Origin of the sequence: Frankia sp. AgPm24 (genome assembly GCF_023243055.1) — a bacterium.
Classification (GTDB): Bacteria; Actinomycetota; Actinomycetes; order Frankiales; family Frankiaceae; genus Frankia; species Frankia umida.
Map to the genome: position 1 here is coordinate 89,170 of NZ_JALKFW010000001.1, position 57,671 is coordinate 146,840.

Sequence of the window (57,671 nt, forward strand, 5' to 3'; positions counted from 1 at the left end):
GGGGCGCCCGGAACAGGCCCTGGCCGCGATCGAAGAAGCCGTCACGATCCGCCGCCGGCTGGCCGCCGACCGGCCCGCCGTCCATCTCACCGGTCTCACCAGGTCGCTGAACAACCAGTCGGATCTACTCCGCGCCATGGGCAGGCACGCCCAGGCGCAGACGATCGACGACGAACGAGACCGCCTCACCCACCCCGATCAATGATCAGGGGAGCATTGGCGGGCACAGCGGCCAGCCACCAGACACGGACAGACCAGGCTGACCGGCTCTGACAGCAAAGATCAACGCATTGCCCGGAACAGGCCGGGGCCATCGGGCGGGGGCGAACGCCCAGCTCAGCCCATGGTGTATGAGCAACACTTGACCGGGCTCGACCCCCCGGCAACATGACGTAACGAAAAAGGCCTCCTCCCAAAGGGAGAAGGCAATAAAAACCAGATTTACGTGGAGCTGAGGGGATTCGAACCCCTGACCCTCACACTGCCAGTGTGATGCGCTACCAGACTGCGCCACAGCCCCAACTGCTGTTCATTTATATCAGACCGGGAAGGCCCTGTGGGTTGCCGCCCTGCCCGCCTGCTTCAGCAGCCCGGCGGGAGTTCGTCGTGCGCCCCGCTGTGCTACCTCGGCAAGTGTACAGGCTCCGTGTCGGACCCGGTCGGGGCCCCCTGGCTTGGCAGGAGGGACTCGGACAGGCCTGATCCGGCGACGCCGAGCTTACCCGTCAGCAGGGGGCCGGCGTTGTGCTCGGAGAGCCGGAAGCCGCCTTCGGCCAGGCGCAGCAGGGACCAGCGGCAGTTCGCCAGCGGGCCGAAGTGCCACCACAGTTCGGGTGGCAGGCCCAGCACATGGCCGATCAGCGAGCGGGCGGTGCCGCCGTGCAGCACGAACACGATCAGAGCGTCGGGCCGGGTGGGCAGGCCCTCGGCGCGGATCTCGTCGAGCAGGGTACCGGCGCGCTCGGCGACCTCCTGGTAGGTCTCGCCGCCGCCGCGGCGGACGTCCTGCCCGGCCCGCCATGCCCGGTCCTCGTCGGGGAAGCGGCTGGCGGCCTCGGCGCCGGTGAGCCCGGACCAGCCGCCGAGGTCGATCTCCCGCAGCCGGGCGTCGGCGCGCACGGGTAGGTCGAGCGCGGCGGCGGTCGCCCGGCAGCGCCGCAGATCGGAGGAGACGACCAGCTCGGGGTTCATCGCCCGGATGAGCGGCGCGACCGCGGCGGCCTGGGCCTGGCCGGTCTGGTCGAGCGGCGGGTCGGCGTGACCCTGGAAGCGGCCGGCCTCGTTCCAGGTGGTGCGGCCGTGCCGCCACAGCAGCAGCCTCACGCGGCGCCCACCGCGCCGTCACCCGTGCTTTCGCCCGACTCGGTCGCCGGCACCGAACCCGCCGGCACCGAGCCCGCTGATGCCGAAGCCGCCGGCACCGCGGCACCGGCGCCCACGCCCGCGCCGACGGTCGCGTCGGTGAACGGGATGGACGGGCAGTCCTTCCAGAGCCGCTCCAGGGAGTAGAAGCCCCGCTCCTCGTCCCGCTGCACGTGCACGACGATGTCGACGAAGTCGAGCAGGACCCACTGGCCCTCCCGCTCCCCCTCCCGGCGCACGGGTTTGGCGCCGAGGTGGCGCAACTTCTCCTCGACCTCGTCGACGATGCCCTTGACCTGCCGTTCGTTGGCCGCGGCGGCCAGGACGAAGCAGTCGGTGATGGCGAGGCGCTCACTCACGTCGAGGATGAGCAGTTCGCGGCCGAGCTTGTCGGCCGCGGCCTGGGCGGCGGCGAGGGCGAGCTCGACGGCTCGAGGGGAAGCGGTCACGCTCGGGATCTCCAGAATGGTCACAGCCGCACCACGGCCCAATCCGGCCATGGCGCGACACCGTCCACGGTCGGGACGGCTGGCACCAGCGTGTCACATTCCGGCCTGGACAGGGCACTCAACCTGTTCCCAGCGGCCCCGGAGGCGTCGTGTCGTCGCGGTAGAGGCCCCGTTTGGCGATGTAGCGCACGACTCCGTCCGGCGTCAGATACCAGATGGGGGCGTCCCGTCCGACCCGGGAGCGAATGTCGGACGAGGAGATCGCCAGGGCCGGTACCGCGAGCAGGCTCACCCGATCCGGTGGCAGGGCGGCGTCGAGGGAGAGCTGGTAGCCCGGCCGGCTGCAGCCGACGAACTGGGCGAGTTCGAACAGCTCGTCGTGGTCGCGCCAGGTGAGGATCTGTCCCAGGGCGTCCGCGCCGGTGATGAAGAACAGCTCGTCGTCCGGGCGCACCCGGTGCAGATCACGCAACGTGTCGATGGTGTAGGTGGGGCCGTCCCGGTCGATCTCGATCCGGCTGACGGTGAACTGCGGGTTCTCCGCGGTGGCGAGGAAGGTCATCAGGTACCGGTCCTCGGCGGCGGAGACCTCCCGGTGGGCTTTCTGCCAGGGCCGACCGACCGGTACGAACGCGACCTCGTCCAGGTCGAACAGCGCCGCGGCCTCGCTGGCGGCCACGAGGTGCCCGTTGTGGACGGGATCGAAGGTCCCGCCCATCACGCCCAGTCGCACGTGGGGACCGTAACCCCGCGGCCAGCGCATGCGCACGATGCACGCCGCGTCGGGAGATGTCCCACAACACCTCCCGCCGACGACCACCTTCCGTCCCGCACAGGGCTTCCGTCCCGCACAGGGCCGCGGTTCACCCGGTGGTCATCCACAGGCCGCCGACGGGGTCCGCCGCCCGGCAGGCGATCCGGCTAGGCTTGCGGAGTCCGCCGGCCAGCCCGCCCGCTCGCGAGGAGCCGCTGCTCATGCCGATCAGCCCACGCGCGGGCCAGCCCGCCGCCGCCGAGGATCTCGTCGACGTCGACGCCCTGCTCACCGCCTACCATGATCGCCATCCCGATCTGGCCGATCCGACCCAACGGGTCTCGTTCGGGACGTCGGGGCATCGCGGGTCGGCGTTGCGCGGCTCGTTCAACGCCGACCACATCCTCGCGACCACCCAGGCGATCTGCGAGTACCGCGCGTCCACCGGGGTCGACGGGCCGCTGTTCCTCGGGATCGACACGCACGCGCTGTCCGCGCCGGCGCTGGCCACCGCCCTGCGGGTGCTGGTGGCCCACGGCGTCGCCGTGCGCATCGCGCCGGACGGCGAGGCCACGCCCACGCCGGTGATCTCGCACGCGATCCTCGGTCACAACCGCGAGCGTGCCGCCTCCGGGCGCGGTCTCGCCGACGGGATCGTCATCACCCCGTCGCACAATCCGCCGGCCGACGGCGGGTTCAAGTACAACCCGACGCACGGCGGCCCGGCCGACACCAGCGTGACAAAGGTCATCCAGGACCGGGCGAACGCCCTGCTGGACGCGGGTCTCGTCGGCGTCTCGCAGGTCTCGTACGCCGACGCCCGGGCCGCGGCGGTGGTGCACGACTACGTCGGCGCCTACGTCGAGGACCTGGCCGACATCATCGACCTCGACGCGATCCGGTCCGCCGGGGTGCGTATCGGCGTCGATCCGCTGGGCGGTGCCAGCCTGGTCTACTGGCAGGCCATCGCCGAGCGTTACAAGCTTGACCTGAACGTCGTGAACACCACGGTCGACCCGACGTTCGCCTTCATGACCACCGACTGGGACGGGAAGATCCGGATGGATCCGTCGTCCCCGTACGCGATGGCCTCGTTGCTGCGGCTCGCCGGGTCCTTCGACGTGGCGCTCGCCAACGACGCCGACGCCGACCGGCACGGCGTGGTCACACCGGGCGTGGGGCTGCTGAACCCGAACCACTTCCTGTCGGTGGCGATCGACTACCTGTTCGGCCACCGGGTCGACTGGCCGGCCGGCACCGCGATCGGGAAGACGCTGGTCAGCTCCAGCATGATCGACCGGGTCGGTGCGGGTCTGGGCCGCGGTGTCGTCGAGGTGCCGGTGGGCTTCAAGTGGTTCGTCGACGGTCTGATCGGCGGCACCCTGGGATTCGGTGGTGAGGAGAGCGCCGGCGCGTCGTTCCTGCGCCGCGGCGGCGGGGTCTGGACCACCGACAAGGACGGCCTGATCGCCTGCCTGCTCGCCGCGGAGATCACCGCGGTGACCGGTCGTGACCCGGGCCGCGCCTACGCGGAGCTGACCGAACGCTACGGCGCCCCGGCCTACCGGCGTGTCGACGCCCCGGCCACACCCGCGCAGAAGAAGGTCCTCGCGGCGCTCACCCCGGAAAGCCTCGGCGCGTCCCGGCTGGCCGGGGCGCCGGTGACGGCCGCCCTGTCGCACGCGCCCGGCAACGGCGCGGCGATCGGCGGAGTGAAGGTCGTCACCGACGACGCCTGGTTCGCCGCCCGCCCGTCCGGCACCGAGGATGTCTACAAGATCTACGCGGAGAGCTTCCGCGGCGCCGACCACCTCGACACCGTGCTCGCCGAGGCCCAGACCCTCGTCGACGCGGCCCTGACCCGCGGCTGAGCGGAAGCCTGACCGGCCAGAGCCCGCCGGCCGGCGGCCTGGGCCTGGGGGCCGGCCCGGCGGCGGCGGGGCTGCCTGGCGGATGTCAGGAGGGCAGGATGCGTTCGATGAACTGCTCGAGCTGGGCGATGTTGCGGCACTCGACCATCTCGTCGACAAGGTCGGCGTAGACGTCGGTGGCCGAGTCGCCGGAGCCCCAGTAGCTGCGTGGCTCGGGGTTGAGCCAGTAGGCGTGCCGGGCCTGGCCGCACAGCCGGCGAAAGACGTGCGCGGAGGTCGGCCGGTAGTTGTTGCGGGCGTCGCCGAGGATGAGCAGCGAGGTCCGGGGGCCGACGGCATCGCCGTACCGTTCGGCGAACGCGTCGATGGCGTGGCCGTAGTCGCTGTGGCCGTCGTACCAGACGAGATCCGCCTCGGCGGAGATCCGCGCCATCATGTCGCCGAGGTCGAGTCCCCGCAGGAAACGGGTGACCTCGTCGGTGGTGTCGATGAACGCGAACGCGCGGACCTTCGAGAACTGCTCCCGCAGCGCATGGGTGAGCATCAGGGTGAAGTGCGCGAAGGACGCCACCGACCCGCTGACGTCGCACAGCACGACCAGTTCGGGCTTGTGCGGCTTACGGGGCCGGTACCTGGTGTCGACGGGCACCCCACCGGTGGCCAGGGACGCGCGCACGGTGCGGCGGAAGTCCAGGCGACCGGTGCGTCCGAGGCTGCGGCGCGCGGTGAGCTGGGTGGCCAGGCGACGGGCCAGCGGGTAGACCTGCCGGCGCAGTTCGACGAGGTCACGCTGGGAGGCGCGCAGGAACTCGACCTGGTCGTCGAGGGGGCCGACCGCGCTGCGTTCGACGGCCTCGAGGCCACGTTCCTCCGCCATCCGGCGGCGAACCTCGGCGGCGACCATCTCCTCGAACGTCCGAATCCGATCGCTGATGGTCTGCCGGGCGACCCGTTCGGCGAGGCCGCCGCGTGCGGTGTCACCCATCAGCGCGCTGAGCAGGTCCGCGACGAGGGTCTCGGCGGACATGGCGCGCAACGCCCGGTAGAGGTACCAGGAGCGACCGGAGCTGCCCCCCGTGCCCCCGCCGAAGGACGTCACCGCGTCGCGGGCGAGCGAACGCAGCGCCTCGTCGTCGCCGTCCCGCAACGCGCCGAGCAGCTGGTCACGCAGCGCCCGCCGCAGGCCCTCGAGTTCCTCGGGGCTGAGTTCCTCCGGCGGCGGCATCTTCTCGGTCGGCTCGCCGTCGCCGGCACCGTCGCCGCTGTTGGCCGCGGCGCGCGGGTCGAGGCTCACACCGTCACCGATGCGGGGCGGGAAGTACAGGTCGAACAGGGTGTCGAAGGCCGGCCGGTACAGCGGCCGCTTCACCAGGGTGGCGGCGAAGGCCGCCCGCACGCCGTCGCGGTCGGCCCAGCCCATGGCACCGATGGCGGTGGCCGCGTCGACCGTCTCGGCGCTGCTGACCGGCACCCCGGCGCGGCGCAGCGCGGCGATGAAGTCGATGGTGCGGTCCAGCAGGTTCATGCCGGCGCTCCCCTGGTTCGTCGGCGGACGCGTCGTCCGGCCGGGCTCTCGGGCGGTCTGCCGGTCAGTTCGCGGTGAGCTTGAGGTGGCTGATGGCCCGGGCCTGGTCGCTGGCGTGCTTGAGCACCACGCCCAGGGTGGACGCGACGGCCTCCTCGTCGAAGGTGTCGAACCCGAGCGCGAGCACGGTGTGTGCCCAGTCGATCGTCTCGGCGATCGACGGCGCCTTCTTCAGCTCCATCGCCCGCAGCGCCCGCACGACCCGCACCAGCGACTCGGCCAGCTTCTCCGGCAGGTCGGGAACGCGGGAGAGCACGATCTCCTTCTCCCGCTCGGCCGAGGGGTACTCGAGGTTGAGGTAGAGGCAGCGTCGTTTGAGCGCCTCGGACAGTTCCCGGGTCGCGTTCGAGGTGAGGACGACGAACGGCCGTCGGACCGCGGTGATCGTGCCGAGCTCGGGGATCGTCACCTGGAAGTCGGAGAGCACCTCGAGCAGCAGACCCTCGACCTCGACATCGGCCTTGTCGGTCTCGTCCACGAGCAGCACCGTCGGCTCCTCGCGGCGGATCGCCGTGAGCAGCGGCCGCGAAAGCAGGAACTCCTCGCTGAAGATGTCGTCGTGGGCCTGCTGCCAGCCCTCCGAGTCGGACGAACCCGAACCCGCCTGAATCCGCAGCAGCTGCTTCTTGTAGTTCCATTCGTAGAGGGCGCGGGCCTCGTCGAGCCCCTCGTAGCACTGCAACCGGATCAGTTCGGCGCCGACGCTGGTCGCCAGGGCCTTGGCGAGCTCGGTCTTGCCGACGCCGGCCGGACCCTCGACCAGCAGCGGTTTACGCAGCCGATCGGCGAGGAAGACAGTGGTGGCGATCGCCTCGTCCGCGAGATATCCGGTTGCGCGCAGGCGTTCCCGCACGTCCGCGACATCGGCGAATGCGTGCTCCTGAAGCGACATGGCCACCTTCCGTCCCCGGGTCAAGCACCGCACCGTCCATGATGCCCGCACCCTCCATAGTGCCAGGCACACGGGTCACAGGGGTACTTCACCATCCGTTCCCGGACCGATACGCACAGGTCGGGCAGCCCTGCGCCGCACGGCCACGGTCGGCTGCCCGGGAGGTGAGTCGGCCCGGGGAGGTGAGTCGGCCCGGGCCGGACGGCAAGGCGATCCCGCTCAGTCGATGCGTTCGTACGCCGGCAGGGTCAGGAACTCGACGAACCGCTCGCCCAGCGCGGTCTCCTCGAACACGGCGGCCGCGTCCTTCCACCGCCCGCCGTCGTAGATCTGCTCCCCCACCGTGGCGCGGATCTCGTCGAGCACCTCGGTGAGGGTGGCGCGGACCAGTTCGGCGGTGACCGATCTGCCGTCGTCGAGGGTGACACCGGCGGCGATCCACTGGAAGATCTGGCTGCGGGAGATCTCCGCGGTGGCCGCGTCCTCCATCAGGTTGTCGATGCCGACCGCGCCCGTGCCGCGCAGCCAGCTCTCCAGGTAGCGCACCCCGACGCTGATGTTGCCGCGCAGGCCGGCGGCGGTGATCGCGCCGGGGGTGTCCCGCACCGCGAGCAGGTCGGCGGCGGTGACGTGGACGTCGTCGCGCTGGCGGCCAAGCTGGTTGGGGGCCGCGCCGAGCACACCGTCGAACACCTCGGTGCACACCGGGACGAGGTCGGGATGGGCCACCCAGCTGCCGTCGAACCCGTCACCGGACTCGCGTTCCTTGTCGGCGCGGACCTTCGCCAGCGCCACCGTGTTGACCTCCGGGTCACGCCGGGACGGGATGAACGCGGCCATGCCACCGATGGCATGTGCGCCGTGCCGGTGGCAGGTGGCGACCAGCAGTTCGCTGTAGGCGCGCAGGAACGGCACGGTCATCGTCACGCTGTTGCGGTCGGGCAGCAGGAACTCGGCCGGGCGGGAGGCGAACGTCTTGATGGTGGAGAACATGTAGTCCCAGCGGCCGGCGTTCAGCCCGGCGGAGTGTTCGCGCAGCTCGTAGAGGATCTCGGCCATCTCGAACGCGGCCGGCAACGTCTCGATGAGCACGGTGGCCCGCACGGTGCCGACCGGCAGACCGAGCTCCGCCTGCGCGGCGGTGAACACGTCGTTCCACAGCCGGGCCTCGAGATGGCTTTCCATCTTCGGCAGGTAGAAGTACGGCCCGCGCCCCGCCGCGCGCAGCGCCAGCGCGTTGCGGAACAGGTAGAGGCCGGCGTCGAAGAGGGCCGCGACGATCGGCTGGCCGTCGACGAGGACGTGCCGCTCGGGCAGATGCCAGCCTCGGGGACGTGGCACCAGGGTCGCGGTGGTCTCGTTCAGCGTGTAGCGCCGGCCGTCGGGGTTGACGAACCCCAGGGTGCCGGCGATGGCCTCGCTCAGGTTGTGCTGGCCGACGACCATGTTCGACCAGGTCGGAACGTTGGCGTCCTCGAAGTCGGCCATGAAGACCTTCGCGCCGCTGTTGAGCGCGTTGATCAGCATCTTCGCGTCGGTCGGTCCGGTGATCTCGGCGCGCCGGTCGACGAGGCCCGGTGCCGGCGGCGCGACCTGCCAGTCCCCGTCGCGGATGTGCGCGGTGTCGGGCAGGAAGTCCAGGCTCCCCCCGGCGGCGATCGCCGCACGGCGCACGGCGCGGGCGGCGAGCAGTTCGTCCCGGCGGGCACCGAACGTCCGGTGCAGGCCGGCGACGAACGCGAGGGCGTCCTCGGACAGGACCGCGTCCACCTGCGCCGGGGTCAGCCCCGGCACGTCCCGCACCACCGATACACCCCGCGTGGTCACACCGGTCAGACCGCCCATGCCGTCCCTCACCCTCTCCGCCGAACACTCCTGCCAGTGTCGGGCGTGTGGCCCTCGCCCGCACCCTGCCGCACCCCGCCGTGCGGTGCCGTGAGCGGGCTCACGCCCCCGGCGCCTCGCCGCCGGCGCCCGTCAGGAGACGAGGTGGCCGTCCCCGATGCCCACCCAGGTGGTCGAGGTCAGCTCGGGCAGCCCCATCGGGCCGCGGGCGTGCAGCTTCTGCGTGGAGATGCCGATCTCGGCACCCATGCCGAACCGCTCACCGTCGGTGAACCGGGTGGACGCGTTGACCATGATCGCCGCGCTGTCGCAGGTCGCGACGAACCGGCGGGACGCCCCCAGCGAGCGGGTGACGATCGCCTCGGTGTGCCCGCTGCCCCAGCGGCGGATGTGCGTGACGGCGTCGTCGAGGGAGTCGACGACGCGCACGGCGAGGTCGAGCGAGAGGTATTCGGCGGCCCAGTCATCGTCGGTGGCGGGCACGACCCGGTCGTCGTGGGCGCGCACGGTCTCGTCGCCGTGCACGGTGACCCCGGCCTCGGCGAGCGCGGTGAGTGCCCGCGGGAGGAAGGCGTCCGCGACCGCGCGGTGCACCAGCAGCGTCTCGGTGGAGTTGCACACCGAGACCCGGTGGGTCTTCGCGTTCAGAATGATCGCCAGCGCCTGGTCGAGATCGGCATCGACATCGACGTAGACATGGCAGTTGCCGGCGCCGGTCTCGATGACCGGGACGGTCGACTCCTCGACCACCGCGCGGATCAGGCCGGCGCCACCGCGCGGAATCAGCACGTCGACCAGCCCCCGCAGCCGCATCAGGTGCTTCACCGACTCATGGTCGACACCGGGGACGAGCTGGATGGCATCGGCGGGCAGGCCCGCCGCCTGGGCCGCGTCCCGCAGGACACCGACCAGCGCGGTGTTCGACCGCACGGCCGAGGCGCTGCCCCGCAGCAGCGCCGCGTTGCCGCTTTTGAGGCACAGCCCGGCGGCGTCGACGGTGACGTTCGGCCGGGCCTCGTAGATGATGCCGACGACCCCGAGGGGAACCCGGACCTGGCGCAGCTCCAGACCGTTGGGCAGCACCCGGCCACGCACGACCTCGCCGACCGGATCGTCGAGCCCCGCGACCTGCCGCAGCCCGCCGGCCATGGCCTCCAGCCGCGCCGGAGTGAGGGTCAGCCGGTCGACCATCGCCTCGGCCGTACCCGCCGCCCGGGCCGCCTCGACGTCGCGGGCGTTGGCCTCGATCAGCTCGGCCGACCGGGCACCGAGCGCCTCGGCCATCGCGAGCAACGCGCGGTCCTTCGCGGCCCGGTTGAGTGTGGCCAGCGCCGCCGCCGCGGTCCGGGCGCGCACGGCCGTGTCGCGGACGTCCTCCGCTGAGGTGTTCATCTGCTGGGATCCTCCAGTGCCGCGGGTGCCGCCGCGCACCTCGCCCTCACGAGGCTACCGGCCCACCCCGGTTCGGGACGCCGTCCGCCCGCCGTCACGACCCGTCCGCCAAGACGGTCGACGCGGGTCGGTCACGCGGCCGGATGGGGCGACCCCCCGTGCCGGCCGGGTCCAGCCGGCTGCCTACCGTGATCCGCATGCTGGCCCTGCACACCTCCGACTGGCACCTCGGCCGCGCGCTGCACGGCCATGACCTGCTTCCCGCCCAGGGCGCGTTCGTCGACCACCTCGTGGACGTCGTCCGCGGCGAACGGGTCGAACTCGTCCTCGTCGCCGGTGATGTGCATGACCGGGCGATCCCGCCAGTGCGGGCCCTGGAGCTGTTCGACGACGCGCTCTCGCGGCTGCGCGACGCCGGCGCCCGGGTCGTGGTGATCAGCGGCAACCACGATGCCGCCCGGCGCCTCGGGGACAAGTCCGGCCTGCTCGATCCGCGGATCAGCATCCGCACCGACCCGGCCGCGGTGGCCCGCCCCCTCGTCGTCGAGGACGCGCACGGCCCGGTACGCGTCTATCCCGTCCCGTATCTGGAACCCACCAGCGCCGCCGGCCAGCTGCCCGCCGCTGCCGACATCGACCAGCCGGCTCCCACCGGAGCCGACACCCCGGGCGATGGTGCGGGCGGTGCGGGCGGTGCGGGCGGTGCGGGCGGTGCGGGCGGGCGTGGCGTCGGGCCGGCGGTGCTGATGCGCCGGGCCCTCGGCGCGATCCGAGCCGATCTCGAGCGGCATCCGGGTAGCCGCGCGGTGGTGCTCGGGCACGCCTGGGTGACCGGCGGGGCGGCCAGCGACAGCGAACGCGACATCTCCGTCGGTGGGCTCGGCAACGTGCCGGCGAGCCTGTTCGACGGCATCACCTACACGGCGCTCGGCCATCTGCACCGTCCGCAGGCGATCGCCCCGGCCATCCGGTACAGCGGTTCGCCGCTGGCGTACTCGTTCTCCGAGGCCGCCGAGGGCAAGGCGTCCCTGCTCGTCGAGCTCGGTCCGGCCGGGCTCGGGGCGGTGCACGCGGTGCCCGTGCCGGTCGGACGCCGGCTCACCGTGCTGCGCGGCACCCTGGCGGACCTGCTCGCCTCCCCCGTCCACACCCCGCACGAGAACGACATCGTGGCGGCGGTTCTCACCGACCTGATCCGTCCGTTGGACGCGATGGTCACGCTGCAACGGCGCTTCCCGTTCGCGGTGCGCCTGACCCACGAGCCGCCCACCAGCGAGTCCGACCAGCGCAGTTTCGCCGCGCGTACCCGCGGTCGCACCGACCTGGAGATCGCCCTGGCCTTCGTCACCCATGTGCGCACCGACCCGTCACCGGGCGAACGGGAGCTGCTCACCGCGGCGCTGGCGGCGGCCCGCACCGTCGAGGACGCCGCCTGATGCGCCCGCACCACCTCAGCCTGGAAGCCTTCGGCGCTTTCCCCGGCCGGGTCGATCTCGACCTGGACCACGTCGGCGGCGGCGGCCTGGTGCTGCTGTGCGGGGAGACCGGCGGGGGCAAGACGACCCTGCTCGACGCGCTCGGCTTCGCCCTGTTCGGCGAGGTCCCGGGGCTGCGCGGCAAGCTCACCGGCGGCCCGGACCTGCGCTCGCACCACGCGCCGGCATCGGTGCGGCCCTGGGTGTGCCTGGAGTTCGGCGTGGCCGACGACCGGTACCGCATCACCCGCTCACCCGGTTGGGACCGCCCGCGTCGCGGCGGCGCCACCACCCGTACACATCCCACCGCGACCCTCGAACGCCGACCGCGTTCCACCGGCGCATCCGGCGACGGGGGGCCGTCCACCGGCGCCGACGCGGGCCGCGGCGGCATGGCCGGTGCTGCCGCGGCCCAGGGGTGGGAGACGATCGCGGGCCGCCCGCAGGATGTCGGCCACGAGATCGGTCTGCTGCTCGGGATGACCGCCGATCAGTTCTTCCAGGTCGTGATGCTGCCCCAGGGCCGGTTCGCGGACTTCCTGCATGCCGAGCACGACGAGCGGGAGAAGCTGCTCAAGCGGCTGTTCCGGGTCAGCCGGTTCGAGTTCACCGAGCAGTGGCTGCATGACCGCGCCAGGACCCGCCGCGCCGACCTGGACGAGGCCATCACCACGCTCGGCCGGGCCGCCGCCCGCATCGCCCAGGCCGCCGGCGTCGACGAACCCGCGAACCCACCCGAGGACCCGTCCTGGTCCGCCGCTCTCGCCGACACGGCCGCCGTGTCGGCGCGGTCCGCGGCGTCGGATCTGCTCGTCTCCCGGCGGACCCTCGACACCGCCGAGTCGACCCTGGCCGCCACCCGCGACCTCACCGACCGGATCCGGCGCCGACGCGAGCTGACCGCCCGCCACCTCGAGCTCACCGCCGACCAGGTACGCATCGAGGCCCTCGCCGCCCGCGTCGACGCCGCCCGCCGCGCCGCGGTCGTCGCCCCCGCCCTGACCGAACTACGCCGGCTGACCAGCGCCGCGACGACGACCCGCGCCACCGCTGACGAGGCCCACCAGGCTCTCACCGCGCACCCCACCGACCTTCTCCCGCCCCTCGCCCCGGACACGGACACGGACACGGACACGACCGCGGCGGCCGGGACGACCGGGGACGCGCTGATCGCCCGGCTCACGGCCACCGCGCGCGACGCCCATGTCGAGCTCGGGCGGCTGACCGGGCTCGCCCGTGCGCTCACCACCGCCGAGCAGGACACCCGCGACGCCGTCGAGGCCGATGCGCAGGCCGCCGCCCAGCACGAGGAGGCGGCCGGCCTGGAGGTTCGACTGTGCGACGAGCTGCCCACCCGCCGCGGGGACGCCATCGCCCGGGTCGAGGCGGCCCGCGGGGCCAGCGCCGTCCTGCCCGTCCTGACCGAACGCGCCCGCTGGGCCCAGCGGCTCAGCAGCGCCGTCGACGCGCACCGCGCGGCCGTCGCCGCCGCCCAGGACGCCCGTACGAGCGCCGACAGGGCGCGCGAGCATGCCGACGACCTGCGCCAGGAGCGGGTCGACGCGATGACCGCCGAGCTCGCGGCGGCCCTCGTCGACGACACCCCCTGCCCCGTCTGCGGCGCCCTGGCGCATCCGGACCCCGCCGAGGTCCGGGCCCGTCCGATCAGCAGGCAGCAGGAGACCGACGCCACCAGGAAGGCCGATCAGGCGGCGACCGCCGCCGCCGAGGCCGACGGCACCGTCCGCGCCCTCGACGAACGCATCCGCGCCCTGCACGCGGAACTGACCCGCGCGCCCTCCCCCGACCTGCCGGCCGAGCTCGACGAGACGTCCGACGGCCACCCGTGGGCCACCGGGATCTCCTGGCTGCCCAGCGTGGACGCCCTGATCAGCGCCCGTGGCGGGGCCGCGGACGTCACCTACGACGGCCCGGACCGCAACGTGCCGCCGGGCGTGTCCCTGCCGATGATCGCCGACATCCTGGCCGACTCCGTCAACGGGATCCGGCGCGCCGCGGACGACCTGCCCGCGGCGTTGGAGGCGCAGCGGCAGGCCGAGTCGGTGCTCAACGACGCGACGGTCCGGGTGGCGGCGCTGCGCGCGGCGGTGGCCGCGGCCGAACTACGGGCCGCCCAGGCCCGGGAGCGGGCCGCCCGTGGGCTCGGCGAGATCCCCGACGCGCTGCGGGTGGCAGGCGCGCTCGCCGGCCGGCTCGACGCGGTCCGCCACCTCGCCGACGACGCCGAAACCGCCCGCACCGCCGAACAGAGCGCCGAGCAGGCCCGCGCCGCCCACATCCAGGCCGGTCTCACCACCGTCGACCTGGTCCGCCAGGCCGGATTCACCGATCTGGACGACGCCGGCGCCGCCGTCCGCGACGAACCGTGGCTGCGGGCCACCGAGACCGAGGTCCGCACCCACCGCGATGGGCTTGCCGGCCTCGTGACGGCGCTCGCCGCCCCTGACCTCGCCGTCGATCCCGATGCCACCCCGCCGCTGGCCGAGCACGAGACGGCGGCGGCGCGGGCCCGCACGGCCCACGAGACGGCCGTCGCCGCCAGCGCCCAGGCCAGCCTCCGCGCCACCGAGCTCGCCGAGCTGCACACCGCCTACACGGCCGGCCTCACCGCGCTGCACCCGCTGCGTACCGAGGTCGACGAGCTGCGTCACCTCGCCGAACTCGCCGCCGGCCGCGGTGGCAACACCGAGGGCATGCCGCTGTCAAGCTTCGTGCTCGCCGCCCGGCTCGAGGAGGTCGCCGCCGCCGCCAGCCGCCGTCTGGCCGCGATGAGCTCCGGCCGGTTCACCCTCGTGCACGACACCGACGGCCGCCGCGACCGCCGCCGCCGCGCCGGGCTGGGCCTGCTCGTCGACGACGCCTGGACGGGCCGGCGCCGCCACACCCGCACCCTGTCCGGCGGCGAGACCTTCCAGGCGGCGTTGTCCCTGGCCCTGGGCCTGGCGGACGTCGTCACCGCCGAGGTCGGCGGCCGCCGCCTCGATGCCCTGTTCATCGACGAGGGATTCGGCACCCTGGATGCCGACAGCCTCGACGAGGTGATGGCCGTCCTCGACGAACTACGCTCCGGCGGTCGCCTCGTCGGCCTGGTCAGTCACGTCACCGAACTGCGCACCCGCATCCCCAACCAGATCCGCGTGCTCAAGGAGACCACCGGCAGCCGCGTGGAAACCACCCCCTGACCGCAGCGGCACCCGTGTTCCACGCGGTCCACGGCTGGTCAGCGGGTGGGTAGCAGCAGGACGAGGTCGTCGCGGTGGATGATCTCGCGTTCGTAGGTGGGGCCGAGTTCGGCGGCGAGTTCGGCGGTGGAACGGCCGAGCATCCGCGGGAGTTCGACCGCGTCGAAGGCGACCAGGCCGCGGGCGACAGGCTGGCCGTCGGGGTCGACGAGGTCCACCGGGTCGCCGGCCGCGAAGTCGCCGTCGACGGCGAGGATGCCGGCGGGCAGCAGGGACGCCCGGCGGCGCACCACGGCGGCGACCGCGCCGGCGTCCAGGCGCAGCCGTCCCTCGGGGGCGGTCGCGTGCGCCAACCAGAGCAGCCGGGAGGCGCGGCGCGGGCCGGTCGGGTAGAAGACGGTGCCGACAGGATCGCCACGCAGTGCCGCTGTCGCGTTCGCCGTCGAGGTGATCACCGCGTGCACCCCGCCGGACGCCGCCATCCGACCCGCCTCGATCTTGGTCGCCATGCCGCCGCTGCCGACACCCGCCGTGCCGGTGCCACGGGCGGTCAGGCCGACGAGGTCGGCGTCCGAACGCACCTCACGGACCAGGTTCGCCGGGCCGTGCCGCGGGTTGGCGTCGTACACGCCGTCCACGTCCGAGAGCAGGACGAGCAGATCGGCGGACACGAGGTGGGCGACGATGGCGGCCAGCCGGTCGTTGTCGCCGAAGCGGATCTCCTGGGTGGCCACCGCGTCGTTCTCGTTGATGATCGGGACGACGCCGAGTTCGAGCAGACGGTCAAGGGCCGTGCGGGCGTTGCGGTAGTGGGTACGGCGGATGATGTCGGTGGCGGTCAGCAGGACCTGCCCGACACGGACCCCCGCGCCGCCGAACGCCTCGGCGTAGCTGTGCACCAGCGAGCTCTGCCCGACGCTCGCCGCCGCCTGCTGGGTGGCCAGATCGCGGGGACGCCGGTCGAACCCGAGCGGGGCCAGGCCCGCGGCGATCGCACCGGAGGACACCAGCACCAGTTGACCACCTGCGGCGACCCGTGGCAGCAGCGCGCTGACCAGGGCCTCAAGCCGTCCGACGTCGAGCCCGCCGGCGGCGGTGGTCAGTGAGGACGAACCGACCTTCACCACGACCCGCTGTGCCTCGGTCACGAACCCGCGCACGTTCAGAACCCTCCACCACCCGTGGGCATCCTGCCCGGTCACCGGACCGGGCCCAGTTCCTGACCGGGACCGCGCTACCGCGGTGCCGGACCGCCCGGTTCCGCGGAACCGGGGACCTCCACCAGGGCACGATCCGCCGTCGACTCCAGGTCGACCGAGCCAGCCGAGCCGACTGAACCGACTGAGTCAGACGGGCCGACCGAGCCAACCGGGTCGGCGGGGTCGGACGGGTCGAAACCGCGGGCGCGTTCGGCGCGGGCCATCCGTTCGGATCGGGTGAGGCGAACCGAGGAACGCAGCCGGTCGTCGGAGCCGCGTGGCCCGAGGTGGATCTCGTCGTCGACCACCGGGTCGACCTTCGCGGGCTGCTGGCCGTCAGCGGCGGTGACGTAGCCGCCGCCGCTCAGCGTCGGCTCCCATTCGAAGCTCACATCACCGATCGTGACCTCGACGCCGGGGGTGGCACCGAGCCGGGCGAGTTCCTTCTCCACGCCGAGCCGGGCCAGCCGGTCTGCGAGGAAGCCGATCGCCTCGTCATTGGTGAAATCGGTCTGGCGCACCCAGCGCAGCGGCTTCGAGCCGGTGATAAGGAATCCGTCCGCGCCCTGCGCGGTGACCACGAAGTCGGGTTCGTTGACCGCGCGGGGTCGCAGCACGACGCGGGTCGCGACCGGGACAGGCGCGGCCGCGCGCAGCTCGGACACCCGGGCGGCCAGGGCCAGCGACAGCGCGTGCACGCCCTGGCGGGTCGCGCTGCTGATCGCGAACACGTCGAGCCCACGGTCGCGCAGGTCCGCGGTCACCAGGTCGGCGAGATCCGCCGCGTCCGGGATGTCGATCTTGTTCAGGACCACCAGCCGAGGCCGGTTCGACAGGTCCGCCGAGTAGGCGGCGAGTTCGGCCTCGATCACGTCCAGGTCGGTCAGCGGATCGCGACCAGGCTCGAGGGTCGCGCAGTCGAGCACATGCACGATCAGCGTGCACCGCTCGATGTGCCGCAGGAACTCCAGGCCCAGGCCACGGCCCTGGCTTGCCCCGGGGATGAGCCCGGGAACGTCCGCCACCGTGTACGGGGGGTGATCGCCGGCCTGGGCGACGCCCAGGTTGGGGACCAGGGTGGTGAACGGGTAGTCGGCGATCTTCGGTCGGGCGGCGCTGAGCACCGACACCAGCGACGACTTGCCGGCGCTGGGGAAACCGACCAGCGCGACGTCGGCGACCGTCTTGAGCTCGAGGACAGCGTCGAGCTGCTCCCCCGGTTCACCGAGTTCGGCGAAGCCTGGTGCCTTGCGGCGGGCGGACGCCAGCGACGCGTTGCCCCGCCCACCCCGCCCACCCCGGGCCAGGACGTACACGCTGCCCGCGCCGACGAGGTCGACGAGCTGCGTACCGTCCTCGGTCAGGACCACCGTGCCGTCAGGGACCAGCAGGACCAGATCGTCTCCGTCCGCGCCATGCCGGTTGGAGCCCTGGCCGGGCCGCCCACGGGAGGCCCGCTGATGGGGATGGAAGTGGAAGTCGAGCAGCGTCGTCACGCTCGGGTCGACGACCAGCCGGATCTCACCGCCACGACCGCCATCGCCACCGTCCGGGCCGCCCAGCGGCTTGAACTTCTCCCGGTGGATGGACGCGCACCCGTTCCCGCCGTCCCCGGCCGCCGCGTGCAGCACTACTCGATCGACGAAGTTCGACATCACTTCCTCCTCTCTCCTGCGCTCCATACACGCAAAACCGCGCGCACCCCGACCGAAGCGGTTCGACCGCAACAGAAGGGACGCGCGCGGCTCGCGCACTCACGTCGAGGTGGCATTCCCGACCGGTCACACGAGCCGATCGGGGCCACCAGATGGCCTGCTCAGGCCGCGACCGCCGCCACTTCGGCGACGATGTCCACGACCCGGCGGCCACGCCGGAACCCGAACTGGACGTGCCCGGCGGACAGGGCGAACAGGGTGTCGTCCTTGCCCCGCCCGACCAGCTCGCCCGGGTGGAAGTGGGTACCGCGCTGGCGGACGATGATCTCGCCGGCCTTGACGAACTGGCCACCGAAGCGCTTCACACCGAGGCGCTGGGCGTTGGAATCCCGACCGTTGCGCGAGGAGCTCGCGCCTTTCTTATGCGCCATCGGAGTCAGGCCTTCCCGGTCTCGATGCCGGTCACCTTGAGCCGCGTCAGCTTCTGGCGGTGGCCCTGACGCTTGTGGTAGCCGGTCTTGTTCTTGAACTTGTGAATCCGAATCTTCGGACCCTTGACGACGCCGACCACCTCGGCGGTCACCGCGACGGACGCGAGCGCGTCCGCGGCATGGGTGACCGACTCACCGTCGACGAGCAGGAGGGCCGGAAGGTTCACGGCCGCGCCTGGCTTTCCCGAAAGGAGCTCGACGTCGACGACATCGCCGACGGCGACCCTGTGCTGCTTGCCGCCGCTGGCAACGACCGCGTACACCAGATCTCCCTGCTGTTGTCATTCCGCTGTGACCGCATGACACCGTGCCCACCTGCGACACGGGACCTGCGGAGCTTGAGTGCGTACCACACCGCGTGCCGAATCCACACGAACGCCCGGACCGCACCATGCCCGGGCTTCAGCTCCCCGGTGGGATGACCCCGGCCCGGTGGGACACGCGGCCTCCACCTTACAGGTCCTCCGCACAAGGGTGACGGTCGGGAGCCGGCCGGACGGCGTGTAGGGGCCCGCCCACCCCCGCCGCGGGTCATTTCGAGGATGACTCGGACGGGCCATGGTGAACCTCCCGGCGCAGGGAGAAGCATAAATCGTCCAGATGGCGCGGCGTCCGTCGAGATCGCGGATGTCGCTGCCGGCCTGGTCATGTCGGGGGTGATGAGGATGCTCTGGCAGCTTCTGGTCTGGGGTGCCGCCACCGGAGCAGCGGGTGCGCTCGCTGCCGCCTGCCGTCCAGCCACGGCGGCCGCACGCCGACATGAGGCCGTTCCCGGCACCGTGGCGGCGGCGACCGGTGCGCTTGTCGTCCTGATGGTCACCGGGCTGCTGCTGACCGCCCTCGCCGGCCTGCCGGCCTGGGCCGGCGCCGGCTGGCTGGCGGCCACCGCGGGCGCCGCCGGTTGGATAGCCCTGCGGCGTCAGGACCCGGCCGCGTGGGGCCTCACCGCCGCCCCCTCGACAACGGCCGCATCGGCCACCGCCACGCCAGCGGCCACCATGCCAGCGGCCACCACCATGCCGACGACCACGACCACGACCACGGCGGCGACGGCGCAGCCCGAGTCGGCCCAGTCCGCGCGGATGCGTCCGGATCTCGCCGATCAGGATGATCTCGTCCAGTCGCTGACCGTCGCGTCCTACGCGCTGCAGTTGGGCGACGCCCGGCGCGCCCACCAGGCCGTCGAGGCCGCGCTGAGCAGGTCACGGGCCACGTTGGACCTGCTACTACGGGAGGAACCGGCGGGTCGCAGGTTCATCCGTGCCACACCGGCCACCACCTCGACACCGGGCCATCCGGCCGGCCAGGGCCATCCGGCCGGGCCCGCTGCCGCCTAGCCCCCTCGTCACAGCCCGCCCTCGCCACAGCCCGCACCGCCGAGCCCGCTGGGCAGGCGTGCATCTCTGACAGCGAACACCGCGCGGCGGGCCCGATGGTCTCGGGTCCGCCGCGCGGTGGGGAGCGTTCTCAGCCGCTGACGTGATCGACTGGTTCCGGCGCCGTGGCCGTGGCGGCCACCGAGGATGGCTCCGCCGACGTCGACGCGGCCTCGGTGGACGGTGTTGACGCGGGTCGGGACGCCCTGCGGCGTCGACGGGCCGGCTTGTCCACCGCCGGTCCCTCTTCGGCACCGGCGAGGCTGTCGGGATCGTCGGTGTTGGCGTAGACGGGAGGCGGCGCGTCCGCCCCGAGGGGCGTCACGCTCGCGGTGGTCTGATGCCCGTTGCCGTTGACGGCCACCGGGTCGCCGCCGGTGGGCCCGGCATCCGATGCGACCGGGGGGACCGGCTCCGCCTGCGCGGCGTCGTCCCCGGCCACGACGACGGTGGACGCCACGGCCTCGCTGATCGCCGCGGCCAGCGCCGGACCGCCCGCGGCCCGCGTCGCCGCCCCGCGCGAACGGCGACCGCCGCCGCCGGAGGCCGCGCCGGCCGTCGCCGCCTCAGGCTGGCCGCCCGACGCCGTCGACACACCCGCGGACGGCTGCTCCTGATCGACGGGGGCCTGCTCGTCGCGGGGCTGGCCGTTGTGGCCGGCACCGCTCGAGCCATGACCGTTGGGGGTGTGGCCGTTGGGGGCATGGCCGTGGCCGTTGTAGCTCTGGATGGACTGGTCGCCGCCACCACCGTTGAGGTGGATGGTCACCCCGCGGCCGTTGCAGTGCACGCACTGCTCGCTGTAGGCCTCGAGCAGGCCCTGGCCGACCCGCTTACGGGTCATCTGGACCAGGCCGAGGCTGGTGACCTCGGCGACCTGGTGGCGGGTGCGGTCGCGACCGAGGCATTCGGTGAGCCGGCGCAGGACCAGTTCCCGGTTGCTTTCCAGGACCATGTCGATGAAGTCGATGACGATGATGCCACCGATGTCGCGCAGCCGGAGCTGGCGGACGATCTCCTCCGCGGCCTCGAGGTTGTTCTTGGTGACCGTCTCCTCGAGGTTGCCACCCTTGCCGGTGAACTTCCCGGTGTTGACGTCGACCACCGTCATCGCCTCGGTCCGGTCGATGACGAGCGAGCCACCGGAGGGCAGCCAGACCTTGCGGTCGAGTGCCTTCGCGAGCTGCTCGTCGACGCGGTAGTCGGCGAAGACGTCACCCGTGCCGGTGTAGCGCCGGATGCGCGGACGCAGGTCGGGCGCGACGGTGTCGATGTACTCCTCGATGATCCGGGCCTCCCCGGAGCCCTGCACGACGAGTTCGGTGAAGTCCTCGTTGAAGATGTCCCGGATGACCCGCACGACCAGGTCCGGCTCACCGTAGAGCAGCGACGGCGCGGACGCCTTCTTCGAACGGCGCTGGATGTCCTCCCACTGGGCGGCCAGCCGTTCCACGTCCCGGGCGAGCTCGGCCTCGCTCGCGCCCTCGGCCGCGGTGCGGACGATCACGCCACCGTTCTCGGGTGTGATCTTCTTGAGGATGCTCTTGAGTCGGGACCGTTCGGTGTCGGGCAGCTTGCGGCTGATACCGGCGTTCTGGCCGTCCGGCACGTACACGAGGTACCGGCCGGGCAGGCTGATCTGGCTGGTGAGCCGGGCGCCCTTGTGACCGAGGGGGTCCTTGGACACCTGGACGAGGACTGGCTGCCCCGACTTGAGCACCTGCTCGATCTTGCGGGGACGGCCGTCCAGCCCGGAGGCGTCGTAGTTGACCTCACCGGCGTAGAGCACGGCGTTGCGGCCCTTGCCGATGTCGACGAACGCCGCCTCCATGCTGGCCAGCACGTTCTGCACCCGGCCGAGGTAGACGTTGCCGGCGTACGAGGCGGAACTGGCGCGGGTGACGAAGTGCTCGACGAGCACACCGTCCTCCAGCACCGCGATCTGCGTGCGGTCACCGGCATGGCGGACGATCATCCGCCGTTCGACGGCCTCGCGGCGGGCGAGGAACTCGGCCTCGGTGACGATCGGCGGCCGACGCCGACCGTTGTCGCGGCCCTCGCGACGGCGCTGACGCTTGGCCTCGAGCCGGGTGGAGCCGCTGAGGCCACGGACCTGGTCGTCGTCCCGGTGGATCTCGCGTACGTGGACGACCGTGTTCGGCGGGTCGTCGGGGGTGGTCGCCTCGTCGCCGCCGGAGCGACGCCGACGCCGACGCCGACGCCGCGAGCCGCTGGCCCGCTCGTCGTCACCTTCGGCGTCGTCACCATCACGATCCGCGGTGTCCTCGGTGTCATCCGTGGTCTCGGCGGTCTCGCCGTCCCAGTCGGCCTCCACGGAGGTGTGCCCGTCCGGGCCAGCGTCCGTCACCGCCGGTGCGTCGTCGGCCGAACCGGTGCCACCGAACTCGTCGGGGCCGTCCTCGTCACCGCGGGCGCGGCCACGGCCTCGACGGCCGCGACGACGCCGACGCGTCGAGCCGGAGCCCGTGCCCTGCTCGTCGTCGTCGTCGAAATCGCCGTCATCGACGTCGGACTCGGCGAACTCGCCCGTAGCGACATCACCGAGCGTGGTCTCCTCGTCGTCCTCGTCAAGGACGGGGGCGCGCGTGTCCACCTGGGTCCTGGCGGTGTTCTCCGCCTCGGGCGCGGCGGCGGGTGCCACGACCTCATCGACGGGAATCGGCGCGACCGGCACCACCGGCGGCACCACTGGCGGAACGTCGCGGCGCCAGCGGGGCTCGACGGAGAGCTCCGGCGCCTGGAAGGTCACCATCGCGACCGGACGGCGAGCCGCGGGTCGGGCCGCGGGCGTCCGCTCCGCCTCGGCGTCGGTCCAGGTAGGAGCGGCGACCCGCCGAGACCTCGAGCGACCGCGCGTCCCGGCGGCCTTGGCCGAGGGGGCGGACGAGTCGTCCTGCGCCGGCACTGTGGCGGCCGGGTCCGGCGCCTCATCCTGGTCGGTCCCGACGGCGGTCGCGCCGGTTGTCGCGCTTTCCGCACCGGCCACGACAGCCCCGTCGGCCAGCTCGGCCTCGTCAGCCAGCTCGGCCACGTCGGCCTCGTCAGCCACGTCGGCCGCTGCGGCCGACGCTGGGATCGCGTCCGCCTCGGGCGCGCCGACGGAGCCGGTCACCACCACGCTCTCGACCGCCGACGGGACGGCCTCGGCGACAACCGGCTCGGCGACCGCGGCGGCGGGAGCCGTGCCCGCGGTGGCGCCTTCGGTGGGGTCTGTGTTCTCGCTGGTGGCGCGACGCCGGGTGCCACGCGCCCGGGTACGGGTCCGCGGTGCGGCCGCGGGCTCCGTGGTCGCACCGTCGGCCGCCACGGGCTCAGCGCTGGCGGCGGCGTCCGCGGTGCTCGCCGCGGCGACGGAACCGGCAGCGGCGTCGTCGGACGCGGGAGGCGTCGTTTCGGCCACCGCCGGCGGGCTCACGGGAGCCGAGGTGGCCCTGCGGGCCCGGGTTCGACGGGTCGTCTTCGGGGCCTCGGCGGCCGGTGTCGAAGGTGCGTCCGTCGCGGTCGACTCGGCCGGTGCGGCCGCGACCGGCTCCGGCGTCGCCGGCGAAGCGACCGCATCGGTGCTGGCCGCGGCTTCGGTGGCCGGCGTGTCAGTGGCCGGCGTGTCAGTGGCCGGCGTGCCGGACGCCGGCGCCGACTCGCGGACCGCACGCCGGCTCCGGGTCCGCCGCACGGGCGCCGGAGCCTGCGCCGCGGAAGCCTCGGTTGCCGAGGGCTCGGACTCCGCCTGAGCGACGGCCGGAGCCTGCGCGGTCGAACCTGCCGGCTCGGCGTCGCGAACCTCGGCCTGCGGGGCGACTGACCCCGGGGCCTCGGTGATCGCCGCCGGGGCGGTGGTTACCTCGACGGTGGCCGTCTCGGTGGCCTCGGCCGCTTCGCTGGCGGCCTTCGCCCGGGAGGCACGGGTGGATCGGGTACGTGTCGTGGTCGTGCCAGCGCTACGGGCGCGTCGCTTGGTGGGCGCCGCAGCGGCCTCGCTCACATCGGCCGATTCGACGGGGACGCCGGCGGCCGCGGCGGGCGGCGGGTCGGCGGGCCCGCCGGTGCCGATGGGCACGGCGGCGGACGCCGCCCCCTCGGAGGGATCGGGCCCGGCTGGGCCGGAGGTCGCCCCGGCCGAGGGCGTGGCTGGCTCTGGGGCGGCGGGTGGCTCGCTGGGCGCACCGGCGGCTCGTCCGGCTGCCCGGCGCCGACGTGGCGCGGGGCGGGCGGATTCCAGATCAGTCTGGGTCTGGGTAGTCAGGTCATCGTCGGGCACGGGTTAAGAAGCCTCTCGGGCTCCCGGGCGCGCTGCATGTGCAGTCGCGACCGCGCAGAAGCCACTGTCTCGGTCCGACGCGAACAGCGCCGGGAAATCCTGCGACGCCCTGCATCACACTGAGGAGCGACCCACCAGCCGGCCAGCGTCGTTGCGGTCCGGCGCCAGCGGATCCGCCAGCGTTCCATCATCGAGCAGCCGGCCCTGCTCAAGCCGGGTGGGCTCGGGAGGAGCCGACGGGCGCAGACCAGCTACCACGTACAGGGCGGTCAGCACGTCATCTGGCCGCACAGCGGGCGTCGTGTGCCGTGCGACCAACTCCAGTATCGCACATGTGTCGTTCTCCGCACGACAAACGGCCAAGACCACAGCCCCGCGAGCGTCGAAACGCCGACGACCGTCCTTGGTCACCCGTTCCACCTGCACCTCGTCCCGCCGCAGAAGCTCCGCGACCGCGGCGGACAGAGCCGGCTCGCCGAGCGTCGGCAGGCGGATGCGCCAACGGGAGGCATCGATCCGATCGGCCAGGCTCCCCGAACCACCGGCACCACCGGCACCACCGGCACCACCGGCACCACCACCAGCCTGGACGGCGTCGAGCACGTCCAGGCCGGGTGGAAGCGCGGCGTCCAGCGCCGCCCGCACCCGGTCGGGCTCGACGACGACGGCGAGCGCGAGTTCGACGTACTCGGCCTCGCTGGCGGCCCCGGTCGGCGCCGCGCCCACCCAGGAGATCCGCGGATGCGGACTGAACCCCGCCGAGTAGGCCATCGGCACCTCGGCCCGTCGCAGGCCGCGCTCAAACGTACGAGCGACGTCCCGATGTGACAGAAATCTCAGCCTTCCCCGCTTGGCGAAGCGTAGCCGGACCCGGGCGACCACGGGTGGCGGTGGCGGGCCCTCAGGCCGACGCGCCACTGCGCACCACCGCCTCATCCCCGGTGGCCGCCATGGCCGTACTGGCAGCGTGCGCCGGTGGTGCGTCCGCCGGTGGTGCGTCCGCTGCCGAGGCGTCGGGGCCGCCGGCCATGCCACCGGCGGAGACACCCGCGATCGGCAGCAGCGTGCGGCCCGTCGGGCCGATCTGGGTGTCGGTGCCCATGGTCGGGCAGACCCCGCAGTCGTAGCAGGGCGTCCAGCGGCAGTCGTCCAGCTCGGTCCCGCGCAGGGCCTCCTGCCAGTCGGCCCACAGCCAGTCCCGGTCGAGGCCGGCGTCGAGGTGGTCCCAGGGCAGGATCTCGCGTTCCTCGCGCTCCCGGGTGGTGTACCAGTCCACCGACACGCCCAGCGGTTCGAGTTCGGCGGCTCCGGCGCTGGCCCAGCGGTCGAAGGAGAAGTGCTCGTTCCAGCCGTCGAAGCGGCCGCCCTCACGCCAGACCCGCTCGATCACCGCGCCGACGCGACGGTCCCCGCGGGCCAGCAGACCCTCGATGATGCCCGGACGTCCGTCGTGGTAGCGGAATCCGACGGCCTTGGCGATCTCCCGGTCGGCCCGTACCCGGTCGCGCAGCAGTTTCAGGCGGGCGTCGGTGACCTCGTGCGAGGCCTGCCCGACCCACTGGAACGGGGTGTGCGCCTTGGGCACGAAGCCACCGATCGACACGGTCGCGCGGATGTCCCGATGACCGCTGGCGGCCCGTCCGGCGCGGATGACCGCACGGACCAGGTCTGCGATCTCGAGGACGTCCTCGTCGGTCTCGGTGGGCAGGCCGCACATGAAGTAGAGCTTGACCTGCCGCCAGCCGTGCTCGTAGGCGGTGCTGACCGTGCGGACCAGGTCCTCGGCACTGACCATCTTGTTGATGACCTTGCGCAGCCGTTCGGAGCCACCTTCGGGGGCGAACGTGAGCCCGCTGCGGCGGCCGTTGCGGGAGAACTCGTTGGCGAGGGTGACATTGAAGGCGTCCACCCGGGTCGAGGGCAGGCTGAGCGACACCTTGCTCTCGGCGTACCGGTCGGCGAGGCCGGTCGCGATCCGACCGATCTCGCTGTGGTCGGCGCTCGACAGCGACAGCAGCCCGACCTCGTTGAAGCCGGTCGCGCGCAGCCCCGCGTCCACCATGGCGCCCACGGTCTCGATGTTGCGCTCGCGCACCGGGCGAGTGATCATCCCGGCCTGGCAGAACCGGCAGCCACGGGTGCAGCCGCGGAAGATCTCCACGCTCATCCGCTCGTGCACGGTCTCCGCGAGCGGCACCAGCGGCGCCTTCGGGTAGGGCCAGGAGTCCAGGTCGGACAGGGTGTGCTTGCTCGGCCGGGCGGGGATGTCGTCCCGGTTGGGCCGGACCGCCTCGATCCGCCCGTCCGGCCGGTAGGTGACGTCGAAGAACGCCGGCACGTACACCAGGCGCCGCCGGGAGAGGCGGGCCAGCAGCTCGGTGCGCCCACCGGGGCTGCCGGCCGCCTTCCAGGCCCGCACGACGTCGGTGATCCCGAGCACCGCCTGCTCGCCGTCGCCGAGGACGACGGCGTCGACGAACCTGGCGATCGGCTCCGGGTTGAACGCGGCATGCCCGCCCGCGACGACCACCGGGTCGTGCTCGCGGCGCTCGGCCGTGTGCAACGGGATGCCGGCGAGGTCGAGCGCGGTCAGCAGGTTGGTGTAGCCGAGTTCGGTGGAGAAGCTGACGCCGAGCAGGTCGAAGTCGCCGACGGCACGGTGGGCGTCCACGGTGAACTGGGGAAGGTCGTGCTCACGCAGCAGCGCCTCGAGGTCGGGCCACACCGAGTAGGTGCGTTCGGCCAGCACATCGGGCTGCTCGTTGAGAATCTCGTAGAGGATCTGCAGGCCCTGGTTGGGCAGGCCGACCTCGTAGGCGTCCGGATACATCAGGCACCAGCGGACGGCGGCGGTCTCCCACGGTTTGACGATGGAGTTCCCTTCGCCACCGACATACTGCACGGGTCGACGCACCCGCGGGAGCAGCGGCTCCAGGCGAGCGAACAGCGACTGTCCGGACATGCACGCGAGCCTACGGCACGCCGCGACCGGCGCCGTACGGTCACCGCCGCCACCTCTACATGGCGTACGGGTCCGAGCGTGAACGCAGCCGGACGTTCTGGAGCAGACCCACGGCGATCATGTTCGCGAACATGGACGAACCGCCGTAGGACAGGAACGGTAACGGCAGTCCGGTGACGGGCATGATGCCCAGGCACATCCCGATGTTCACGAACGACTGGAACGTGAACCAGCAGACCACCCCGGTGGCGATCAGCGCGCCGAAGGAGTCCTGCGAGCCGAAACCGATCGACAGCGCCCGCCACAGCACCACGCCGAGCAGCACGACGATCCCGGCGGCGCCCAGATAGCCGAGCTCCTCCCCCGCGACGCTGAACACGAAGTCGGTCTGCTGTTCGGGGACGAACTGCCCCTGGGTCTGCTGGCCGTGCAGCAGCCCCCGGCCGAAGATCCCACCGTTGGCGATGGCGATCATGGCCTGGTTGACGTTGTACCCGGTGCCGCTGGCCGCCTTGTTCTCCGAGACGAAGGAGGTCAGCCGGGCCTCCTGGTAGGGCGCCAGCAGATGGAACTGCAGGATGGCGGTGCCGAAGAGCACCCCGCACAGGACGAGCCCGAGCACCCAGCGCCGCGGCGCCCCGCTGACCGCCAGCATCCCCAGCACGGTGAACACCAGCACCATGACGGTGCCGAAGTCCGGCTGCAGCATGATCAGCCCGATCGGCACGATGGTGAGCCCGAGCACGAGCAGCACGTCGGCGTGCCCGGGCGCGCTGTGCTGGATGCCCGTGTGCCGGTCCTCGTGTTTCTCGCCGAGGATCATCGCCGCGCCGACCACCAGGGCGACCTTGGCGAACTCCGACGGCTGCAACTGGAAGCCCGCCGGCAGCACGATCCACGAGTGGGCTCCGTTGATGGTCGACCCGAGCACCAGCACGGCCACCAGGCCGACCAGCGATCCCAGGTAGACGAACGGCGCGTAGGCCCGGATCACCCGGTAGTCGACGACCGTGGCGACCGCGCCGAGCAGCAGGCCGATGACCAGGTTCAACAGGTGGCGTTTGAGGAAGGTCTGCGGGTCGGCCCCGGCCTCGCCGAGGCGCTGCCGGGTGGCCGACCAGACCAGCAGGGCGCCGACACCCGACAGCGCGACCACGCACAGCTGCAGCGTCCAGTCCAGCCGGCGCAACGGCGAGTGCCGCCCGGACGCCCGGTCCCGTAGCTGCCCGATCCGCCCGCGCACCGGCACCGGCGACGACCGCAGCGCCGTCGGCCCCACATCCTGGTTCATCCCCGCCACCTCCCGTCGCCTCCTGCGGTATCTGCGCGCCCGCCGCGGCCCGCGCGGCTGTTCCTACGGCGGGGCACGACTCGGCGGGGACGTCGGGGCCCCGGTGACCACCGGCGTGGTCACCGGGGACTTCGTCGGCGTCGTGACCAGCGCCGGCAGGAGCGCACCGGCGGAGTTCGGGGGGGTGGCCGAGGCCGCTGGGATCGACGTGACGGCGCTGGACGTCCCGCCGGGACCCAGGGGGCGCAGCGGGTCGCTGGCGGTGGCGGCGGCGATCGTGCCGTCCCGGTTGATCCTGGGCAGGCCCCCGGGGGGTCGCCCACCGGGCTGGGCGGCCGGCTGGCCGACGCCGTAGATCGCCTGGTAGATGCGCTTGGCGACCGGTGCGGCGTACTCGGCGCCGGTGCCCGAGTCGGGGATCGAGACCACGACGACGTACTGGGGGTCGTTCGCCGGGGCGAAGGAGGCGAACCACGAGGTGTCACCCCGGCCCTCGACCTCGGCGGTACCGGTCTTGCCCGCGATCGGGATGGTGGCGCTCGGCCAGTCGGCGAACACGCCCGTCCCGGTGCCGCCGGGCTCGGTGGTCACGCCCCGCAGGCTGTCCCGGATGTAGCCGAGGATCTCCGGGCTGACCGGCAGGGTGCCGATCCTGTGCGGCTGGAAGGTCTGCACGACCTTGCCCTCCGGCGAGATCGCGGCCTTGGCCAGGGTCGGCCTGTACAGGGTGCCGCCGTTGGCGATCGCCACGTAGGCGTTGGCGAGCTGCAGCGGACTCACCGACAGGTACTGGCCCTGCCCGATGGCGAACTGGGTGGCGGCACCGGCGTTGTAGAGGTAGCCGTCGACGCAGGCCTCGGCGGCGTACTTGCGAAAACGTTCCGCCTTCGCCGGGTCGGTCTCCTCGGGGTAGCCGTTCTTCGCCCGCCGGCAGTAGGAGTCCTTCAGCTCCTCCCAGATCGCCTTGGCGTCGGCCCGGTCGACGACCGACCCCTTCGTCTCCCCCGGCAGGTCGATCCCGGTGCCGCGGCCGAAGCCCATGGCCTCGGCCATCCGGACGAAGTACTCCTTGGGCGGCGCGTAGGGTCCGCGTCCGTTGCGCAGGCCACCGTCGCCGAGCCAGGAGTCGTAGGCGAACTGGTCGAAGATGACGTCGCAGGAGATCACCAGGGCCTGGTGCAGGGTGATCGGCCCGGCGGACTCACCGTCGAAGTTGTGGAAGATCTGGTCGCCGATCTGCAGCGTCTGTGAGCAGAGGAACCGCTGGTCGCCACGGGCGCCGAGGTTCTGCATCGCGACGGCGGTCGAGACCGGCTTGAACGTCGAGCCCGCCGCACCCGAACCCTGGTAGACCCGGGACAGCAGCGGAATGCCGTTGGCCGGGTCCGACAGCGCCCGGTAGTCCTGCTCCGACACCCCGCCGACGAACACCGACGGGTTGTAGGACGGCAGGCTCGCCATCGCGACCACGCCGCCGGTCCGGGCGTTCAGCACGACGGCGGATCCGGTGCGTGAGCCCCCACCGAGGGAGTTGATGGTGTCCTGCAGGGCCTGTTCGGCGGCCTGCTGCACACCGAGGTCGAGGTTGAGCACCAGATGGTCGCCGCTGGCCGGCTCGGTGGTGGACGCGGTGCCCGCCACCCGGCCGAACCGGTCGACCTCCAGGCGTTGGACGCCGTCCGTGCCGCGCAGCTGGTCGTCGTAGGTGCTTTCCAGGCCGGCGACGCCGATCAGGCTGTTGAGGTGGTAGCCCTTCTCGTCGCCCTGCTTGTCCAGCTGGTCCTGGGTGACCGGGGCGAGGTAGCCGAGTTCGTGCGCGGCCAGCGACCCCTGCGGGTACTCCCGGACGGCCTGGAGATCGGCGGACACACCGGGGAAACGGTCGGGATGCTCGATCACCGCGAGGGCCTGCGCCGGTGAGACGTCCTTGGCCACCGGAACCGGCTGGTAGGGCGAACCGTTCCAACAGGGCGGCTTGACCTGGGCGGTGCAGAAGCGGATGCGTTTGACCAGGTCGTCGGCGGGGGTGTTGATCACGCCGGCCAGCCGGGTCAGCACGGCCTTGCCGCGGTCGGGCTGGCGATCGGTGGTCGACCGGTTCACCGAGATCACCAGGGACGTGCGGTTGCGCACGAGCGGCTGGCCATGGTCATCGAGGATCATGCCGCGGGTCGCCGGGGTGACCACCTCGCGGACCCGGTTGGTCTCGGCCACCTGCCGGTAGTGGTCACCGTCAAGGATCTGCAGCACCCACAGCCGGGCACCGAGCGTGACCAGCAGCGAAAGCACCGCGACCCGCAGCAGCAGGACGCGGACCCGCATCCGGTCGTTCATCGGCCGCCCCGACCGCGGTCCCCGGCGAGCCGGCGCGCGCCCCGCAGCAGCAACGGGAACACGAAGGGCGTGGCGATCACCGCGTAGAGGCCCGCGACGACGGCCCGTCGGATGGCCTCACCGCCGGTCATCGCCGCCTCACCGAGCAGCGACGTCATGGCCGCATAGCCCAGGGTGCCCAGCACACTGGCCCCGCCGATCACCGCCAGAGGCACCGCTACCGACCGTTCCGCCGTATCCATCACCAGACCCACAGCGTAACCGATCAGGCACATAACGAGAGCAGACTGTCCGAGAACATGCGTGGACGCCAGATCGCCGGCCAGGCCCGCGACAAAGCCGCTGATCGCCCCGACCAGCGGCCCCTCGATCAGCGCGATCGACGCCAGCAGGACGAGGACCAGGTCGAGCCGCCCGCCGGGCAGGTTGAACCGCGCCACCACCGACACCTGCGCGACGATCGCGACCAGCAGCATCAGGACCGCGGCCACCACCGACCGCACCCGCACGGACTCGTCGGAGTCGAGGATCTCCCACATGCCGGTTCAGCCAGCCCCGCCCGGGGTGCCCGTCGCGCCCGGGGTACCCGTCACGCCCGGGGTGCCGGTCACGCCCTGCGTCGTGGCGCCTGGGGAGGCGGCGGCATCCGGAACGAGGGTGGCCTCCGGTGCCGGGGCAGGGGTGGTGGGCTCCGGGGGGGCGGGCTGGGGGGACAGCAGGCGGTCGCCGGGGTCGACCGTCGGGCGCCCGACGACCACACCGACGAGGTCGAGCGTGCCGACGGACACGTACGGTCGCACCTCCGCCGTGCGCGACAGCCCGCCGACGTCGGTGACCTTGGTGACCTCACCGATCGGCACGCCGGCGACGTAGTCCAGGCTGCCGAAGGTCGTGAGCCGGTCACCCTTCTGCACCCGGAACGACGCGTCGTACACGGTGAAGACCAGGGTGGACGGGCCCTGCCCCCCGGCCACCGCGCCGAGGAGCTGGGTGCGTTCGAGCCGGGCACCGATCCGGCTGTTCGGATCGCAGACCAGCCGCACGACGGCGGTGTGGGCGGTCACCGACGCGACCGTGCCGACCAGGCCGTCGGCGTTCAGGACGGTCTTGTCCGTGGCGATGCCGTCGTCCTTGCCGGCGTTGATGGTCACGGTCCAGTCGGTGCCGGTGACGTCGCCGATCGCGATCACCCGGGCGGGGACCATGGTGTACTGACCCTTGTTCGCCAGCAACCGCAGATCGGCGAGCTCCTTGCCGGTCTGCGTGATCATCTTGTCGTCGGCGAGGTCACGACGCAGCCGGGCGTTCTCCTGGGCGAGCCGGTCGGCCCGGTCGTGATAGCGGTTGGGGTGGGCCAGCGACGAGACGGTGTGGCCGATCGGCCGGAACACGGCGCTCACCCCGTCCTCGACGCCGCCGAGCGCGCTGTGCACGACGCCTCGGGCGCCGGTCGCCGAACGTCCCGTCCTGTAGTCGAGGGTGATCAACGTGAACGCCGCGATGAGCAGAGCGGCGATCACCAGGCGGGATCGCCTCGTGTCACGCCCCACAGCAGCCTCCGAACGAGCTCTCAGGTCCCGCACCGCGATCGAGCACGCACCGCGATCGGGCGCGCGGGGACACCACCCATCGTTTTCATCGGACGACCGACCTCGCCGCGATGTTCCCGGATCGGACCGGTCGTTGCCCGCCGGGGCGGGACCGCGAGGCGGATTCTCCCCGTGGCCCCACCCGGATGTGCTCCCCCAGGGGAGTGACCGGGCGGTGGACGCCGGGTGCGCCGCGGGTCCGGCGCTAGCGCCGCGGCTCGGAGATCAGCACCTGCTGCAGCGCCTCGAACTCCTCGACGCACTTGCCCGAGCCCATCGCCACCGAATGCAGCGGGTTCTCGGCGATGTGGATCGGCATACCGGTCTCGTGCCGCAGCCGCTCGTCCAGGCCGCGTAGCAACGCGCCACCACCGGTCAGGACGATGCCACGGTCCATGATGTCGCCGGAGAGCTCCGGCGGGCAGCGGTCCAACGTCACCTTGACCGCGTCGATCACCGCGTTGACCGGTTCCTCGATCGCCTTGCGGATCTCCTCCGCGGACACCACGATCGTCTTGGGCAGGCCGGTGACCAGGTCGCGCCCGCGGATCTCGGCGCTGGGCTCGTCGGGCACCTTGAAGGCCGACCCGATCGCCATCTTGATCTCCTCCGCGGTGCGCTCGCCGAGCATCAGCGAGTACTCCTTCTTCACGTAGGAGATGATCGCGACGTCGAGTTCGTCACCGGCGGTGCGGATCGACTGGCTGGTGACGATGCCACCCAGCGAGATCACCGCGACCTCGGTGGTGCCGCCACCGATGTCGACCACCATGTTGCCGGTCGGCTCGTGCACCGGCAGGCCCGCGCCGATCGCGGCGGCCATCGGTTCCTCGATGATGAACACCCGGCGGGCACCGGCCTCGTAACCGGCGTCCTTGACCGCCCGCTGCTCGACACCGGTGATTCCCGAGGGCACACAGACGACCAGACGCGGCTTGGCGAAGTGACGCCGACGATGCACCTTCTGGATGAAGTAGCGCAGCATCCGCTCGGTGGTCTCGAAGTCGGCGATGACGCCGTCCTTGAGCGGACGGACCGCGACGACGTTGCCCGGCGTGCGGCCGATCATGCGCTTGGCGTCGGTACCGACGGCGAGAATGCCCGAGGTCGTCGTGTTGATCGCGACCACACTCGGCTCGTTCAGGACGATGCCGCGCCCCCGCACATACACCAGGGTGTTGGCGGTACCGAGGTCAACGGCCATGTCACGACCGAGAAACGACAGTGAGCTGGACATCGTCGGTACCGACCTTCCCGGGGGGATGCGGTCCTGGCCGCCTTCGGCGCGGCGACGCCGGTGGTCACCGGAACCGGACAACCGCGTGAATCACGTACAGGGTTCGTTGCTCGGGCAGGGCTGGCCGCCGAGCCTGCCGCGATGCGTGCGACCGACCGGCACAGCCGGCCCGCGCGACCCACCGAACACGCTCCGGGCGAGTATCGCAAGGGTAGACCGCCGTGCGGCCACCCGCCGTCCCGGACGGCGGTCAAACCACTCGTGTCACGGTTGCGCCGGATCGACCCGCTGGATACCCAGGAGTCAGAAAGAACCCACACCGCGCGGTTTTCCGAACAGGTGCCGCATGCCGGGCCCAGCGGCCATGGCGGGCCACCGTTCGAGGCCGGCCGGACAGGCTGACCTCGAACGGGTACCAACGTCAGCTCAGGCCGGGGAAGAACAGGTCGATCTCCCGCTTGGCGGACTCCGGCGAGTCGGAGCCGTGCACGAGGTTCTGGCCGATCTCCGTGGCGAAGTCACCACGCAGCGAGCCGGGAACGGCCTTCACCGGGTCGGTCGCGCCGATCAGGCCGCGGGAGGCCTCGACCGCACGGGGGCCCTCGGCGACGAGCGCCACCAGCGGACCGGAGGTGATGAAGTCGACGAGCTCACCGAAGAACGGCTTGCTCGCGTGCTCGCCGTAGTGCGTCTCGGCGACCGAACGCTCGAGCGTGCGCAGCTCGAGGGCCACCAGGCTGAGCCCCTTGCGCTCGAGCCGGCCGACCACCTCACCGACGAGACCACGGCTGACGCCGTCCGGCTTGACCAGGATGAGGGTGCGCTCGGCGGACACGGTACTCCTTCTCGATCATCGACATCGTCGTCAGTGGAGCCCGTGGGCCCCACGTCAACTTACAGGGTGCCGCAGACATCACCATGCCCGAACCGGGCCGCCTCAGAAGCGCAGCAACGCCCTCGCCCGTCCCACAACGGGCGCCGAACCCAGGACCAGCACCCCGGCCCCGCCGAGCTCGGATTCGGCCTCGGCGAGGCGAACCGCGTCGTCGAGGGCGTCGTCGAGCCGGGGGGTGACCTCGATCCGGTCGGCGCCGAACACCCCGCCGGCGACGGCGGCCAGATCGTCCACGGGCAGAGCGCCCGCCGTCGCGCCGTCGGTGAGCACCACCGCGGCCAGGACCGGCTCCAGCACGGCGAGCATCCGGGCCGCCGTGGCCTCGTCCCCCTCCACAGCGACGACGGCGACCAGGGAGTCGAAGCCGAACGCCTCGTGCAGGGCCTCGACCACGGCGGTGACGGCGGGCGGGCTGTCGGCCACGTCCAGCACGATGGTGGGGCTGCGCCGGACCACCTCGAGCCGGCCTCGGCCGTCCACCTGGGCGAGTGCGGCCCGCACGATGTCCAGGTCGAGCTGGTTCTGCCCACCGCCGAGGAACGCCTCGACCGCGGCGAGCCCGACCGCGGCGTCGTGGGCCTGGTGCGCGCCGTGCAAGGGCAGGAAAAGCTCCTCGTAGGTACCGCCGAGCCCCTTCAACGTGATCATCTGGCCGCCGACGGCGACCCGGCGGCCCAGCACCCCGAACTCCATGCCCTCACGCGCCACGGTGCTGCCGGCCAGCGCGGCTCGGCGCAGCAACGCCCGGGCCGCCGGCAGCGCCTGCTGGGCGAGCACGACCAGCGTGCCGGAACGGATCACGGTTCCCACCGGCGCGGCGACCCGGTCGAGCCGCGGCTCGTCCGCCTCCCCCGCGAGGTCGACCGACCAGCCACCGGCGGAACCGCCACCATCCGAACCGCCATCCTCGGACCAGTCATCGCCCGACCAGCCGGCGCCGGACTCGCCACCGTCGGACCCGCCGCTGTCGGACCAGCCTGCGTCGGACCAGGCGGGGGCCACCGGCGTCACCGCGGCGACCGGCACGTCGAGCAGGTCGGCCAGGTCACCGAAGCCGCCCGCACCGGGCAGCTCGGAACCGGGCCCGCCGGACTCGATGACCGCGAGGTCGACCGGGGCGTCGGCGAAGGCGGCGATCGCGACCGCGAGCAGCAGTTCGCGGGCGCCGAGGTGGCCGTCATCCTCCACCAACGGCAGGTAGGGCTCGATGTCGTCGAAGGCGCGTTCGAGCACGTCCGCCGGAATCCGGGCGACGCCCAGCCCCACCTGCTCGGCCGGGCCGAGCCAGTCGGGCGCACGCAGACTGCCCGCGCGGACACCGAACCCCTCGAGCAGGGCGGTGATCACGGCAAGGGTCGAGCTCTTGCCCACCGAACCGGCGACGACGATGCTCGGGAACGACCGCTGCGGCTGGCCCAGCAGGTCGAGCAGGCGGCGTAGCCGCTCGAGCCCGGGCTGCGCCGTGACCTCGGCCCGTCGCGCGTAGGCGGCCGCGAACCGGGACGGACCCGACCAGGCCACCTGACCCGGGGACGCGGGGGAACCTGAGTCGGGCGTGGTACCGGCATTGACCGTGGCGCCTGTCACGTCCCCGATCCTACGGGGGCCGATCCGGCCGGGTGTGCTGCGGCACGTTCGCTCTCCGGACGGTCCGAACTGTTCGTCCGTGTTGCCCAAGTCGCTACTGTCGAGGCCGGTCGGTCGGGGTCCGTCCGTCCGAGGTCGGGGCGGCGGACGCCAGTGCGACGGCGCTCGGCGCCGCGGGGTCAGGGAGGCGAAGTCAGCCGGTGACGTGGACATATGCGGCGGCGTGTCAGGCGTTGAACGAATCGGTCGACCTGGAGAAGCAGGCGATCACCGCGCAGCCACCGGTGCCGAGTCTGGACCGTATGCGCGAACTGGCCCGGCGCCTCGGCGATCCGCAACGCCGGTTCCCGGTGATCCATCTGACCGGCACGAACGGCAAGACGTCCACCGCCCGGATCACCGCGTCGCTGCTCGGCGCGGCGGGGCTGCGCGTCGGGCTGTACACCAGCCCGCATCTGGAACGGGTCAACGAGCGGCTCGTGCTCGACGGCCAGCCCGCCGACGACGAGGCGTTCGCCCGTTGTGTCGGCGCCGCGGTGGACGCGGCCGCGCCGATGGCCGAACGTCCGACGTTCTTCGAGCTGCTCACCGCCGCCGCCTTCGACTGGTTCGCCGAGCGCGCCGTGGACGTGGCGGTGGTCGAGGTCGGCCTGCTCGGCCGGTGGGACGCGACCAACATCGCCGACGGACGAGTCGCGGTGGTCACCAGCGTGGGCGCGGACCACCTGGACTACGCGGGCAGCCTGGACGGGGTGGCCCGGGAGAAGGCCGGCATCGTCAAACCCGGGACCCGGCTCGTCCTCGGCGACGTCGCGGCCCGGTTCGACCCGGTGTTCGCCCGCACCCCGGCCGCGGACGTGGTGCGCCTCGGTGCGCAGTTCGCCTTCGACAACGGCCGCCCGGACCCCGCCGGTGCCGGCCGCCGTGGCGATCCGCGCACACCCCTGGCCCGCTACGACGATGTGCTGCTGGCGCTGCACGGCACGTACCAGCAGACCAACGCCGCCTGCGCCCTCACGGCCGTCGAGGCCTTCGTCGGTCACCGGCTGCCCGCCGACGTCGTCGAGGCGGGCCTGGCCACCGTCCGGGCGCCGGGGCGCCTCGAGATCGTCGGCACCGATCCGCCGCGGGTGCTCGACGGGGCGCACAACCCGGCCGCCGCCGCGGCGCTCGCCCGGTCGCTGGCCGAGGAGTTCCCGGGCCAACGGTGGAACGTGGTCTACGGGGCGCTGCGCGGCCACGACTTCGAGGCCACCCTCGCGGAGCTGGACCCCGACCGGGTCGCGGCGGTGCTGTGCTGCGAGCCCGCGTCCCCACGGGCGATCCCCGCCCAGGAGCTGGTCGCCGCGGCGGGACGGCTCGGCCTTCGGCCGGCACTGGCCCTGGCGGATGTCGCCACCGCCGTGCGCCACGCCCTGGAACAGGCGGCGCCCGCCACGGCGATCCTGGTGACCGGCTCCTTCTACCACCTCACCGAGGCCCGCCGCGTGCTGACCAGCACGTGCTGACCAGTACGCGCCGCGCCGCCGGACACGTGGTCGGAAGCGGTCTCGCGCCTGCGTACGGTGCCGCGCGTCCCCCTACGGGGCCGTGCCGTGCGGTGCTCGTACGGTCAGGCGGACTTCTCCTGGCGCGGGGCACGCTTGGAGGCGACGTCCCGGGGCACCAGCGTCGGGTTGACGTGCTCGAGGACGACCTCGCGGGTGACGACGACCCTGGCCACATCCTTGCGGCTGGGGATGTCGTACATGACCGACAACAGCACCTCCTCCATGATCGCCCGCAGGCCACGGGCGCCGGTGCCGCGCAGGATCGCCTGGTCGGCGATGGACTCCAGCGCGTCGGAGGTGAAGTCGAGGTCGACGTTGTCCAGATCGAACAGGCGCTTGTACTGGCGGACCAGCGCGTTCTTCGGCTCGGTGAGGATGCGGATCAGCGCCTCGCGGTCGAGGTTCGACACGCTGGTGAGCACCGGCAGCCGGCCGATGAACTCGGGGATCATGCCGTACTTGAGCAGGTCCTCGGGCATGATGTCGCCGAAGACGTCGGCGGCGTCCGGGTCGTCCTTGCCGTGCAGCACGGCGCGGAAACCGAGGGACTTCTTGCCGATCCGGGATTCGATGATCCGGTCCAGCCCGGCGAACGCCCCACCCACAATGAACAGGACATTCGTGGTGTCGATCTGAATGAACTCCTGGTGCGGATGCTTGCGGCCACCCTGCGGCGGCACGCTCGCGGTGGTGCCCTCGAGAATCTTCAGCAGCGCCTGCTGCACGCCTTCCCCGGAGACATCCCGGGTGATGCTGGGATTTTCGGACTTACGCGCGATCTTGTCGACCTCATCGATATAGATGATGCCGGTCTCGGCCTTCTTGACGTCATAATCAGCGGCCTGGATGAGCTTGAGAAGGATGTTCTCGACATCCTCACCGACATAACCGGCCTCGGTGAGCGCGGTCGCGTCGGCGATGGCGAACGGGACGTTGAGCATCCGGGCGAGGGTCTGCGCGAGCAGGGTCTTGCCACAGCCGGTCGGACCGAGCAGCAGGATGTTGCTCTTGGCGAGCTCGACCTCGCCCTTGCTGCCGTCGCCAGTCGCGGATCCGCTGGCCTGCACCCGCTTGTAGTGGTTGTAGACCGCGACCGACAGGGTCTTCTTCGCCGTCTCCTGGCCCACGACGTAGCCGTCGAGGAACTCGTAGATCTCACGCGGTTTGGGGAGTTCGTCCCACTTGAGCTCGGAGGACTCCGAGAGTTCCTCTTCGATGATCTCGTTGCACAGATCGATGCACTCGTCGCAGATATAGACGCCAGGGCCGGCGATGAGCTTTTTCACCTGCTTCTGCGATTTGCCACAGAACGAGCACTTGAGCAGGTCACCGCCATCACCGATGCGTGCCACCGAGGACTCAGTCCCTTCGTCCAGACGATGGTGTCGCCTGCGTGTCAGGGGCGGTTGACACCGCCCGGTCGTCGCGTGTCTGCCTGCAACCATCCCCGTGGGGACGGTACCCCGCCGAGCGACCCGGTGAGTGCCCTATCGCTCGGCTCGTACCGGTCAGCCTACGGTCACCTGGGCCGACCTCGCGCGTCCACACCGTCCGGTTAGGCCAAGGCGTCACGGACTGGACCCGCTGACCACGTTTGCACCCACCCGTGTCCCGATGTGGCAGGTCTGCCACATCGGGACACGACAGGCGCACCGCTCAGCTCGTGGTGGCGAGCCGGGAGGACTTGCGGGTCTTGATGACCTCGTCGATCAGGCCGTACGCCTTGGCCTCCTCGGCGCTGAAGATCTTGTCCCGCTCGATGTCCTTGCGGATCGCCTCTTCCTTGCGGCCGGTGTGCACGGCGAGCATCCGCTCCAGCAGCGACCGCATCCGCAGGATCTCGCGGGCCTGGATCTCGATGTCGCTGGACTGGCCCTCACCCTGGGCGGACGGCTGGTGGATGAGGATCCGGCTGTTCTCCAGCGCGAACCGCTTGCCGGGCGTACCGGCGGCGAGCAGCACCGCGGCCGCGGAGGCGGCCTGGCCCATGCAGATCGTCGAGATGTCGGGCCGGACGAACTGCATCGTGTCGTAGATCGCGGTCAGCGACGTGAACGACCCACCCGGGGAGTTGATGTAGATCGAGATGTCGCGGTCCGGGTCCTCGGACTCCAGGAACAGCAGCTGCGCCATCACGTCGTTGGCCGACACGTCGTCGATCTGCACGCCGAGGAAGACGATCCGCTCCTTGAGCAGCTTCGAGTACGGATCCATGCCGTACTCGCCGCGGGACGTCTTCTCGATGATGTTCGGCAGGACGTAGCGGCCCTGCGGGGCCATCATGGCGGCCTGGCGGGCCTGATCGGACCGCATCTGCTGGTAGAGCGTCTCGTGGTACATGGTGGGTGCCTCCGGGAAGCGGATGACGACGTGCGGTCCGGGTGAGGGGCGGCCAGTGGGGTGGCGGTGTCCAGCGGCGGCCGGTGGGCCGCTCAGCTCACCGGGCCCTCGCTGGGGACCTGACGGGCCTGCTGGACGACGTGGTCGACGAAGCCGTAGTCCTTCGCCTCCCCGGCGGTGAACCACCGGTCACGGTCGGAGTCGCGCTCGATCTGCTCGATCGGCTGGCCGGTGTGGAACGCGATGCGCTCCTGCATCATCCGCTTGGTGTAGAGCATCTGCTCCGCCTGGATGGCGATGTCGGAGGCGGTACCACCGATCCCACCGGACGGCTGGTGCATCATGATCCGCGCGTGCGGCAGGGAGTAGCGCTTGCCCGCGGCCCCCGCGCACAGCAGGAACTGGCCCATCGACGCGGCGAGGCCCAGCGACACGGTGGCGACGTCGTTCTCGACGAACTGCATCGTGTCGTAGATCGCCATCCCGGCGCTGACCGAGCCGCCCGGCGAGTTGATGTAGAGGAAGATGTCGCGGGTCGGGTCCTCCGCGTTGAGCAGCAGCAGCTGCGCGCAGATCGTGTTGGCGATCGAGTCCTCGACAACCGAGCCGAGGAAGACGATCCGGTTGGCCAGCAGTCGGTTGAAGACCTGGTCGTCGAACGCGGGTCCGCCCTGGCCGGGCGAACGGAGCTCCGAACCCGAGACGGGCAGGCGCGGAACTGCGAGGTTACTCACGGTCAGCTCCTCGGCTTCCTCACATGGGGCGGCTGATTGACCGGCTCGACACTATCTGTGACACGCGCGAGTTCCGGTCCTTCCGGCTCGATGTTCGCGCTGGGCGTGAGGACCGGCCAGTCCAACCGCCCCTCGGCGACACCCCGCGACACCCTGCGACACCCTGCGGCACCCGGCCACGTTCGGCGACGCGGTGACCTCTGGTCGCGTCGGTGCCGGCCACGCCCGACCGTACGGGCCGCTCAACGACGATGGCCCCCGGGATGTGTCCCGGGGGCCATCGGTGACGCAGCGGCCGTTCGGGCGCCCGCGGGGCGCCCCTGCCGTGCGGGGCGGAACTCAGATGTCGCGGTCGCGAACCTTGCCCTTGGACGCGGCCGGTTCGGCGGAGGTGGACTCGGCGGGAGTGGCCGCCTCGGCCGACGGGGCGCTCTCGTCGCCCTCGACCGCCTCCACCGCGGGTGCGTCACCCTCGGCCTCGTCGCTCTCGGCCTCGTCACCCTCGGCCGAGGCGCGGCTGGGCAGCGCGAGCTCCACCCGGCTGCCCTCGCCGTCCACCACCGCGACACTCTCCAGCAGCAGGAACAGGGCCTTGGTCCGCAGCACGTCGGCCATCAGGGCCTGCAGACCCTCGCCCTGGGCGAGCTGCTGGGCGAACACGTCGGGCTGCACACCGGAACGCTGGGCGCGCATGATGACCTGCTCCATCAGCTCGCCCTGATCGATGCCGATCGACTCGGCGTCGATGACGGCGTCGAGGATGAACTGCGAGCGGATCGCCTTGCCGGCGTTCTCCCGCACCTCGGCGTCGAACTCCTCGGCGGACTTCTCCAGAGTGGCCAGGTAGCCGGCCCGGTCGGTGCCCAGGTGCTCGAGCTCGTGGGTCAACCGGTGCTCACGCGCCTCGAGCTCGCTGGCCAGCAGCGAGTCGGGGACAGGCACGTCGACCCGCTCCAGCAGCGCCTCGAGCAGCTTCTCCCGGGCCTGCCCGACCTGCTCGGCGCGGCGGGTCTGCTCGAGGCGACGGGCCACGTCCGCCCGCAGCTCCTCGAGCGTGTCGAACTCGCTGGCGATGGTGGCGAACTCGTCGTCGAGCGCCGGCAGGTCCTTCTCCTTGACCCCGCGCACCGTCGCGGTGACCTCCGCCGACTGGCCGACCTGGTCACCGCCGAGCAGCTCGGTGGTGAAGGTACGGGACTCGCCGTCGGCGGCACCGATGATCGCCTCGTCGATGCCGGCGACCAGGTTCCCGCTGCCGACCTCGTAGGAGAGGCCGGTCGCCTCGGCGCCCTCGACCGGCTCGCCATCCACCTGCGCGGACAGGTCCAGGGAGACGAAGTCGCCGTCCTGCACCGGACGCTCGACCGGGGTGAGCTGGGCGAACCTGTCTCGCAGGCCGACGAGCTGCTCCTCGATCTGCTCGTCGGTGACCTCAGCCGCGTCCACCGTGATGGACAGGTCGGAGAACTCCGGCAGCGTCAGTTCGGGTCGCACGTCGACCTCGGCGGTGAACACCAGCTGGCCGCCGTCGGCGAACTCGGTGATGTCGACCTCGGGCCGCGACAGCACGTCGACCTCCTCGGCCTGGACGGCCTCGGAGTACAGCTGCGGCAGTGCCTCCTGGACGGCTTCGTCGAGGATCACGCCGCGGCCGAGCCGCTGGTCGAGAATCCGCGGCGGCACCTTGCCCGGCCGGAAGCCCGAGACCCGCACCTGGCGGGCGAGTTTGCGGTAGGTGGCGTCGAGCGAGGGCTTGAGCTCGTCGAAGGGCACCTCGACGGTGAGCTTGACCCGGGTCGGGCTGAGGGTCTCCTTGGTGGCCTTCACGGCGCGGCTGTCTCCTGGTACGACGTCGGACGGGATGACACGCCGAGGCTATCGGGCTGTCGGTCGGGGCGGGGAGACTCGAACTCCCGATCTCCTGCACCCAAAGCAGGCGCGCTAGCCACTACGCTACGCCCCGTGGCGTCGCCTCCCCATAGTACGGGGTAAGCTGGCCTCGATCACCTCGCGGGTGTAGCTCAATGGCAGAGCCCCAGCCTTCCAAGCTGGCCATGCCGGTTCGATCCCGGTCACCCGCTCCACCGCCGCCGTCACGGCACGGCCGTCGCACCTCGGCGTTTCGCCATCGCACCGGTCACCACCGGCCGTATCGCGCGGCCTGGTCCGCCTCGATCCGCCTCGTCCAGCCGGGCCGTCCCTCCCCCGTCGGCGATGTCCGACGTCCGATGCCCGACGGGCGTGTCGCGGGCGAGAGACGCGGCAGCCTCGCACTTCGCGGACCACACAAGGACATCGCAGGCCCGGGGCATGACGCCGTGCGGCGACCACCGGAGGCACTCTCACGCGGCGGACCTCCACATCGGACGCGCCGCACGCCACGTCGTTACAGAAGGAAACCATTCGGTGCCCTAGGGTGCCCACTGGACGGAGCCGTGACGATCCAGCCAGGCCCCGGACCGGGACGCGCGGCCCGCGGGCAGGGAAGGACGGCGATGGCAGCGAACGATCACGACGCCGGCCGACCAGGGCGGGGCACGGCGGCGGCGCGGCCCGGCTGACCCCGCCGCCGGGATGACTGTTCGGCATATCCACCGCCCGCGCGTGTCGCATCCCGCGACGTCATGGCCACGCTGCGCCGCGCTACGCGGCCTCAACATCAGTGTCCTGCCTCACATCAGCCCGACAGCTTCAGCGTCGCCGCACACCACATCCCGGCGACCGTCGCCAGGAAAGGTTCCACATGCCATCACAACGTCGTGGCTGGCTACCGGTGGCCATCGGGATCGGGATCGGGGTGAACACCGCCCGACTCCATGCCCGGGTCCAGGCGCTCGACACCATCGAGACCCTCAAGACCGCCGCGTCCGACCACGTCGACGGGATCGACGCGGACCCGTCGCCCTACCTGCTGCTGACCGGCGCCGACGTGCGACTCACCGACGCGCAGCGCCTGGCCGCGCAGGCGTACGCCACACGTCGCGGCCTGGACGTCCTCGACCTCGTGCCCGCCACGCTGTCGCCCCACCAGCTGCTCGACCTCGCGCGGATGGTCGATCCGGCGAGCTTCCCGTCCCGGCGCATCGCCCGGGGACGCAGCGCCGGGGCCGCCGTGCTGGTCCGCCGGGACGTCCTGGTCCGCTCCGGCCTTCTCGCCGCCGCTGACCCGACCCACACCACCGATCCGACCCACACCACCGATCCGACCCACACCAGCGACCCGGCCCACGCCACCGGGACGACCCCGGCCGACAGGACCGCCCAGGCCGTCGGGACCGCGGACATCGGTGGGCTGACGGCGGCGGAACTGGTGGCGTTGCTGCAGCTGGGCAAGCGGCATGCGCCGATCACCACCGACCTCGCCGTCCTGCCGGGACTCAGCGTCGCCGACGACCGCGGCGCGCACCGGTGGACGGTCCAGCGGACCGCCTACGCCTGGGAGCCCGCGCAGCTGGTGCTGCCGGCGCTGCGGGACGCGGCGATCCTGCTGACGGCCGGCGGGTGTCCCCCGGCGGCGCTCGCCGCGCTCACCGCCTCCTGGCTGCAACCCGCCGTGGTCGGCGGCCGGCGGGTGCGGGTGACCGGGGCGGATCTCGTCCGCAGTCCCCTACGGCGCCGCCGGGACGGCGTGGGCCAGCTCCGGGCGGCGGCCACCCGCGTCTGGCCCGGACGCGCCGACGAGACGCCCGCCCGGCCGTCCGCGTCCGCCGCGTCCGCGCGGGCCGGGCAGACGGGGCAGGCAGGGCCGGGCGAGCAGGGCCGTGGGCTGCGGCGGGAACTGCTCGAGGTGTCGGTGCGACCGGATCCCGCCCAGGTCGCGCGTAGTCGGGTCGTCTACCAGGCGGATCTCGCCGCTGGTCTCGATCGTTTCCTCGAGCCCGCGCAGGCGCACTGCCCCTGGTGCGGCGCCGGCGATCTTGTCGCGCACCTGCGGGGCCGCGACGTCACCCAGGGCAAGCCGGGGACGTTTCGCTACGACCGGTGCACCGCGTGCGGACACATCTTCCAGAATCCGCGGCTGTCCCTGGACGGGCTGGACTTCTACTACCGCGACTTCTACGACGGCCTCGGCGCGTCGGCCCTGGAGGAGCTGTTCGGGTTCGACGACCGGGTGTACCTGGAACGGGCCCGCCAGGCCATCCCGACGCCCCGACGCTGGTTGGACGTCGGTGGCGGCCACGGGCACTTCTGCAACTCGGCCCGGTCCATCTGGCCGTCCACCCAGTTCGACCTGCTCGACATGGGCGGCGGCGTCGAGCAGGCGCGGCGACGGGGCTGGGCCGACGAGGTCTACCGCGGTCGGTTCCCCGAGCTCGCCGACGGACTCAAGGGTCAGTACGACATCCTGAGCATGTTCCACTACCTGGAGCACACCCGTGAGCCGCAGGCCGAGCTGGACGCGGCGGCGCGGGTCCTGTCGCCCGGCGCCCATCTGCTGATCGAGGTGCCCAATCCGCACAGCCCCGCGGCCCGCTGGTACGGCTCGATGTGGCCCGGCTGGCTGATCCCCCAGCACCAGCACCTGATACCCGCGGCGAACCTCGTCGTGGCGCTGGAGGAGCGTGGCTTCGAGACCTCGGGGCCGATCTTCGGTGAGGTGCACCAGCCGGGTGATCCGCTGTCGGTGCCGTTCGGGTTCCTGCAGACGCGGGCACCCTCGCCGTCGAACCCGTGGGGCAGCGCCGAGGCGTCGACCGCGCCGCGGCTGCGTCGGGCGGCGCTCGCGACGGCGCTCGCGCCCGCCTTCGCCGCGGGTCTCGTGCTCGACGGTGTCACCCGTCCGTACCTGACCGGTGGGTCCAGGTCCAACGCCTACCGCGTGCTGGCTCGCCGCCGCTAGAGCGCCCATCGACCCCTGGCCGTGCCGGCCATGGACGCCGCCTAGTTACGCAGAGTAATCTCAGCGTGACGAGAGGGGCTCGTGGGATGGGAATGCCTGCTCGGAGACCGGTCGCGACCGGCCGCGTGGAAGCGCGGGACGCGCGGACGGGGCGAGTCGGGCGGGTGGGGCGGGCTCTGGTGGGGCGGGCTCTGGTGGGGGTGGTCGCGGTGATGGGGGTGGTGACGGCGTGCTCGGGGTCGAGCGTCGAGCATCGGTCGACGGCGACACCGAGCCCGCGGGCCGGGACGTCCCAGCCGCAGGCCCGGCCCGGCGCCTCGGCGGCTGGCAGCGACACCGCGGCGCGTCTGGTCGCGCACGCCACCGGTCCGAGCATCACCTGGTACACGGCGCCCGAGCGGGATGCCGTCGGCGGGCAGCTCACGAATCCGAACCAGGAGGGTGCCCCGCTGGTGTTCGCTGTCCGGCAGCGGCGCGACGACGGATGGCTGCGGGTGATGCTGCCGGTGCGGCCGAACGGGTCCCAGGGATGGGTGCGGATCGGTGACGTGCGGGTGACGACGACGCCCTACGCGCTGGTGGTCGATCGCACGGCGCACCGGCTGACCGTCACCCGCGAGGGCCAGGTGGTCGTCCGGCTTCCGGTCGGCATCGGCACCGGGAGCACGCCGACCCCGTCCGGCGCGTTCTACCTGACCGAACTGCTGCGACCGGGGGACCCGAACGGGCCATGGGGTCCCTACGCCTTCGGGCTCTCCGGCTTCTCGGACGTGATCACCACCTTCAACGGCGGCGGCGGCATCATCGGACTGCACGGCACGAACCACCCCGAGCTGGTCGGCACCGATGTGAGCATGGGATGTATCCGACTGCGCAACAGCGACATCGAGGCGCTCGCCCGCCTGATCCCGGTCGGCACGCCGATCTCCATTCACGGCTGACGGCGCGATCGTCTGCCGGCGAGGCGGCGATCGGTGGTTGACGGGGCGGCGTTACTGGCGCACGCGGGGCGACGTCCCTAGGCTTTTGTCATGACGGGATTTCATCTCGCCCAGGTGAACATCGCCCGCGTGCGCGAACCGCTCGCGCCGCTGTCCGTCGGTGCGCTGGCGGCTGGTCTGTCGGTACCGGCCGAGCCCGTCAGCGGTCAGCCCGGCTACCTCTGGTCGCTGGGAGCGGGGACGGAGACGGGAGCGGCGCAGGCCGCCCCGCACACGTTCCGGCTGGGTTCCGCGGAGCAGCTCGCGGCCATCGTCAACCTCGCGGTGTGGGAGTCGGTCGACGCGCTGTGCGCCGCCGTCCTGCGCAACGGCGAGGGCGCCTTTCTGCGGCGGCGCCGCGACTGGTTCCAGCCGACCCACCGGTCGACCAACGCCCTGTGGTGGGTGCCCGCAGGGCACCGGCCGGACCCGGCGGAGGCCGAGGACCGGGTGCGCCATCTGCGCGCGCACGGCCCGACCCCGACCGCCTTCACCCTGCGGCTGACCTTCCCGCCGCCGACGGCGAGCCAGACGGGGTCCGCGGCGGCGGGCCAGGCGGGCTAGGCGGGGTCCGCGGCGGCGAACTGGTCGGGGTCCGCCTCGTCGATCCAGCCGGAGAGGATCTCGCCGAACACCGTGGGGTCCTCGCCCCGGTTCCAGAACGCCGTCGCCGCCTGCACCACGACCGCGCCCGCCCGCTGGTAGTCGACGACGTCGTGCCCGTTGGTGATCCCGCCGGCGCCGACGAGCGCCACCGTGTCGGGCAGGAGCCGGCGCAGCTGACGCACCTGACCCAGGCCGATGGGTTTGAGCGCCGGGCCGCTGAGTCCGGCGAGTTCGACGTCGAGGACGGGACGTCCCGCCGCGTCGACCACGAGCGCGTTCGGGAAGGTGTTCACCGCGGTGACGAAGGCGGGCCCGCCGGGGCCGGCCCCGGACGTGGCGGCCCGGCCGAGCACGTCGGCGAGTTCGGCCAGGGCGGCGGGATCGGAGAACGGCGAGATCTTCACCCCGTACGGCACCCTGCGGCCCCCACCCGCGGTGGCCAGCGCGTCCAGGGCGGCGCCGACCTGGGCGCAGACCGCCGCGGTCTGGCGTGGGTCGAAGCAGGCGATGCGCTTCTGCGCCCCGCCGTCCCAGACGTTGGGGCAGGCGAGGTTCACCTCGATCAGGTCGACTCCGGCCGCGCCGACGACCTCGGCCATGTGCCGGTACTCGGCGACGTCGAAGCCGGCGATGCTGACGATCAGCGGCTTGCCGGCCTCGTGGGCGATCTCGACCATCCGCGGCAGCTGCTCGGCGTACTCGTCGAGTCCGCGGTTGGGCAGACCGAGGGCGTTGACGGAGAAGGTCCCGCCCGGCCAGTAGACGGTGCCGGTGTTACCGGCCCGCGGTGCTACTGTGATCGATCCGACCACGATGGCGGCCACCGCGCTGCGGGCGAACGCTTCCACGTCCCGCGGCGACTTGCAGGTTCCCGCCGCGTTCAGCACCGGATGTTCGAGTTCGATCCCGGCCAGACCGGTCATCGCTGACACCGCCGATCGGAGTTTCGTGGCCGCGGTTCGAGGATGCGCACGCCGGTTCAGGCCTGTGCCGGACGCGGACGGCGCAGGCGGCGCCGGGCCGCATGCCGGTCGATCGCCTTCTGGTAGGCCGTCAGGCGCACCGCCGCGATGCGCCGCGGTTCCAGTTCGGCGGTGCCGGCCCGGCCCCGCGCGCCGACGGTGACGGCGAGCTCGGGGTCGCGCAGGAACGGCTCGAGCGCGTCCGCGAGTGCCCGCGGGTCCTCCGGCGGCACGACCGTGCCGCCCTCCCACCTCGCCACCCAGGTCGCGACACCCGTCGTGGCGGTCGCGACGACGGGACGTCCCGAGGCCATGCCTTCCAGGCCGGCGATGGAGAAGCTCTCGAACCGGCTCGGGACGACCACGACCCGCGCCTCCTCGTACGCCTTGACGAGTTCGGGTCGGCTCAGATGCCCCGCGAACCGGCATGCCACGCCCAGCTCGGTGGCCCGCCGCTGGAGCCACTCACCCGTCGGCACACCGTCGATGACGCCCGAGGACTGGCCGGCGAGCACCACCGTGGCCGCCACCCCCCGCTCCTTGAGCAGCGCGGCCGCCGACAGCAGCACGTCGAGACCCTTGCGCCATTCCAGCCGGCCGACGACGAACAGCACCGGGTCGGTCTGCCGGGGCGGGACCACCCCGGTGTACGGGGTGCGATCGAACGGGTAGGGGATGACGTCGGCGTCCTGCTTCTGCTTCAGCCAGCCGAAGTCGCGCAACGTCGTGACGATCAGCTCGGACGGTGCGGTCCGCACGTCGGCGCGGACGGCGGAGAACCGGTCGATCCGGTCCGCCAGGGCACCGCGGCCGTGCAACTTACCCTGCCGCAGCCGGACGTCCATCATCGTCGGGGTGTGCAGGTGGATCACCAGCGGAACGTCCCGGCGCAGCGCGGTGCGCAGGCCACGGGTCTCGCCGTCCTGGGTCTCGATGACGTCCGGGTGCAGGTTCAGCCGGCGCAGCCAGAACGCGTAGGACACGGCGAGGATGAACCGCAGGGCGAGTGAGTCCCGCGGATGGTCCGCGCCCTGCATCGAACGACCGACCTTGCCGAGATAGCGGCTGACCGGTAGACGCAGAAGCGGTCGCCGATGGACGAGCACCCCGTCGTGGTCCTCGTCCGTGCGCCGGCGCCCCTGCGCGGCCACGATGTGCACCCGATGACCGAGTGCGACCAGGGCGTGCGCGATGTCGTGCGTGTAGACACCCGCCCCGTCCCAGATGATCGGGGGATACTGCTCGCACAAAAAGACGATCTCCATACCCATCCCCCACGGCGGCGAACTCCGGACGGCTCACCCTAGCGCCAGCCCGTCGCCGGCTGTCACCGGGTTTGCCGCACCGCGTCCCGCCCGGGCACCGGTTTCACCGCATGCCCCTACCACCCGGGGATTGGGCCTTGACCTGTGAATTCACTGTCAGAAAAGTGGCATGTCCACCGTGGCGGCAGCCGTTGGGACGCCGGTGTCGGCTCCTGTCCGGGCACATCCGGATGACACTGTCCGCGCCGGACTACCCCCGGCGTCGCATTCCTGTGGTACCGCTTGGGCGCTATCCCGGCGCCACATCGACGCGACCAGGTAGTAGCGCGTATCCCGGGTGTCCGGGCCGAACACCGCGGCGACGCCGACCAGCAGCGCGAATCCGACCAGCAGCGCGCACTCAGCCATGGCGCACCGCCGCCCGCACGCCGCCCGTCGATCCCGGTGACACGAGCACCGAGCCGGGACGGCCGACACCGGCGGCTCCGCGAAGCAGCGCGCCACTCCCGACGATAGCGCTATTCTTATATCTCATGTCCAACGATAGCAGTATCGACCGGGTGGTGACAGAGCTTCATCGGCTCGTCGATGCCGGCACCGTCGGACAACGACTGCCCAGCACGCGCGCGCTCCAGGCCGGGCTGGGGGTCGGCCCGGTGACGGTCCAACGGGCGCTCGGCCGGCTGGTCGCCGAGGGGCGCCTGGTCACCCGGCCGGGCTCCGGCACGTTCATCGCGTCCCGGCACACCACCCGGACCGGCGACACCGACTGGCAGCAGGTCGCGCTCGGACCAAGCCCGGTGCATCCCTCCGGCCTCGACCAGGTGGTCCATCTCGCCAACGCGCCCGGTCTCCAGCTCGGCGCCGGCTATCTGGACGCGGGCCTGCGCGCCGATGCCCGGCTGGCCACCGCCCTGGGTCGCGCCGCCCGCCGGCCGGACGCCTGGGCCAGCCCGCCCGCGGCCGGACTCCCCGAGCTGCGCAGCTGGTTCGGCCGCCAGCTGGGCGCCGACCCCGAGCACGTCCTGATCACCTCGGGCAGTCAGAGCGCGCTGTCAGCGACGATGCGGGCGATCCTGCCCGCCCGCCACCCGGTGCTGTTCGCGACGCCGACCTATCCCGGTGCGCTCGCGGTGGCCCGCAGCGCCGGCCTCACCCCGATCTCGGTGCCCTGCGACCGCGACGGCCTCCGCCCGGACCTGTTGCGCGATGCCTTCGCCCGCACGTCCGCCCGGCTGCTGGTCATCCAACCCACCTACGCGAACCCGGGCGGCAGCGTGCTGGCCGCGCACCGGCGCGGCGAGATCCTCGACATCTGCCGGGTCGCCGGCGCCTTCGTCATCGAGGACGACTACGCCCGCTGGCTGGGCTTCGCCGGCGAGCAGACGCCGCCGCCGCTGTTCGTCGACGACGACCGCGGCCAGGTCATCACCATCGTCTCCCTGACCAAGATCCTCGCACCGAGCCTGCGGGTGAGCGCTGTGATCGCCCGCGGCCCGGTGATGAACCGGATCGGTGCGATGCGCATCGTCGACGACTTCTTCGTCTCCCGTCCCCTCCAGCACACCGTGATCGAACTGGTCAGCGGCCCCGGCTGGGCCGCGCAGCTGCGGGCCGTGGGCACCGCCCTGCGTGAGCGGGCGTCGGCCCTGGTCGCGGCGGTCGCCCACGAACTGCCCGACTGCGCGGCCACCCCACCGCTCGGCGGCATCAGCATGTTCGTCGGCCTGCCCCGCGGTGTGGACGAGGGCGCGACCGTGGCCGCGGCGGCCCGGCTCGGCGTCGTGGTCGGCCCCGGCCGGTACTTCACCATCGGCGAGCAGGAGACCGCCCACCTGCGGCTGTCCTATGCCGGCATCCGGGCGCAGGACATCCCGACCGCCGTGGCGCTGCTCGCCCGTGCCCTGCACGACAGGTCATGAGCCCTCGGCGGCCCGCGCGGGCCGCGCCGAGCCGACCAGATCACGCCACAGCACCGGCAGCGACAGCGTCACGACCACGACCAGCAGACCCGCCAGCACGAACGGCAGCCGGTGGTCGACGGCGAAGATCGCACCCGAGACCAGCGCCGCCAGCACGGTCGTCGCCGTGCGCACCGTCGCGAACAGGCCCTGGGCCCGACCGGTGGCTCCGCTGGCCGCCCCCTCCTGGGCCAGCAGCGACTGCTCGGCCGGATTGATCACGGCGAGGACGACGGCCTCCAGACAGCCGACGACGAGGATGATCGACAGCGAGTGCAGCATCGGGTAGCTGACCAGCGCGACCGAGCGCAGCAGGGCCGCGACCACGATCAGCGCCCGCCGGTCCAGCCGGTCGGCCAGCTGCCCCGCCGGCCAGGCGAACAGCAGGTACGGCAGTCCGAACAGGGTGAACGTCAATCCCGTGAGCTCCACCGACACACCCTCGCGCCGCATCAGCAGGCTCCAGCAGGTCTCGTAGACCCCCGCCGCGAACCCGCCGCTCGCCCCGCACAGCAGCAGCCCGACCACCCCGGGCGTCAGCAGCCGCGTCACCCCCGGCCGCTCAGGTCCCGGACGTCCCGGGCGCCCCATACGTCCCGGCCCTGCCGTCGGCGTGATCATGACCTCGGCGGTCAGGCCCTCGGTCGACGCCCGCACCGGCCCGGTTCGATCACCTGTCGTGCTCGCCAACGCCGCCGTTCCCCCGACCCCACGCGAACCGCCGGCGGACGGCAGCATCCACAGCACCGGTATCGACGCCAGCACCGCCGCCGCACCCCCGGCGAGAAACAGCTCCCGCATGTGCTCGATCCCGGCGAATCCCCCCAGGACCGGACCAAGGGTCACACCCAGCAGCTGGCCGGTGTACACGGCGCTGAACGCCCGCCCCCGGGCCGACGGCGCGACCGTCACCGCGACCGCGGTCAGCGTGGCGACCTCGAACGCACCGGCCCCGGCGCCCTGCAGCACCCGCAGCGCCGAGGACGCGAGCACCCCCTCGGTCACGAACAGCCCCGCGCAGCCGGCCGCGTAGGTGGCCAGTCCCGCCAGCAGCACCGGCCGGTGGCCGTGGAGTCCGGCCAGCCAGCCAGCCACATACTGCGACAGCAGCGCCCCCAGAAAGAACGCCGACATCACGACGCCGACACCGGCGACGGAGACATCGTGATCGGCCAGATACAACGGCAGAATCGGAGCGATGGCGAAACCGCCGAGCCACTGCAACAGGGTCGATCCCGCCAGCACCCCGAGCAGTCGCCGCGAGGCGCCAGCCCCGCTCTCCCCCGGCCGCGCCGACCCGCCCCTGCGCACCGTTTCACCCGATTCGCCGTGTTGATCCGGTTCCGCGGTGCCCACCCCGTCCGCGCCCTGGTCCTATCGTGCCCACAGATGCCTGGCAATCGGGATGTTCCGGGTGCGGCCATGGTGTCGGCCGGCCGGCGCGGATCACACCGACCTGCACCGGGAAAGGACCGCCGGCCATGTGCTCTTCGAGCACAACCGCCCCGCTCTGACCCGCGGCCCGATCACCTACCAGCTGTGTGGGCTCGCCCACTGGTGCGAGGAGATCGGCGATCTCCTCGCCGGGCCTGCCCGCACCTCGGACGTCCGCGCCGCCTCGCCCGAGGCAGACGCGGGTGTCAGCGGCGGGTGAGGCGTCCGGCGGGCGGTTGAGGCTGGTGGGCGCCACCGCTGCCCGCCGAACCCGAACCCGCGCCACCGGTGGGCACCGGTGCGGGGGCGATCCGGGTGACCTTGGGTTCGATACGCCGCAGCATGAGGGTGGTCAGGGCGAGGGCCACCACGCCGATCATGATGCCGAGCACGATGTCGGCGGTCCAGGTCGCGGTGGTGTGCTTCCACAGCTCGTCGGGTGGGTCGCTGCGCAGGGCGGGATTGCCCAGCTTGGCGACGGCGTTGAGGTCGTCGGTGCTGGCCAGGGCCGCGAAACCCCAACGGGCGGGGGCGAGGAAGCTGAGCTGTTCGAAGACGAGCCGGTTGCTCATCGACGTCAGACCACCGGAGAAGACCAGCTGACCCATGGTGACCAGGACCAGGATCGGCATCGCCTTGTCGGCGTTGTCGATCAGACTGGACACGAACAGGCCGATCATCATCGAGGCCAGCGCCGCGACGATGACCGCGACCAGGCATTCCAGCAGCGGCGAGCCGAGGGCGACGGCCTCCGGTGGGGTTCGACCGGTGACCGCGATCAGGGTGAACACGACACACTGCGCGGTGGTGATCGCCGTCAACAGAATGATCTTTGAGCCGAGGTAGGCGGTCCGGGACAGACCGATCGTGCGTTCCCGCCGGTAGATCGGTCTTTCCTTGACGATTTCCCGGACGGCGTTCGCCATCCCCATGAAGCAGGCGCACAGCACCAGGACGACGAGTACCTTCGTCGCGTCGGTGTTGGGTGCCTGGGGCAGCGGGCCCAGCCCGTCCGGTGCCTTGAGCACCCGTGGAACGATGCCGAGGATGAACGGATAAGCGATGATCAGTCGCAGATAGGAGCGGTCGGCGAGCACGACCCGCCAGTATCGCCGGGTCAGGGTGTACAGCTGTGAGAACACCGGCTGTTGGCGGATGCTCGGCAGTTCCGGTGGGGCCCGGCGCACGGCGGGCGCCACCACCGCCGAGGGCACGAAGAACTCCGAGTCACGGAACCGGCGGGCCATCTCGGCACCGGGGGTGGCCTCGAGCTCGCGGAAGACCGCGGCGAACTCACGGAAGTCCTTCTTGCCGAAGAACCGCAGCGCCCCGTCGGCCGGGCCGAAATAGGCGACGTGACCGCCGGGTGCCAGGACCAGAATGAAGTCACACAGGTCCAGGAAAAGCACGCTGTGGGTGACGACGATGACGGTGCGGCCGGTCTCGTCGGCCGAGCCCTCACCGCCGCCCTTGGCCAGCCCCCGCAGGGTCTCCATGACCGACTGGTCGTTGGCCGGGTCGAGCCCGGAGGTGGGCTCGTCCAGGAACAGCAGGGACGGGCGGGTGAGCAGCTCCAACGCGACGCTGGTGCGCTTCTTCTGACCGCCCGAGAGCCGGCTGACCTGGGTGTCGGCGTGGGCGGTCAGGCCGAGCTGACCGATCACCTCCTCGACCCGGTCGCGCCGTTCCTGCGCGGTGGTGTCCTTGGGGAAGCGCAGCTCCGAGCCGTAGAGCAGCGCCTCGCGCACGGTGAGCTGGTCGTGCAGGGGGTCTGCCTGCGGGACGTAGCCGATGCGGCGACGCAGCTCGTCGTACTCGGCGTAGAGGTCACGTCCGGCGTAGCGGACGGCACCGCGGTCGGCGGGGCGGAAGCCGGTGAGGGCGTTGAGCAGGGTCGACTTGCCCGCCCCGCTCGGCCCGACGACCCCGAGCAGCGAACGGCCGGGCAGCCGGAAGGTCAGGTCGTGCATGAGCTGCTTGGAGCCGGCGAACACCGACAGGTCCTGCACCTCGAAGGCGACGTCACCGGAGTCGACGTACTCGACGAGGGTGTCGCCCTCGAGCTGGAACAGGTGGTGGCCGACCGCGAGCACGTCGCGTTGCAGCACCGGTGCGCGGCCGACCCGCAGACCGTTGACGAACGTCCCGTTCGCCGAGTCGAGGTCGACGACCTCCACACCGCCGAGCGAGATCCGCAGTTCGGCGTGGTGGCGCGACGACAGCAGGTCAGCGACCATGATCTCGTTGTCGCGGGAGCGCCCCATCCGCATCCGGCCTGGCTTGAGGGGATGCACCCGCCGACGGGCGTGCACGACCGCGCTCTGAGTGGTCGCCGGGTCGACCGGCCAGCTCCCGGACGGCGGACCCGGCTGCGCACCCGGGCCCACGCCGGACGGCGAACCGGCGCCAGCACCCGCGGACCCGCCCGTCCCCGCCGCACCGGGCGGGGCGCTGACCGCCGTGACCGGCGTCGGCGGCACCTGGGGCGCCAGCGACCCCACGGCCGCCTCACCCGTGCCGCCCGGTGTGCCCGCGCCGCCCGTGGCGCTCATCCCGCGGGTCGGCGCCGTCGGGGGGATGTTCGAACGCACCGGTGTCAGGACGACCTCGGGGCCGTCGGCCGCGCCCAGGCGCAGCCGCACCTCACCCGGGATCTCCACGTCGCCGATGCGGCGCCCGTCGCGCCACAGGCCGTTGGCGCTCACATCCTCGACCCGCCAACCGACCGGCGAGGGATGGAGCACGAAGTGCCGGCGTGACACTCGCCCATCATTGATCGTGATGTCGGCCGCGCGGGCCCGGCCGACAACGACAGAAGCGTCGCCGGCGAGAGTCACCTCCCCGGCCGGGGTGTTGACTCTGAGCGGGGTCGTCCCAGCCACGAACTTGTCTCCCTCGATCGCCAGACGCACCATAGTGTGCCTGGCCGAGGGCCCGGTTCCCGGCCCCTTGCAGGACATGTCCGAAAGTCGACCGACTCCGGACAGTCGCGGTCCACTCAGAGCCTGCGGTAGCGAGCCTCGAAGAAAGAGTAGACGCCGAACAGGACGAGTCCCAGTGCGCACAGGGTCAGCAGCACCTGCCCGTAGGCCTGGTCACCGAGCGTCTTGAGGGTCCCGTCGAGCCCCTTGGCCTCCTTCGGGTCGAACTCGATCGCGGCCCGGGTGACGAACACTCCGGCCAGCCCGATGACCACGCCACGCACCACGTAGCCGACCATGCCGGCGGGCTTGGCGATCCGGTGCGCGATCCGACCCATCTCGCCGGTCCTGAGCTTCTCCTCGAACGTGCGCCCGACACCTCGGATGATCATGCCGATGCCGACGACGACGACGATGACACCGACCGCGCCGACCAGGAACCGTCCGGCGTCGTTGCGCATGAGCCGCGCCGTCCACGGCGCCGGGTCGCCGGACCCGCCGCCCCCGGAGAGCAGGAAGTGGATGGTACTGCCGGCGATGACCAGGTAGATGACGCCGCGGGCCACGCTGACCAGCCGTTTGGCGGTCCGCTTCTTCGCGTCGCGTTCGCCCTGCTCACCGACGGCGCCGTCCAGCAGCCGCCAGATCGCGTAGCCGAGGAAACCCAGGACCAGGATGACCAGCACCACCGAGCCGAACGGTTTGTCGCGGATCTCGCCGAGCGCGCCGGAGCGGTCGGTGCGGGCGCGGCTGAGCCCGAAGGCGACCTGGAGGGCGAGCACGCCGATGAGCAGGTAGACCAGCCCGCGTCCGGCGAGTCCGACCCGCGCGGCGAGGTCGAGCGTCCGTGAGTGTCGGGCATCGTTCGCCTTGCCCTTGACCTCGCCGGACACCCCGGCCGCCTGCACCGACACAGTGATCACTCCCTCGCGGTCCACTGGATCGGATGATCCGGTGGACCGATGCCCGCGCCCGTGCTGGTGAAACCGGGACGGATCAGCGGGTCGTCGCGGGGTGGATCAGATAGCGGGCGAGCACCACGTCGTCGAGTTGGCGCACCTCGGCGAGCCGCATCCGGGCGCGGGCGTCACGCGGGAACCGCCCTGGCCCCACGAAGGCGGGGGCGTCCGCCTCGCCGACGAACAACGGGGCGACCACGAGGTGGAGCTCGTCGACCAGCCCGGCGGTGAGGAACGCGGTGTGCACCGAGGTGCCCCCCTCGACCAGCAGCCGCCGCACCCCCCGCCGCGCAAGATCATCCAGCACTGTCGCGACGTCGATCAGCCCGGCGCGCCCCGCCAGGGCCGGCAGTTCCACCATCACCGTGCGCGACCCGCCTCGCCGCCCCGGCCGGTCGCCGGCAGGACGGTCGCCGGCAGGACGGTCGCCGGCAGGACGGTCGCCGCAGGTGTACACGAGGACGTCCACCGGATCGGTATCGAACAGCCTGGCAGCGGGGTCGAGCGTGCCGGATCCGCACAGCACCACCTTGCGTGGCGTGGGCTCCAGCCCCGCGGCGACCCGCGTCGCACGCCGGACCTCGGATCGCACCGCGAGCCGCGGATCGTCGCGCCGGACCGTACCCGCGCCCACCAGGATCGCGTCACAGCCGGCGCGCACCTCGTCGACACGGTCCAGGTCGGCGGGCCCGGACAGCATCAGCCGCTGGTCGGAACAGTCATCGATCCGGCCGTCCACGGACATCGCACAGCTGCAGATGACATATGGCCGTTCGGCGGACCGGTTGTCCATGCGGCGCAGCATCGCATGTGGGGCGGGACTACCGTCATCACCTGTGCGGATCGCTACATGGAACATCAACTCGGCGAAGGCCCGGCAGGCCCGGCTGATCGAGTGGCTGGATCGCGCCGAACCGGACGTGGTGTGTCTCCAGGAGACCAAACTGTCGGACGAGGCCTTCCTCGAACTGTTCGACGAGGATCTGTTCCGCCGCGGCTACCGCGCCGCCCACCATGGGGACGGCCGCTGGAACGGGGTCGCGATCCTGTCCCGCGGCACCCTCGACGACGTGGTGCGCGGCCTGCCGGGCGGACCGGGCTTCCCGGATCCCGAGCCGCGCGCGATCGCCGCGACCTGCGACGGGGTCCGGGTGTGGTCGCTGTACATCCCGAACGGACGCGCCGTCGACGACCCGCACTACGCCTACAAGCTGACCTGGCTCGCCGTGCTGCGCGACGTGGTCGCGGCCGAGGCCGCGCACGGCCCGCTGCTGGCGCTGGGTGACTTCAACATCGCCCCCACCGACGTGGATGTCTGGGACCTCGCCCAGTTCGAGGGCTCCACCCATGTCACCCCGGCGGAACGTGCCGCGCTCGCGGAGATCCTCGGCGTTCC

Annotated in this window: 43 protein-coding genes and 3 tRNA genes (1 of these 46 running past the window's edge); 13 read left to right on the forward strand and 33 right to left on the reverse strand. The window is 72.2% G+C overall.

Translation table 11 applies throughout. The annotated features are described in order from the left end of the window. Positions 1–205 (forward strand): hypothetical protein (locus MXD61_RS00405; RefSeq protein ID WP_248810668.1); only part of this gene is annotated, 205 nt, incomplete at its 5' end. Between the two features lie 241 nt (positions 206–446). Here MXD61_RS00405 and MXD61_RS00410 read toward each other — a convergent pair. The 4 genes from MXD61_RS00410 to nadD all read right to left on the reverse strand — a co-directional run bounded on the left by MXD61_RS00410 (position 447) and on the right by nadD (position 2,529). Further along, positions 447–520, reverse strand: a tRNA-Ala gene (locus tag MXD61_RS00410). Positions 521–621: 101 nt separating this feature from the next. Beyond that, on the reverse strand, positions 622–1,323 hold the full coding sequence (locus MXD61_RS00415) for a histidine phosphatase family protein (RefSeq protein ID WP_248810669.1): 702 nt from the start codon (positions 1,321–1,323) through the stop codon (positions 622–624). Beyond that, a complete protein-coding gene (rsfS, locus tag MXD61_RS00420; RefSeq protein ID WP_248810670.1) occupies positions 1,320–1,811 on the reverse strand; it encodes a ribosome silencing factor in 492 nt (163 codons plus the stop codon). Before rsfS ends, MXD61_RS00415 begins: the two co-directional genes overlap by 4 nt. Before the next feature lie 118 nt (positions 1,812–1,929). Next, on the reverse strand, positions 1,930–2,529 hold the full coding sequence (nadD, locus tag MXD61_RS00425) for a nicotinate-nucleotide adenylyltransferase (RefSeq protein WP_248810811.1): 600 nt from the start codon (positions 2,527–2,529) through the stop codon (positions 1,930–1,932). Between the two features lie 257 nt (positions 2,530–2,786). Between nadD and pgm the strand changes: the two genes are divergently transcribed. Continuing rightward, a complete protein-coding gene (gene pgm, locus MXD61_RS00430) occupies positions 2,787–4,436 on the forward strand; it encodes a phosphoglucomutase (alpha-D-glucose-1,6-bisphosphate-dependent) (protein WP_248810672.1) in 1,650 nt (549 codons plus the stop codon). Positions 4,437–4,521: 85 nt separating this feature from the next. Here pgm and MXD61_RS00435 read toward each other — a convergent pair whose 3' ends face one another. From MXD61_RS00435 to MXD61_RS00450, 4 genes are all read right to left on the reverse strand, one after another. Further along, the gene (locus MXD61_RS00435; RefSeq protein ID WP_248810673.1) at positions 4,522–5,961 is read right to left on the reverse strand and encodes a VWA domain-containing protein; all 1,440 of its coding nucleotides are present in this window, start codon (positions 5,959–5,961) and stop codon (positions 4,522–4,524) included. 64 nt (positions 5,962–6,025) lie between these two features. Then, the gene (locus MXD61_RS00440; protein WP_163548114.1) at positions 6,026–6,913 is read right to left on the reverse strand and encodes a MoxR family ATPase; all 888 of its coding nucleotides are present in this window, start codon (positions 6,911–6,913) and stop codon (positions 6,026–6,028) included. A 219-nt stretch (positions 6,914–7,132) separates the two neighbouring features. Continuing rightward, complete coding sequence (aceB, locus tag MXD61_RS00445) at positions 7,133–8,758, reverse strand: malate synthase A (RefSeq protein WP_248810674.1); 1,626 nt, start codon at positions 8,756–8,758, stop codon at positions 7,133–7,135. Between the two features lie 132 nt (positions 8,759–8,890). Beyond that, the gene (locus tag MXD61_RS00450; protein ID WP_248810676.1) at positions 8,891–10,150 is read right to left on the reverse strand and encodes a glutamate-5-semialdehyde dehydrogenase; all 1,260 of its coding nucleotides are present in this window, start codon (positions 10,148–10,150) and stop codon (positions 8,891–8,893) included. A 197-nt stretch (positions 10,151–10,347) separates the two neighbouring features. On the opposite strand from MXD61_RS00450, the gene MXD61_RS00455 reads away from it, so the two are divergent. Beyond that, entirely contained in the window at positions 10,348–11,586 is a 1,239-nt protein-coding gene (locus tag MXD61_RS00455; RefSeq protein ID WP_248810677.1) for an exonuclease subunit SbcD, read from the forward strand. Next, positions 11,586–14,828, forward strand: a complete 3,243-nt coding sequence (locus MXD61_RS27820; protein WP_285223107.1) for an AAA family ATPase — start codon at positions 11,586–11,588, stop codon at positions 14,826–14,828. Before MXD61_RS00455 ends, MXD61_RS27820 begins: the two co-directional genes overlap by 1 nt. A gap of 38 nt (positions 14,829–14,866) precedes the next feature. Here MXD61_RS27820 and proB read toward each other — a convergent pair whose 3' ends face one another. From proB to rplU, 4 genes are all read right to left on the reverse strand, one after another. Next, a complete protein-coding gene (proB, locus tag MXD61_RS00470) occupies positions 14,867–15,988 on the reverse strand; it encodes a glutamate 5-kinase (RefSeq protein WP_248810678.1) in 1,122 nt (373 codons plus the stop codon). 74 nt (positions 15,989–16,062) lie between these two features. Beyond that, positions 16,063–17,682 (reverse strand): GTPase ObgE, encoded by a 1,620-nt coding sequence (gene obgE, locus MXD61_RS00475; protein ID WP_248810679.1) that lies wholly within the window; start codon positions 17,680–17,682, stop codon positions 16,063–16,065. Between the two features lie 161 nt (positions 17,683–17,843). Next, positions 17,844–18,113, reverse strand: a complete 270-nt coding sequence (gene rpmA / locus MXD61_RS00480; protein WP_163548119.1) for a 50S ribosomal protein L27 — start codon at positions 18,111–18,113, stop codon at positions 17,844–17,846. A gap of 5 nt (positions 18,114–18,118) precedes the next feature. Beyond that, positions 18,119–18,436, reverse strand: a complete 318-nt coding sequence (gene rplU, locus MXD61_RS00485) for a 50S ribosomal protein L21 (protein WP_163548120.1) — start codon at positions 18,434–18,436, stop codon at positions 18,119–18,121. A 402-nt stretch (positions 18,437–18,838) separates the two neighbouring features. Here rplU and MXD61_RS00490 point away from each other — a divergent pair, with 402 nt between their 5' ends. After that, entirely contained in the window at positions 18,839–19,510 is a 672-nt protein-coding gene (locus MXD61_RS00490) for an MFS transporter (protein ID WP_248810680.1), read from the forward strand. Positions 19,511–19,640: 130 nt separating this feature from the next. Here the strand turns inward: MXD61_RS00490 and MXD61_RS00495 are convergent, their stop codons facing one another. The 10 genes from MXD61_RS00495 to MXD61_RS00540 all read right to left on the reverse strand — a co-directional run bounded on the left by MXD61_RS00495 (position 19,641) and on the right by MXD61_RS00540 (position 35,723). Continuing rightward, positions 19,641–23,828 (reverse strand): Rne/Rng family ribonuclease, encoded by a 4,188-nt coding sequence (locus MXD61_RS00495; RefSeq protein ID WP_248810681.1) that lies wholly within the window; start codon positions 23,826–23,828, stop codon positions 19,641–19,643. 114 nt (positions 23,829–23,942) lie between these two features. Further along, positions 23,943–24,746: a TIGR03936 family radical SAM-associated protein gene (locus tag MXD61_RS00500; RefSeq protein WP_248810683.1), complete on the reverse strand. Its 804-nt coding sequence runs from the start codon at positions 24,744–24,746 to the stop codon at positions 23,943–23,945. Continuing rightward, positions 24,730–26,790 carry a TIGR03960 family B12-binding radical SAM protein gene (locus MXD61_RS00505; RefSeq protein WP_248810684.1) on the reverse strand — a complete coding sequence of 687 codons (2,061 nt, stop codon included), beginning with the start codon at positions 26,788–26,790 and terminating at the stop codon, positions 24,730–24,732. The genes MXD61_RS00500 and MXD61_RS00505 overlap by 17 nt, the downstream gene beginning before the upstream one ends. A gap of 55 nt (positions 26,791–26,845) precedes the next feature. Beyond that, on the reverse strand, positions 26,846–28,081 hold the full coding sequence (gene rodA / locus MXD61_RS00510; protein WP_248810686.1) for a rod shape-determining protein RodA: 1,236 nt from the start codon (positions 28,079–28,081) through the stop codon (positions 26,846–26,848). Positions 28,082–28,144: 63 nt separating this feature from the next. Further along, the gene (gene mrdA / locus MXD61_RS00515; RefSeq protein WP_248810687.1) at positions 28,145–30,415 is read right to left on the reverse strand and encodes a penicillin-binding protein 2; all 2,271 of its coding nucleotides are present in this window, start codon (positions 30,413–30,415) and stop codon (positions 28,145–28,147) included. Next, on the reverse strand, positions 30,412–30,954 hold the full coding sequence (gene mreD, locus MXD61_RS00520) for a rod shape-determining protein MreD (protein ID WP_248810689.1): 543 nt from the start codon (positions 30,952–30,954) through the stop codon (positions 30,412–30,414). Before mreD ends, mrdA begins: the two co-directional genes overlap by 4 nt. Before the next feature lie 6 nt (positions 30,955–30,960). After that, positions 30,961–31,965: a rod shape-determining protein MreC gene (mreC, locus tag MXD61_RS00525; protein ID WP_248810690.1), complete on the reverse strand. Its 1,005-nt coding sequence runs from the start codon at positions 31,963–31,965 to the stop codon at positions 30,961–30,963. 244 nt (positions 31,966–32,209) lie between these two features. Continuing rightward, positions 32,210–33,241: a rod shape-determining protein gene (locus tag MXD61_RS00530; RefSeq protein ID WP_248810691.1), complete on the reverse strand. Its 1,032-nt coding sequence runs from the start codon at positions 33,239–33,241 to the stop codon at positions 32,210–32,212. Positions 33,242–33,662: 421 nt separating this feature from the next. Beyond that, a complete protein-coding gene (gene ndk / locus MXD61_RS00535) occupies positions 33,663–34,076 on the reverse strand; it encodes a nucleoside-diphosphate kinase (RefSeq protein ID WP_163549136.1) in 414 nt (137 codons plus the stop codon). A 102-nt stretch (positions 34,077–34,178) separates the two neighbouring features. After that, positions 34,179–35,723 (reverse strand): glutamate ligase domain-containing protein, encoded by a 1,545-nt coding sequence (locus tag MXD61_RS00540; RefSeq protein ID WP_248810694.1) that lies wholly within the window; start codon positions 35,721–35,723, stop codon positions 34,179–34,181. 233 nt (positions 35,724–35,956) lie between these two features. Here MXD61_RS00540 and MXD61_RS00545 point away from each other — a divergent pair, with 233 nt between their 5' ends. Then, the gene (locus MXD61_RS00545; RefSeq protein ID WP_248810696.1) at positions 35,957–37,231 is read left to right on the forward strand and encodes a folylpolyglutamate synthase/dihydrofolate synthase family protein; all 1,275 of its coding nucleotides are present in this window, start codon (positions 35,957–35,959) and stop codon (positions 37,229–37,231) included. 104 nt (positions 37,232–37,335) lie between these two features. Here the strand turns inward: MXD61_RS00545 and clpX are convergent, their stop codons facing one another. From clpX to MXD61_RS00570, 5 genes are all read right to left on the reverse strand, one after another. Then, the gene (clpX, locus tag MXD61_RS00550) at positions 37,336–38,625 is read right to left on the reverse strand and encodes an ATP-dependent Clp protease ATP-binding subunit ClpX (protein WP_163549139.1); all 1,290 of its coding nucleotides are present in this window, start codon (positions 38,623–38,625) and stop codon (positions 37,336–37,338) included. Between the two features lie 304 nt (positions 38,626–38,929). Continuing rightward, positions 38,930–39,586 (reverse strand): ATP-dependent Clp protease proteolytic subunit, encoded by a 657-nt coding sequence (locus MXD61_RS00555; RefSeq protein ID WP_175084469.1) that lies wholly within the window; start codon positions 39,584–39,586, stop codon positions 38,930–38,932. A 119-nt stretch (positions 39,587–39,705) separates the two neighbouring features. Then, the gene (locus tag MXD61_RS00560) at positions 39,706–40,347 is read right to left on the reverse strand and encodes an ATP-dependent Clp protease proteolytic subunit (protein ID WP_248810697.1); all 642 of its coding nucleotides are present in this window, start codon (positions 40,345–40,347) and stop codon (positions 39,706–39,708) included. Positions 40,348–40,686: 339 nt separating this feature from the next. After that, positions 40,687–42,174, reverse strand: a complete 1,488-nt coding sequence (gene tig, locus MXD61_RS00565) for a trigger factor (protein ID WP_248810699.1) — start codon at positions 42,172–42,174, stop codon at positions 40,687–40,689. A gap of 63 nt (positions 42,175–42,237) precedes the next feature. Further along, positions 42,238–42,310: transfer RNA gene (locus tag MXD61_RS00570), tRNA-Pro, on the reverse strand. Between the two features lie 47 nt (positions 42,311–42,357). On the opposite strand from MXD61_RS00570, the gene MXD61_RS00575 reads away from it, so the two are divergent. The 4 genes from MXD61_RS00575 (at position 42,358) to MXD61_RS00590 (ending at position 46,731) form a co-directional block, all read left to right on the forward strand. Next, positions 42,358–42,431, forward strand: a tRNA-Gly gene (locus MXD61_RS00575). Between the two features lie 659 nt (positions 42,432–43,090). After that, on the forward strand, positions 43,091–45,187 hold the full coding sequence (locus tag MXD61_RS00580) for a class I SAM-dependent methyltransferase (RefSeq protein ID WP_248810702.1): 2,097 nt from the start codon (positions 43,091–43,093) through the stop codon (positions 45,185–45,187). 164 nt (positions 45,188–45,351) lie between these two features. After that, positions 45,352–46,128, forward strand: coding sequence for a L,D-transpeptidase (locus tag MXD61_RS00585; RefSeq protein ID WP_248810704.1), 777 nt, complete (start codon positions 45,352–45,354; stop codon positions 46,126–46,128). A gap of 90 nt (positions 46,129–46,218) precedes the next feature. Continuing rightward, positions 46,219–46,731, forward strand: a complete 513-nt coding sequence (locus MXD61_RS00590; protein ID WP_248810707.1) for a DUF3291 domain-containing protein — start codon at positions 46,219–46,221, stop codon at positions 46,729–46,731. Here the strand turns inward: MXD61_RS00590 and MXD61_RS00595 are convergent. Then, positions 46,728–47,696, reverse strand: a complete 969-nt coding sequence (locus MXD61_RS00595) for a dihydroorotate dehydrogenase (RefSeq protein ID WP_248810716.1) — start codon at positions 47,694–47,696, stop codon at positions 46,728–46,730. The two genes, MXD61_RS00590 and MXD61_RS00595, sit on opposite strands and share 4 nt — an antisense overlap. A gap of 56 nt (positions 47,697–47,752) precedes the next feature. Beyond that, positions 47,753–49,000, reverse strand: coding sequence for a glycosyltransferase family 4 protein (locus MXD61_RS00600; RefSeq protein ID WP_248810718.1), 1,248 nt, complete (start codon positions 48,998–49,000; stop codon positions 47,753–47,755). A gap of 560 nt (positions 49,001–49,560) precedes the next feature. Here MXD61_RS00600 and MXD61_RS00605 point away from each other — a divergent pair. Then, a complete protein-coding gene (locus tag MXD61_RS00605; protein ID WP_248810719.1) occupies positions 49,561–50,922 on the forward strand; it encodes a PLP-dependent aminotransferase family protein in 1,362 nt (453 codons plus the stop codon). On the opposite strand, the gene MXD61_RS00610 is transcribed toward MXD61_RS00605, so the two are convergent. Continuing rightward, positions 50,917–52,272 (reverse strand): MFS transporter, encoded by a 1,356-nt coding sequence (locus MXD61_RS00610; protein ID WP_248810721.1) that lies wholly within the window; start codon positions 52,270–52,272, stop codon positions 50,917–50,919. The genes MXD61_RS00605 and MXD61_RS00610 overlap by 6 nt on opposite strands. Positions 52,273–52,375: 103 nt before the next feature. On the opposite strand from MXD61_RS00610, the gene MXD61_RS00615 reads away from it, so the two are divergent. Then, the gene (locus MXD61_RS00615; RefSeq protein WP_248810723.1) at positions 52,376–52,615 is read left to right on the forward strand and encodes a DUF962 domain-containing protein; all 240 of its coding nucleotides are present in this window, start codon (positions 52,376–52,378) and stop codon (positions 52,613–52,615) included. Here MXD61_RS00615 and MXD61_RS00620 read toward each other — a convergent pair. From MXD61_RS00620 to MXD61_RS00630, 3 genes are all read right to left on the reverse strand, one after another. Next, entirely contained in the window at positions 52,602–55,310 is a 2,709-nt protein-coding gene (locus MXD61_RS00620; protein ID WP_248810725.1) for an ATP-binding cassette domain-containing protein, read from the reverse strand. The genes MXD61_RS00615 and MXD61_RS00620 overlap by 14 nt on opposite strands. A gap of 83 nt (positions 55,311–55,393) precedes the next feature. Beyond that, entirely contained in the window at positions 55,394–56,230 is an 837-nt protein-coding gene (locus MXD61_RS00625; RefSeq protein ID WP_248810727.1) for a DUF1206 domain-containing protein, read from the reverse strand. 82 nt (positions 56,231–56,312) lie between these two features. Continuing rightward, positions 56,313–57,068, reverse strand: coding sequence for a dihydrofolate reductase family protein (locus MXD61_RS00630; protein ID WP_248810729.1), 756 nt, complete (start codon positions 57,066–57,068; stop codon positions 56,313–56,315). A gap of 43 nt (positions 57,069–57,111) precedes the next feature. On the opposite strand from MXD61_RS00630, the gene MXD61_RS00635 reads away from it, so the two are divergent. Next, on the forward strand, positions 57,112–57,671 hold the 5' portion of the coding sequence (locus MXD61_RS00635) for an exodeoxyribonuclease III (RefSeq protein ID WP_248810731.1). Its footprint extends 337 nt past the window's final position; only the first 560 of its 897 coding nucleotides appear in the window; its start codon is at positions 57,112–57,114; its stop codon lies off the right edge, out of view.

Bases quoted from the DNA above. Each gene is read 5' to 3' on its own strand.
- mrdA (WP_248810687.1), bottom strand. From the start codon at position 30,415: ATGAACGACCGGATGCGGGTCCGCGTCCTGCTGCTGCGGGTCGCGGTG.
- MXD61_RS00490 (WP_248810680.1), top strand. From the start codon at position 18,839: ATGCTCTGGCAGCTTCTGGTCTGGGGTGCCGCCACCGGAGCAGCGGGT.
- pgm (WP_248810672.1), top strand. From the start codon at position 2,787: ATGCCGATCAGCCCACGCGCGGGCCAGCCCGCCGCCGCCGAGGATCTC.
- MXD61_RS00435 (WP_248810673.1), bottom strand. From the start codon at position 5,961: ATGAACCTGCTGGACCGCACCATCGACTTCATCGCCGCGCTGCGCCGC.
- obgE (WP_248810679.1), bottom strand. From the start codon at position 17,682: ATGTCGAACTTCGTCGATCGAGTAGTGCTGCACGCGGCGGCCGGGGAC.
- MXD61_RS00600 (WP_248810718.1), bottom strand. From the start codon at position 49,000: ATGGAGATCGTCTTTTTGTGCGAGCAGTATCCCCCGATCATCTGGGAC.
- mreD (WP_248810689.1), bottom strand. From the start codon at position 30,954: ATGTGGGAGATCCTCGACTCCGACGAGTCCGTGCGGGTGCGGTCGGTG.
- MXD61_RS00440 (WP_163548114.1), bottom strand. From the start codon at position 6,913: ATGTCGCTTCAGGAGCACGCATTCGCCGATGTCGCGGACGTGCGGGAA.
- MXD61_RS00630 (WP_248810729.1), bottom strand. From the start codon at position 57,068: ATGGACAACCGGTCCGCCGAACGGCCATATGTCATCTGCAGCTGTGCG.
- MXD61_RS00555 (WP_175084469.1), bottom strand. From the start codon at position 39,586: ATGCGGTCCGATCAGGCCCGCCAGGCCGCCATGATGGCCCCGCAGGGC.
- MXD61_RS00455 (WP_248810677.1), top strand. From the start codon at position 10,348: ATGCTGGCCCTGCACACCTCCGACTGGCACCTCGGCCGCGCGCTGCAC.
- MXD61_RS00450 (WP_248810676.1), bottom strand. From the start codon at position 10,150: ATGAACACCTCAGCGGAGGACGTCCGCGACACGGCCGTGCGCGCCCGG.
- nadD (WP_248810811.1), bottom strand. From the start codon at position 2,529: ATGGGCGGGACCTTCGATCCCGTCCACAACGGGCACCTCGTGGCCGCC.
- MXD61_RS00595 (WP_248810716.1), bottom strand. From the start codon at position 47,696: ATGACCGGTCTGGCCGGGATCGAACTCGAACATCCGGTGCTGAACGCG.
- MXD61_RS00620 (WP_248810725.1), bottom strand. From the start codon at position 55,310: ATGGTGCGTCTGGCGATCGAGGGAGACAAGTTCGTGGCTGGGACGACC.
- rodA (WP_248810686.1), bottom strand. From the start codon at position 28,081: ATGAACCAGGATGTGGGGCCGACGGCGCTGCGGTCGTCGCCGGTGCCG.
- aceB (WP_248810674.1), bottom strand. From the start codon at position 8,758: ATGGGCGGTCTGACCGGTGTGACCACGCGGGGTGTATCGGTGGTGCGG.
- MXD61_RS00505 (WP_248810684.1), bottom strand. From the start codon at position 26,790: ATGTCCGGACAGTCGCTGTTCGCTCGCCTGGAGCCGCTGCTCCCGCGG.
- MXD61_RS00580 (WP_248810702.1), top strand. From the start codon at position 43,091: ATGCCATCACAACGTCGTGGCTGGCTACCGGTGGCCATCGGGATCGGG.
- rpmA (WP_163548119.1), bottom strand. From the start codon at position 18,113: ATGGCGCATAAGAAAGGCGCGAGCTCCTCGCGCAACGGTCGGGATTCC.
- MXD61_RS27820 (WP_285223107.1), top strand. From the start codon at position 11,586: ATGCGCCCGCACCACCTCAGCCTGGAAGCCTTCGGCGCTTTCCCCGGC.
- MXD61_RS00530 (WP_248810691.1), bottom strand. From the start codon at position 33,241: ATGTCCAGCTCACTGTCGTTTCTCGGTCGTGACATGGCCGTTGACCTC.
- MXD61_RS00590 (WP_248810707.1), top strand. From the start codon at position 46,219: ATGACGGGATTTCATCTCGCCCAGGTGAACATCGCCCGCGTGCGCGAA.